At 60.0% G+C, this 57,671-nt stretch carries 51 protein-coding genes and 1 pseudogene (2 of these 52 running past the window's edge); 20 read left to right on the top strand and 32 right to left on the bottom strand.

Annotated elements, in window-relative coordinates; translation table 11 throughout:
* Nucleotides 1-847: the 3' portion of a chromate transporter gene (locus MRS60_RS27110; RefSeq protein WP_243565914.1), read on the top strand. Its footprint begins 332 nt before the window's first position; the window shows 847 of its 1,179 coding nt (coding positions 333-1,179); its start codon lies beyond the left edge, outside the window; its stop codon occupies nucleotides 845-847.
* A gap of 209 nt (nucleotides 848-1,056) precedes the next feature.
* On the opposite strand, the gene MRS60_RS27105 is transcribed toward MRS60_RS27110, so the two are convergent.
* A complete protein-coding gene (locus tag MRS60_RS27105; protein ID WP_034181429.1) occupies nucleotides 1,057-1,272 on the bottom strand; it encodes a hypothetical protein in 216 nt (71 codons plus the stop codon).
* A gap of 874 nt (nucleotides 1,273-2,146) precedes the next feature.
* Between MRS60_RS27105 and MRS60_RS27100 the strand changes: the two genes are divergently transcribed.
* The 7 genes from MRS60_RS27100 to MRS60_RS27065 all read left to right on the top strand — a co-directional run bounded on the left by MRS60_RS27100 (nucleotide 2,147) and on the right by MRS60_RS27065 (nucleotide 5,547).
* Nucleotides 2,147-2,431: a hypothetical protein gene (locus MRS60_RS27100; protein WP_131948223.1), complete on the top strand. Its 285-nt coding sequence runs from the start codon at nucleotides 2,147-2,149 to the stop codon at nucleotides 2,429-2,431.
* Between the two features lie 297 nt (nucleotides 2,432-2,728).
* A complete protein-coding gene (locus tag MRS60_RS27095; RefSeq protein WP_034181431.1) occupies nucleotides 2,729-2,932 on the top strand; it encodes a cold-shock protein in 204 nt (67 codons plus the stop codon).
* Nucleotides 2,933-3,649: 717 nt separating this feature from the next.
* Nucleotides 3,650-3,934 (top strand): hypothetical protein, encoded by a 285-nt coding sequence (locus MRS60_RS27090; protein ID WP_034181798.1) that lies wholly within the window; start codon nucleotides 3,650-3,652, stop codon nucleotides 3,932-3,934.
* Between the two features lie 47 nt (nucleotides 3,935-3,981).
* The gene (locus MRS60_RS27085) at nucleotides 3,982-4,191 is read left to right on the top strand and encodes a hypothetical protein (RefSeq protein WP_105391371.1); all 210 of its coding nucleotides are present in this window, start codon (nucleotides 3,982-3,984) and stop codon (nucleotides 4,189-4,191) included.
* Between the two features lie 33 nt (nucleotides 4,192-4,224).
* Nucleotides 4,225-4,437 (top strand): 30S ribosomal protein S21, encoded by a 213-nt coding sequence (gene rpsU / locus MRS60_RS27080; protein WP_105391363.1) that lies wholly within the window; start codon nucleotides 4,225-4,227, stop codon nucleotides 4,435-4,437.
* Between the two features lie 10 nt (nucleotides 4,438-4,447).
* Nucleotides 4,448-4,654, top strand: a complete 207-nt coding sequence (locus MRS60_RS27075; protein WP_105391362.1) for a hypothetical protein — start codon at nucleotides 4,448-4,450, stop codon at nucleotides 4,652-4,654.
* Nucleotides 4,655-5,367: 713 nt separating this feature from the next.
* Entirely contained in the window at nucleotides 5,368-5,547 is a 180-nt protein-coding gene (locus MRS60_RS27065) for a hypothetical protein (protein ID WP_034181434.1), read from the top strand.
* Here the strand turns inward: MRS60_RS27065 and MRS60_RS27060 are convergent.
* The 8 genes from MRS60_RS27060 to MRS60_RS27030 form a co-directional block, all read right to left on the bottom strand.
* Complete coding sequence (locus MRS60_RS27060; RefSeq protein ID WP_217588355.1) at nucleotides 5,517-6,095, bottom strand: hypothetical protein; 579 nt, start codon at nucleotides 6,093-6,095, stop codon at nucleotides 5,517-5,519. The genes MRS60_RS27065 and MRS60_RS27060 overlap by 31 nt on opposite strands.
* A complete protein-coding gene (locus MRS60_RS35225; protein ID WP_081938455.1) occupies nucleotides 6,052-6,255 on the bottom strand; it encodes a hypothetical protein in 204 nt (67 codons plus the stop codon). The genes MRS60_RS27060 and MRS60_RS35225 overlap by 44 nt, the downstream gene beginning before the upstream one ends.
* Nucleotides 6,256-6,511: 256 nt before the next feature.
* Nucleotides 6,512-7,231 carry a Crp/Fnr family transcriptional regulator gene (locus MRS60_RS27055; protein ID WP_034181435.1) on the bottom strand — a complete coding sequence of 240 codons (720 nt, stop codon included), beginning with the start codon at nucleotides 7,229-7,231 and terminating at the stop codon, nucleotides 6,512-6,514.
* Nucleotides 7,232-7,296: 65 nt separating this feature from the next.
* Complete coding sequence (locus MRS60_RS27050) at nucleotides 7,297-7,518, bottom strand: hypothetical protein (protein WP_034181801.1); 222 nt, start codon at nucleotides 7,516-7,518, stop codon at nucleotides 7,297-7,299.
* 81 nt (nucleotides 7,519-7,599) lie between these two features.
* Nucleotides 7,600-9,273, bottom strand: coding sequence for a SagB/ThcOx family dehydrogenase (locus tag MRS60_RS27045; protein ID WP_243565913.1), 1,674 nt, complete (start codon nucleotides 9,271-9,273; stop codon nucleotides 7,600-7,602).
* Between the two features lie 246 nt (nucleotides 9,274-9,519).
* On the bottom strand, nucleotides 9,520-9,786 hold the full coding sequence (locus MRS60_RS27040) for a DUF1488 domain-containing protein (RefSeq protein ID WP_034181437.1): 267 nt from the start codon (nucleotides 9,784-9,786) through the stop codon (nucleotides 9,520-9,522).
* The gene (locus MRS60_RS27035; RefSeq protein ID WP_217588353.1) at nucleotides 9,787-9,972 is read right to left on the bottom strand and encodes a hypothetical protein; all 186 of its coding nucleotides are present in this window, start codon (nucleotides 9,970-9,972) and stop codon (nucleotides 9,787-9,789) included.
* Nucleotides 9,973-10,506: 534 nt separating this feature from the next.
* Complete coding sequence (locus tag MRS60_RS27030) at nucleotides 10,507-10,662, bottom strand: hypothetical protein (RefSeq protein WP_165948038.1); 156 nt, start codon at nucleotides 10,660-10,662, stop codon at nucleotides 10,507-10,509.
* On the opposite strand from MRS60_RS27030, the gene MRS60_RS27025 reads away from it, so the two are divergent.
* A complete protein-coding gene (locus MRS60_RS27025; RefSeq protein ID WP_152603931.1) occupies nucleotides 10,661-11,032 on the top strand; it encodes a hypothetical protein in 372 nt (123 codons plus the stop codon). The genes MRS60_RS27030 and MRS60_RS27025 overlap by 2 nt on opposite strands.
* On the opposite strand, the gene MRS60_RS27020 is transcribed toward MRS60_RS27025, so the two are convergent.
* The 3 genes from MRS60_RS27020 to MRS60_RS27010 all read right to left on the bottom strand — a co-directional run bounded on the left by MRS60_RS27020 (nucleotide 11,019) and on the right by MRS60_RS27010 (nucleotide 13,674).
* Nucleotides 11,019-12,023, bottom strand: a complete 1,005-nt coding sequence (locus MRS60_RS27020) for a hypothetical protein (RefSeq protein ID WP_131946216.1) — start codon at nucleotides 12,021-12,023, stop codon at nucleotides 11,019-11,021. The genes MRS60_RS27025 and MRS60_RS27020 overlap by 14 nt on opposite strands.
* A 115-nt stretch (nucleotides 12,024-12,138) precedes the next feature.
* The gene (locus MRS60_RS27015) at nucleotides 12,139-12,966 is read right to left on the bottom strand and encodes a hypothetical protein (RefSeq protein ID WP_105391356.1); all 828 of its coding nucleotides are present in this window, start codon (nucleotides 12,964-12,966) and stop codon (nucleotides 12,139-12,141) included.
* A 120-nt stretch (nucleotides 12,967-13,086) separates the two neighbouring features.
* Entirely contained in the window at nucleotides 13,087-13,674 is a 588-nt protein-coding gene (locus tag MRS60_RS27010) for a tetratricopeptide repeat protein (protein ID WP_034181441.1), read from the bottom strand.
* A gap of 476 nt (nucleotides 13,675-14,150) precedes the next feature.
* On the opposite strand from MRS60_RS27010, the gene MRS60_RS27005 reads away from it, so the two are divergent.
* Nucleotides 14,151-14,762: a TetR/AcrR family transcriptional regulator gene (locus tag MRS60_RS27005; protein ID WP_051983726.1), complete on the top strand. Its 612-nt coding sequence runs from the start codon at nucleotides 14,151-14,153 to the stop codon at nucleotides 14,760-14,762.
* A gap of 123 nt (nucleotides 14,763-14,885) precedes the next feature.
* Nucleotides 14,886-15,836, top strand: a complete 951-nt coding sequence (locus tag MRS60_RS27000; protein WP_243565912.1) for a universal stress protein — start codon at nucleotides 14,886-14,888, stop codon at nucleotides 15,834-15,836.
* 11 nt (nucleotides 15,837-15,847) lie between these two features.
* Here the strand turns inward: MRS60_RS27000 and MRS60_RS26995 are convergent, their stop codons facing one another.
* Nucleotides 15,848-18,139: a heavy metal translocating P-type ATPase gene (locus tag MRS60_RS26995; protein WP_243565911.1), complete on the bottom strand. Its 2,292-nt coding sequence runs from the start codon at nucleotides 18,137-18,139 to the stop codon at nucleotides 15,848-15,850.
* A gap of 228 nt (nucleotides 18,140-18,367) precedes the next feature.
* Here MRS60_RS26995 and MRS60_RS26990 point away from each other — a divergent pair, with 228 nt between their 5' ends.
* Nucleotides 18,368-18,985: a hypothetical protein gene (locus MRS60_RS26990; RefSeq protein ID WP_243565910.1), complete on the top strand. Its 618-nt coding sequence runs from the start codon at nucleotides 18,368-18,370 to the stop codon at nucleotides 18,983-18,985.
* A gap of 357 nt (nucleotides 18,986-19,342) precedes the next feature.
* Entirely contained in the window at nucleotides 19,343-19,810 is a 468-nt protein-coding gene (locus MRS60_RS26985; protein WP_243565909.1) for a CreA family protein, read from the top strand.
* A gap of 212 nt (nucleotides 19,811-20,022) precedes the next feature.
* On the opposite strand, the gene MRS60_RS26980 is transcribed toward MRS60_RS26985, so the two are convergent.
* From MRS60_RS26980 to MRS60_RS26945, 8 genes are all read right to left on the bottom strand, one after another.
* Complete coding sequence (locus MRS60_RS26980) at nucleotides 20,023-21,195, bottom strand: porin (RefSeq protein ID WP_243565908.1); 1,173 nt, start codon at nucleotides 21,193-21,195, stop codon at nucleotides 20,023-20,025.
* Entirely contained in the window at nucleotides 21,192-23,348 is a 2,157-nt protein-coding gene (locus MRS60_RS26975) for an FUSC family protein (protein WP_243565907.1), read from the bottom strand. Before MRS60_RS26975 ends, MRS60_RS26980 begins: the two co-directional genes overlap by 4 nt.
* A gap of 17 nt (nucleotides 23,349-23,365) precedes the next feature.
* On the bottom strand, nucleotides 23,366-23,965 hold the full coding sequence (locus tag MRS60_RS26970; protein ID WP_243565906.1) for a LutC/YkgG family protein: 600 nt from the start codon (nucleotides 23,963-23,965) through the stop codon (nucleotides 23,366-23,368).
* Complete coding sequence (locus tag MRS60_RS26965) at nucleotides 23,962-25,335, bottom strand: lactate utilization protein B (protein ID WP_131946223.1); 1,374 nt, start codon at nucleotides 25,333-25,335, stop codon at nucleotides 23,962-23,964. The genes MRS60_RS26970 and MRS60_RS26965 overlap by 4 nt, the downstream gene beginning before the upstream one ends.
* Nucleotides 25,332-26,075, bottom strand: coding sequence for a (Fe-S)-binding protein (locus tag MRS60_RS26960; protein ID WP_105391342.1), 744 nt, complete (start codon nucleotides 26,073-26,075; stop codon nucleotides 25,332-25,334). The genes MRS60_RS26965 and MRS60_RS26960 overlap by 4 nt, the downstream gene beginning before the upstream one ends.
* A 211-nt stretch (nucleotides 26,076-26,286) precedes the next feature.
* On the bottom strand, nucleotides 26,287-28,035 hold the full coding sequence (gene dld / locus MRS60_RS26955; protein ID WP_243565905.1) for a D-lactate dehydrogenase: 1,749 nt from the start codon (nucleotides 28,033-28,035) through the stop codon (nucleotides 26,287-26,289).
* A 426-nt stretch (nucleotides 28,036-28,461) separates the two neighbouring features.
* Entirely contained in the window at nucleotides 28,462-29,373 is a 912-nt protein-coding gene (locus tag MRS60_RS26950) for a LysR family transcriptional regulator (RefSeq protein ID WP_243566829.1), read from the bottom strand.
* 322 nt (nucleotides 29,374-29,695) lie between these two features.
* Nucleotides 29,696-30,043: a DUF4148 domain-containing protein gene (locus MRS60_RS26945; protein ID WP_034181451.1), complete on the bottom strand. Its 348-nt coding sequence runs from the start codon at nucleotides 30,041-30,043 to the stop codon at nucleotides 29,696-29,698.
* Between the two features lie 225 nt (nucleotides 30,044-30,268).
* On the opposite strand from MRS60_RS26945, the pseudogene MRS60_RS35220 reads away from it, so the two are divergent.
* Together MRS60_RS35220 and MRS60_RS26935 are read left to right on the top strand one after the other, a co-directional pair.
* Nucleotides 30,269-30,406 (top strand): annotated as a pseudogene (locus tag MRS60_RS35220) (DUF2384 domain-containing protein); the annotation flags it as partial.
* Nucleotides 30,407-30,855: 449 nt separating this feature from the next.
* On the top strand, nucleotides 30,856-31,437 hold the full coding sequence (locus tag MRS60_RS26935) for a TetR/AcrR family transcriptional regulator (protein WP_243565904.1): 582 nt from the start codon (nucleotides 30,856-30,858) through the stop codon (nucleotides 31,435-31,437).
* 6 nt (nucleotides 31,438-31,443) lie between these two features.
* Here the strand turns inward: MRS60_RS26935 and MRS60_RS26930 are convergent, their stop codons facing one another.
* The 9 genes from MRS60_RS26930 to MRS60_RS26890 all read right to left on the bottom strand — a co-directional run bounded on the left by MRS60_RS26930 (nucleotide 31,444) and on the right by MRS60_RS26890 (nucleotide 43,322).
* Nucleotides 31,444-32,571 carry an iron-containing redox enzyme family protein gene (locus MRS60_RS26930; protein ID WP_243565903.1) on the bottom strand — a complete coding sequence of 376 codons (1,128 nt, stop codon included), beginning with the start codon at nucleotides 32,569-32,571 and terminating at the stop codon, nucleotides 31,444-31,446.
* Between the two features lie 218 nt (nucleotides 32,572-32,789).
* Nucleotides 32,790-33,671: an FAH family protein gene (locus MRS60_RS26925; protein WP_243565902.1), complete on the bottom strand. Its 882-nt coding sequence runs from the start codon at nucleotides 33,669-33,671 to the stop codon at nucleotides 32,790-32,792.
* Between the two features lie 48 nt (nucleotides 33,672-33,719).
* Nucleotides 33,720-35,456: a thiamine pyrophosphate-binding protein gene (locus tag MRS60_RS26920; RefSeq protein WP_243565901.1), complete on the bottom strand. Its 1,737-nt coding sequence runs from the start codon at nucleotides 35,454-35,456 to the stop codon at nucleotides 33,720-33,722.
* A gap of 8 nt (nucleotides 35,457-35,464) precedes the next feature.
* Nucleotides 35,465-36,643 (bottom strand): enolase C-terminal domain-like protein, encoded by a 1,179-nt coding sequence (locus MRS60_RS26915; protein ID WP_243565900.1) that lies wholly within the window; start codon nucleotides 36,641-36,643, stop codon nucleotides 35,465-35,467.
* Nucleotides 36,636-37,514: an alpha/beta hydrolase gene (locus MRS60_RS26910; protein ID WP_243565899.1), complete on the bottom strand. Its 879-nt coding sequence runs from the start codon at nucleotides 37,512-37,514 to the stop codon at nucleotides 36,636-36,638. Before MRS60_RS26910 ends, MRS60_RS26915 begins: the two co-directional genes overlap by 8 nt.
* 21 nt (nucleotides 37,515-37,535) lie before the next feature.
* Nucleotides 37,536-39,218 carry a GH3 family domain-containing protein gene (locus MRS60_RS26905; protein WP_243565898.1) on the bottom strand — a complete coding sequence of 561 codons (1,683 nt, stop codon included), beginning with the start codon at nucleotides 39,216-39,218 and terminating at the stop codon, nucleotides 37,536-37,538.
* A 25-nt stretch (nucleotides 39,219-39,243) separates the two neighbouring features.
* Nucleotides 39,244-40,635, bottom strand: coding sequence for an MFS transporter (locus MRS60_RS26900; RefSeq protein ID WP_243565897.1), 1,392 nt, complete (start codon nucleotides 40,633-40,635; stop codon nucleotides 39,244-39,246).
* Nucleotides 40,628-41,341: an SDR family oxidoreductase gene (locus MRS60_RS26895; RefSeq protein ID WP_243566828.1), complete on the bottom strand. Its 714-nt coding sequence runs from the start codon at nucleotides 41,339-41,341 to the stop codon at nucleotides 40,628-40,630. The genes MRS60_RS26900 and MRS60_RS26895 overlap by 8 nt, the downstream gene beginning before the upstream one ends.
* A gap of 1 nt (nucleotide 41,342) precedes the next feature.
* Entirely contained in the window at nucleotides 41,343-43,322 is a 1,980-nt protein-coding gene (locus MRS60_RS26890; RefSeq protein WP_243565896.1) for an FAD/NAD(P)-binding protein, read from the bottom strand.
* A gap of 1,315 nt (nucleotides 43,323-44,637) precedes the next feature.
* Here MRS60_RS26890 and MRS60_RS26885 point away from each other — a divergent pair.
* Nucleotides 44,638-45,042 (top strand): MbcA/ParS/Xre antitoxin family protein, encoded by a 405-nt coding sequence (locus MRS60_RS26885; protein ID WP_243565895.1) that lies wholly within the window; start codon nucleotides 44,638-44,640, stop codon nucleotides 45,040-45,042.
* A 1,048-nt stretch (nucleotides 45,043-46,090) separates the two neighbouring features.
* Here the strand turns inward: MRS60_RS26885 and MRS60_RS26880 are convergent.
* Nucleotides 46,091-51,517 (bottom strand): RHS repeat-associated core domain-containing protein, encoded by a 5,427-nt coding sequence (locus MRS60_RS26880; protein WP_243565894.1) that lies wholly within the window; start codon nucleotides 51,515-51,517, stop codon nucleotides 46,091-46,093.
* Nucleotides 51,518-51,572: 55 nt separating this feature from the next.
* Nucleotides 51,573-53,939 carry an IPT/TIG domain-containing protein gene (locus tag MRS60_RS26875; protein ID WP_243565893.1) on the bottom strand — a complete coding sequence of 789 codons (2,367 nt, stop codon included), beginning with the start codon at nucleotides 53,937-53,939 and terminating at the stop codon, nucleotides 51,573-51,575.
* Nucleotides 53,940-54,461: 522 nt separating this feature from the next.
* Between MRS60_RS26875 and MRS60_RS26870 the strand changes: the two genes are divergently transcribed.
* From MRS60_RS26870 to MRS60_RS26855, 4 genes are all read left to right on the top strand, one after another.
* The gene (locus MRS60_RS26870; protein WP_347814844.1) at nucleotides 54,462-55,598 is read left to right on the top strand and encodes a cytochrome-c peroxidase; all 1,137 of its coding nucleotides are present in this window, start codon (nucleotides 54,462-54,464) and stop codon (nucleotides 55,596-55,598) included.
* Nucleotides 55,599-55,712: 114 nt separating this feature from the next.
* The gene (locus MRS60_RS26865) at nucleotides 55,713-56,360 is read left to right on the top strand and encodes a lytic transglycosylase domain-containing protein (RefSeq protein WP_243565892.1); all 648 of its coding nucleotides are present in this window, start codon (nucleotides 55,713-55,715) and stop codon (nucleotides 56,358-56,360) included.
* Nucleotides 56,357-56,827 carry a type II secretion system major pseudopilin GspG gene (gspG, locus tag MRS60_RS26860; protein ID WP_243565891.1) on the top strand — a complete coding sequence of 157 codons (471 nt, stop codon included), beginning with the start codon at nucleotides 56,357-56,359 and terminating at the stop codon, nucleotides 56,825-56,827. Before MRS60_RS26865 ends, gspG begins: the two co-directional genes overlap by 4 nt.
* A gap of 23 nt (nucleotides 56,828-56,850) precedes the next feature.
* Nucleotides 56,851-57,671, top strand: partial view of a type II secretion system F family protein gene (locus tag MRS60_RS26855; protein ID WP_243565890.1) — the 5' portion only. 364 nt of this gene lie beyond the right edge of the window; only the first 821 of its 1,185 coding nucleotides appear in the window; it begins with the start codon at nucleotides 56,851-56,853; the stop codon falls past the right edge of the window.

Here is a 57,671-nt window from a genome sequence, read left to right as displayed (position 1 = left end):
CTTCGGCGGGCTGTCGTGGATGCAGGCGGTCTTTTATGGCGTCGGGGCCGCCGTGGTCGGCATCATCGCGATGAGCGCGTACAAGCTCACGATAAAGACCGTCGGCAACGACACGCTGCTGTGGGCGATCTTCATCACGCTGGCTGCCGTGACCTTCATCACGGAATCGGAAATCGCGTGGCTCTTCATCGTCGCCGGCCTGATCGGCTGGCTGTGGCGCGCCCCGCCCAAGTGGCTGCACAAGAGCGGGCTGAGCGCGCTTGCCGGCGCCAACCTGCCGGCGGCAAGCGGCCTGCTGAGCGGCATCGATCTGCCGCAACTCGCGCAGATCGGCGTGTTCTTCGCGAAAGCCGGCGCATTCGTGTTCGGGTCGGGGCTCGCGATCGTGCCGTTTCTGTACGGCGGTGTCGTGACCGAGCATCACTGGCTCAACGACAAGCAGTTCGTCGACGCCGTCGCGGTCGCCATGATCACGCCGGGGCCGGTCGTGATCACCGTCGGCTTCATCGGTTATCTGGTGGCAGGCTTCCCGGGCGCAATCGTCGCCGCGCTCGGCACCTTCCTGCCCTGCTATCTGTTCACCATCATCCCGGCGCCCTACGTCAAGAAATACGGTCACCGGGCCGACGTCAAGGCGTTCGTCGACGGCATTACGGCGGCAGCCGTCGGTGCAATCACAGGCTCCGTCCTGGTCATCGCGAAACGCTCGATCGTCGACGTCCCGACCGCCGTCGTGGCCGTCGCGACCGTTCTGCTGCTGTGGCGCTTCAAGAAGCTCCAGGAGCCGGTGATCGTCACCGCCGCGGCGCTCCTCGGGCTGGTGGCCTACCCGTTGCTCCATCATTGATTCGAAGGCGCGATTCGCGCTTTCGGATCGACGGGCCGGCCTGTCGCTCGCGCCCGTCGACCGCCGGACCGCGCCCGTTCTCGCCAGCACGCCGGGCACGAAGCGATCGCAGCGCGACTGCTTCGGCTGCGCTCCCTGTCGAGACCGGCCTGTCGCTCACTGCGGTTCGATCCTCGCGGCGAACGCTTCGGACGAAGTGTCCGTCGCCTTCAACCAAATTGGGCGTTCAGCCATCCTTCTGCCCACTTTTTCGCGTATGCAACCGCGTCGTCGCGCACATCGAAGCCAGCCAGATCGCCGCTGGAGTGAACCTCTCGCTCACCGCCATCCAGAAGCATCGTGGTGATCCTCACATGCGCGATGTACTCGCCATCAGCCCTGCGCGGCGTCGGATCGATTCGGAACCGTGTCGTATTGAAGAGCATTTTCTCCCCCCGTTTGGTTGCCGCGAACCAGGCTGTCGCGGGAGCAGCACAAGAAAGCGTCGAACTTGCAGCCGTGCCTTGATCCGGGCGGCCTCCTGACCGGATTCACGACGCGCCATCCCGCTTTCGAACCGCGGTGCGCAACCCGATACGGACATCAGGAAAGCATCCGTATCGACGTCGTAGCAATGGTCACGGATAGACCAGCGAGCGAAATGCTGCCCCTGGGTAGGGATTGAAGCCCGTTGCTCCGGAATTCCTTCGGAGCCGCACTCGAGCGGTGGGACAAGAGAGGGGTGTCAAACACTTATCAAGGGTGCCCAGGTGGTCGGTCGCCTTTCACCAGATTCGATGAGAAGCCCGATCGCATTCATCGGAGCACGCTGAGCAATGCGTTGGAACCGGTCAGCGGTCATCCAACGATTCGATGGTACGCCGTTCCATAAATTTGCATAGCGAAATTTCCTGCGAACGCGTGCCTCCAAAGCGCGCCCTTACACGACGGCACGGCACGAATCACGGCGACAGCGCGTATAGTGGAGCCAGCTTTCCTCGACATTCGCGCGTCTGTTCGAGAATCGGGTACCCGCAAGAAGTTCGAGGTCTGGCCGGTCGTTTTCGTATGTATCCTCGCCGGTTCCGGAAAGCAGTCGCGGCGCTTGTGGGGCGACATCATTCATGTGTTGGGCCAAGCATGGGGGCCGCTTCGCATGGATGGCTTCATCAGGCGTCGCGAGCTTCGAGCAGGCAGTGCCGGCTTGTGCCGGCCGGAGATATCAACGGGTGTATTCGCGCGACGCGCTGCGAATCGAACAGCGTCGACACGAGTTGGACCGGCTAACGCAAGCCCTCCCTGGAACAAACAGCGCAACCCATGAAAATCGACCGCAGTTCCATTCCCCACTACCTCGTCCTTCGCGCCGGCTGGCCACCCTATGTGTTGAATGCGGACCGCCTGGTGCTCCGCCGCGAAGCGAGCCCGCTGTTGCGAGCGTTCGCGCGAACGCGCGGAAGCTTTGCACATGTCGATGACGTCGCGTGGAACATCTTCTCCGATGCAGAGGGCCTCTCAGTAATCGAGCGTCGGGAAACAGGGTTCTTCACGTTGATCACCGGAACCGAGACCGAGCATCAGTTGCATCTGCTGGCAACCCTCTGACGTTGCAGTCGGGACGGCGTACGGCCAGGGCCGACGAACGGCCGCGCGCGGGGATTTTTCGCGCATTTTTTACGGAATGCTGATTTTCCTGGGCAGTCGCTTGTTCTGCCCCTCGGCCGAAAGCGCTTGACACCTTCGTTGCCGAGGCGTACTGTCAGCCGCTGAAGTATTCAAGAAGCGCGATTGCTGCCCATCATTAACCGCGGCCTGCGGTATTCGTTGTCCTCTCCCTCCTTGATTATTTTTTCCCGCGTCCATTCAGGGCGCATACGCTCGTCCATTTTCAGGAGATCTAACATGGATACCGGTACCGTCAAGTGGTTCAACGACAGCAAGGGCTTCGGCTTCATCACGCCCGACGCAGGCGGAGACGATCTGTTCGCGCATTTCTCGGAAATCCGCGGCGACGGCTTCAAGACGCTCGCCGAAGGCCAGAAAGTCAGCTACGAAACCAAGAGCGGCCCCAAAGGCCTACAGGCGTCGAACATTACCGGCCTGTAAGTCCCGTTCACGAAGCGGCACGTAACTGCCGCTTCCTGCGCATACGCACCTCCATCGCGGGCGCCACGCGTCCCGATGCAAGCTCGACCGGGTCATCCGTTTCGTATTCGGACGTCGAACGTGCGCGTATGCAGATGCCCAGCCCCCTCGCCGCGCGCGTGTCCAGCCGCGCGTGCGTGAGCGGACGAGTCCCGCTCGGCGGACCGCTCAAGCCGCGCAGCAGGAGAACCCGCATGACCAGAAGTCAACCTCGCAGTAACAAGGCGCCTCCGCGTGCCAAGCCTGCCATGACCCTGCCCAAGCTCGGCACGGCATTGAACTGGGTGCCGCCCAAGGCTCCCGCTAGCGAGAAATCGCGCCCGAAGAAGCGGCCGCCTGCTCCGTAATAGAGGAACGAGCCAACCGCTGCGCGACGAATAGGCAAAGAGGCGGCCACCGCTGCCGTGCAGCGCGATCTCGGCGTGATGGGCCGAGCGCATCGACGCGCGCAATCCGGAATAAGTTGAACGCCCAACAAACGATGCGCGTATGATGGGTTTATTCGGGCGATCACTTGCCGTCTGACTGCTCACCCCTCCATCTACCCTCTTGCTGCATCGCCCCTCCCTCGCGCTGCAACGTTGTCCCTTTCACCCCACCGGCACGCCCTGCAACGGCGATACTGGCCGGATGTGTTCGTCCATGCAATTCGTGGTGGCCGAACGCCAGGAGTTTGCCATGAGCATGCATGTCTACCGTGGATTCGAGATTTATCCACTGATTTACCCCCACGTACCGGCGCCGAATGGCTGTCCGCATAACTACGATGCCGGTTTCGACGCGGCAGTCAAGATTTGCCTTCGCGGCACCACCGACACGGTGACGCAGAGCCAGACGTTCAGATTGCACGACAACTCCCCGTTTGACAGCGCCGGTGACGCACGTCGCGCTTCGCTGCGCTACGCCGAGAACATCATCGACGACAATCGCGAGAAACAGGGCTTCTTTTCCAACGGGATCTAACGCGCCCCGTCAACGCAACGCAATCTGTCGGCGATTTGGAGGGCAACATGATCATCGACGAACTACTCGGCTTGATCAGTCGACGTGAGGTCAGCTGGACCGGCACCGTCCTGCCCGCCGGAATCACCGACTCGGCACGAAGCCATCAGCAAGAACTGCAAATGTTCGTGGCGGTACGCGCGCTATCGATCGGAGCCGGATATTCGGAATTCGAATCCGACGAGATAGCGAGCGCCGTCATGACACGACTCGGCTAGTTTTCCGTTCAAACGTTCCCAAACAGGATCCACATGACAACAGTCACACTCAAGGTCAACGAACCGATCGACGTCGCGCTGCGGCGATTCCGACGCAGCATCGAGAAAACCGGGCTGATTCGGGAGTTGCGCAGTCGCACCAGCTACGAAAAACCCACGACGGAACGCAAGCGAAAAAAGGCCAGCGCCGTTTCCAGGCAGCGCCTGCGGGCGAAGCGCATGTTGCCGCCCCGCAAAATGTACTAGGGAGCACACCGTGTACAACATGCCGGGCGAAGCACCGCCGTTTTTCCCGCTGACGAAATGCGAAGTAGATTTCGATCAGCAGAAAGACATGGTGACGCTGCTGCCGAGCTTCTATGCGTTCGGATGCGAGTACACCAGCCGCGGTTTTCTGATCGGGCGGGACGATGCGTTCAAACTGATTGCAGCGATCGAGAAGGCGCTCAGCATCCAGGGATGAGCCGGCGCCGGCACACTCGCGAGCATCGACAACCAGAAGATGGACTATGCGCGTCCGGACCAAGTACGTTGATTTGCTCTATTTCCTTGTTGTCCTGCAACTCGTCACGCAACGGCAGAGTCGCGAGTGGCTGTCGCCGTTTCAGCTCGTCGAATCGCTGCAAGGATGGTTGATCGTCCATCGCGCGAAATGCGAGTGGCGCGATCGGGTCTGGATCGGCCATGCGTCGCTTCAGATAGCGAAGTCGGTCCGCCCGGTCGACAACGCCGCATTTTCAGGACCGCCCCCTGGTGCGGCAAAAGACTCGACGCCCCCTCCGCGAGACGCACTCGCTGGGCGGTCGAGTCTACGAATGAAGTGCATCCGCTACCTCAGGGAGAATGTCTGATCCCGGCAGCGCTCGCACGGCAACAATGCGTCCAATCACGCAGACGGCGCAGGCCGCCGTCTGCAACCCGCATCACTCGATCGATCGGCAGCCGTGCCGCTGGCTGCTGCCCGGCCTCGACCGCCTCCGCGGCTGCGCCGCGCGAGACACGGGCCGTTTTCCACGAAGGCGCGCCGCAAACGGCGGCGTTCGCCGTCGAACTGGCGATGCAATTCGGCAGGGACATCGTCGATGGCGAGATCGCTTCACCAGAGATCCGACCCACCAGCCGCGGCAAATTCGCCGCGACCGGCCGACAATCCGCTCACCTCGCTCCGAGGGAACCATGAAATACCAGGAAAGCACGGCAATCGATCGACGCGATCAGGCAACCCGGCAAAAACTCCGCGACGACCTCGCCCGCGCCGACATCGAACGGGCCGACAAGCGTACGCAAAACGACGCCCGCATCGACTCCAATGCGAGCAAGTGGCGCTATTTCAGTCCCGACCATCGGGTGAAGTAAATGACGCGGCACTGCTCCCGGCGCAGGCGGCGGTTGACGTTCGCGCCTCGCGTCGTCGTGCGCGCATCGCGCAGGCTGCACCGCAGACGTTCCGGCGCCAGATACCCTGGCGCAGGCGGATCGAGAATTCGGCGCTGGCCTTGATCCCGCGCGGCTCCGCGCAACGACACCGCTCGTGCAAGCGGGCCGGCAATTGCTCGTTCGATGCGGGTGAGCGCCTGCAGCGTCGATGAACCGATCATCTCCCGCAGCGAGGTTTGAACGCGGTCGTTTGAATACGCTCGTCGATCACTGCGACGACGTTGTCCCGTATCGGGATGATCATAAAAAACCGGCACCCTTGACGCCGCTGCCCGACGACGGACATCGCGGCATTGCAGGCGCCGTTTGTCGTAACGAGCGACGTGCCAAAGTAAAAAGCCGGCGCTTGGCCGGCTTCGAATTCCGCCTTGCTGGGGCGGCTCCTCGTTCTGTTTGAGAGCGAGGAGTTTTGCTACGCCTGGGTTAATGGTTCGACATAAAACCCATTCCCAGACGTTTCCTTGCATCGGAAATGCGTTGCTTGGGTGTGACGGCTTTCCACGAAAAGGCAGGGCGTCTTGGCCAGTCTGGATGAACAACGGGCATCCCGTCGTCAGTCGCGCGTGCGTCCGCCTGTTCCTGTTGCCCGTCCTGCGAATTCTTTTCTCGTTTCGGATGATCGTTCATCAACAAGCTCCGTCAAGCAACCGCGTTTCATCATGGATTGGCTTGCGCCGCCCGAGTCGGGATAAAACTGCGCAAGCGATACGGATCGCAACGTCCCGCTTCCATCACGGCATGCTTTCTCCATGAAGTCTGCGGCCGATCTGCAGTCTGTGCGTCATGTACCACCATGCACCCGCGGGCTTCGGCAGTCGGTACGCTGCCGTACGAACCCGATGGCACGGACAGGCGCGTGGCCTCGGTACGGTTCCAAAGGGTTCTAAAGGCGCTTCAAATCAGGAAGCAAGCGGTCGAATTCTCGCCTGACCACGCCGTAGCATTCGCACACACGCTTTTCGAGCCCGGATCGATCCAATACCTCGATGTGCCCATAGTTGTACCGGATCAATCCGGCATCCTGAAGTTTCAGCGCAGCTTCCGTCACGCCCGATCGTCGGACACCGAGCATGTTGGCGATCAACTCCTGCGTCATCTTCAGTTCGCTCGACGGCAGCCGGTCGAGACTGAGCAGGAGCCAGCGGCACAGCTGCTGATCGATTGAATGATGCCGATTGCAGACGGCGGTCTGCGCCATCTGCGTGATGAGCGCCTGGGTGTAGCGCAGCAAGAGCCGCTGCATCGAGCCGCCGCGACGGAACTCGTCTTTCAGCATGCGTGCATCGAGTCGGTAAGCGTGTCCGGCGCTTTGGACGATCGCGCGGCTCGGGGTCGTTTCGCCCCCCATGAACAGCGCGATGCCGATCAGCCCGTCGTTGCCGACGATGGCAATTTCGGCCGACGAACCGTCTTCCATCACGTACAACAGCGAGACGATGGAGGTCGTCGGAAAATAGACATGACTGAGCGCCCCCCCCGACTCGTACAGCACCTTTCCCAACGGCATCTCGACCAGCACAAGATGCGGCGAAATATGCGCGAGAGCTTCTGGCGGCAAGGCTGCGAGCAGATGATTGTCAATCGGGGATAGCTGCGCCGACATAGCTCGCTCCTGCAGTGATTGCGGCCTTCCCCCAACGCGACTCGACGCCACGAAGCGTCATCCGCTCAAGACTCGAACTCGCGAAGCAGACGTTGCGCGAGGATCTTGGCGTCTTCGAGCGCGAGATCGTACTGCTCCCGATCGAAATCGGTCTGGTATGGGGGATCATCGTTCGGCCCCTCGTCGGTGCGGCGCAAATACACATAACCTCGGTACACACCACGCGCAGATTCCATCACACGAATGCGTGCGAAGTGTGTTTTGGTACTGAATGTGAAATCGTCCATGATGTGACTTTCTGCACTGCACATGTTCAATCATCCTAGCACTCCGGGTGAAATCGAACGGAGAGGTCGGTGGGCTGTCAGTCAAGGCTGTCTCTCGTACGGCGGAAATGCCGACAGACGTGGATCGTCCACCGCGCCGCCAACGGTGAAGTGATACAGGGATTGCCAGACATGATCCTTCGCGCCGAGCAACGCATGCATTTCATCATCGAAAAAGCAGCCGATCCCCGTCGCGCGCACGCCGGCAGCTTCTGCTTCGAGATAGAGCGCGTGGCCAAGCATCCCGCATTCCCAGAACAGGTGGCGATAACGCCATGGCTGCTTCAACGCGATTTCGAATCTCGCAATCATCCCGAGCGCAAAGCAGGAATCGGCGGCGATATCCTGATGGCAGCAGATCAACCCTGCCGCCGCGCGCAAATCGTAAGGCAGTAGCAGATAGAGCGGCAGGTCGTCCGGCCCGGTCTTTTGCCACAGCCATTCCGGACGCAGGGATCGCTTCAGATCCGGCAGTGCGCCAGGGTTTCTTGCGAGCATATAGAGGCCCGGCTCCAGGCCGTCGACGCGATGCACCAACAGCGCCGCCTGCACCGCGGCAGGAGACGTCAGCGCATTCCACGGCGGTGTGCCGGGACGTGCCAGCAGGCATGTCAGCATGCTGAAGAAGGCCGCGTCGCCGATGCGCGTCGTGCCATCGAAATTCACGGCGCTGCGACGCTGTCTGGCGATTCGGGCGAAGCCGAGATCGAGGGCTGGCATCGCCGGCGCCGAGCACGGCTCCGGGTTCGGCGACGGTGGTTCGCGAGTACGGGTCTTGTGCGTGGCGCGATGAATCGAATCGATGTCCGGCCAGGCCACATGTCCCGAACTCAGTTGATTGGCGCGCCCGTGCCACTGTGCGCTGCCCAAAGCGATCCGCATGCGCTCGAGATCGGGTCGCGTCTCGGGGCTGCCGATCCAGAGCAAAAGATCCGGCGCCTCCGCTTCGGCTCCGCTGAAATCTTCGCGGCGGTCCACGCCGAGCAAATCGGCCACTGCATCATCCGCAGCCGCCTCCATCAACCGCGTCTGCCAGCCGAGCGCAGCTGCTGCATAACTCATCGCAGCGACGACATGGCCGCAATCCTGTTGGCAGTAGCGCCAGGCGCGCATGCCATATTTCCACGCTTCGCGCCAATGGATCGAGCTGACGCCGACCAGGACGCCACTTCCCGAAAACGCGTCGGTCCATTGCGGCTCGTCCACCGCGGCGCGATGTTCAAGCGCATGATCCCGGCTCAGGTAGTGATAGACGCCTGCGGACAAGCCGGGCAGGGCCGGACACAGAAGATAGCCCTCGGTCGGATGCAGATTCCCGCTCGAAGGATTGCAGCGCAGCGCCCACCGCTGGGCACCATAGGATTTCCACCCCGACAAGCCGAGCGAGAGTTCGAACAGGATTGCCAGACTGGACAGATCGAATTCGTGCGCGGGCGGCAGGTTGCCGCAACGCAACGCGTTGTAGCGCGTGGCCAGCGTGTCCGCGGCCAATGGCAGATCGACGCGCGGTGCGCCGCGAAACACCCGGAACGGGTCCGGCTGGGTTGCCCAGTCGAGCCGCCCGGGGCCGGGAGCGTAGAAGTCGAGACGGTGCTTGCTGCGTTCGTGATAATCAAGCAGCGCATGCCTTAACCGATCCATGTCCACCCCAGACCCGGAATACTGCATACGCACTGTACAAAACCGGATGGCTCGACGCTTAAGCGCGGCCGTCATCACGTCGGGGAATCCGGCGCGCGCCTTCCTTCAACATCGATTTCGCCGAGGTGCGAGTGCTTGTTTTCCCCGAGGTCTTCAGTATGCGATCGGCAGGAAATAGTCGCGAGCCCGCCGGACCGAGCCGTCCGTGCTCTCCGCCCGAACGATCGGCAGTCCCGACGCCAGCAGACGACTACTCACGGCCAGTGCAGGCCGGAAGGAAGGCATACGTCGGGTCGGGCGCGTGCGCAAACCGGCCCCGTCTCACGAGATCATGTACCTGTTCTGGGGGCCGCCCTTGTAAAGATCTCTGGCGAGCCCCAGGATCCGGTCGCGGTTGCGGTCGAAGGCCGCCAGCAACGCGGGCTCGCTCGAATCCATGTCGGAGTTCAGTTTCGCCAGCATCGCATCGTCGACCAGAAAGGTAATCTCGCGAGCATTGTCGTAGCCCCAGAAGCACACGCAGTGCCTGGACATGTCGTAGGTGCGACTGGGATTAGGAAAGTTGAGTGCCGCGTCGATTTTTCCCATCTAACCCTCCTGGCAGATATAACGCCACTTGCTCGCGTTGACATCGAGGCGGGCGTCATTTTCGCGTCGCTTCTCGGCGCGCTCGATGTCCGCGCGCTTCAGTGCCTGGGCGCGGGACTTTTGCGCGTCGACGTAATCGTTTTGCCTGACGGACGTGACGGACTTCTGTTCGGTTTGCTTGGGCATGCCGGTTCCCGAAAAATGAATTTCAAATGTCAGGACCGTCGCGGTGACCGAATTTCGTCGTCGTCCGGCCCACAGGAGGCACGAACGGACTACCCGCGGGCTTGCCGCCGACGGCCTCTGTTGCGCACTGAACTGCCGGATCGAGCCTCGCGGGGAGGCCGGGTTGACGCACGACGTTCGCAGCTTCGACGTTCGCGCGCGGGGTCATTGTGGTGAGCGTTCTGCGGAACCGTGCGGACAGGGGGAAGCGTAAGGAGTCGAAACAAAATCGCCGGTCGCGCACATCGAACCTCATGAGAATGCGCCCTATATCACGGCCATGCAAGCGCTATCTCGCGTCAAGGGCCATCAACGGCACGATTCCCTCCAGGCCACATTACTGTCATCAACCGGACCGGGCGGCCGCCGGCCAGCATTTTCCCGGCCCCACGACCCAAGCGATGCGCAGCGTGCGCGGCGGCTTGTTCAGCGTCGCGCACAACTGTCGTCGCTGCTTCGTGGAGCGGGATCGGAACCGCATCGTCGACCACGCCGTCAGTGCTTGTGGTGCATCCAGCCCATGTGATGTGCGTCAAGCCACTGAACCATCCCTTCGCCCTTGTGGTCGCGCAGGTAACGCAGCGCCAGCATGACCGCGATGGCGAGTACGACCGCCAGGCCAACTACAAAGCTAATCATTGACTGAGTCATGGCAGCCTCCTTGACAGGTCGCGACCATCTTTACATTGTAGGTGATGCCCTCGCGGAAACCAGCGTCCGGCACGGCTTCTGTCCCTCAGGAAAACGAATCAGCGTTTCCCTGGCCCGGCGGTCGATGGAGGCCGGCAGCTTCGCTTCGGTTCCGGCCGATTTTCTGGTCCGCCGGACAAAAAGGGGCCGGCGTTTGGCTGGCTTCTGCCGTACGCGTAAACGAAATACCGCCGGCAAGCCGGCGGCAAAAGATGCGTCCACGGATGACGTGACGCACCTGAGGCACTCGATGCAGCTGGCGCGGATCATTCAGCAGCGAATGACCCGCGCAATGCTGCTGCGCCGGAGGCACCCGCTCAGTTCTGCGTGAGCGGATTCAGCGTCGTGCACAGGAAGCCCGTGCAGTTCGCCGGCTTGAAATAGAACGACGCCATCACCGGGGTCGTCGTGCCGAGCGCGAGATCGCCCAGGTACGCGGAGCCCTGCGCGCCAAACGTGTTCGACTGCTGGACGAAGCTGTCGCCGGTCGACTGGATCGCGGCCGACTGGTACGTGAAGGTCGGCGACTGCGTCTGGTCCTTCACGTAGACCCACGAAATCGTGCTGCCGAACAGCATCCCGCCTTTCGCGCGATAACCCTTCGCACCTTCGCTGTTGGCCTGCGCGATGAAGTCGCTGACGTTCGACGTCGGCACCAGCGCGTCGTACGTGTAGGTTGCGTTCGAAGCGTTGTTCTTCATGTACACGTTCGCCTGCACCGATCCGACCATCATCGGGCCCACGAACCAGTAGCCCGACTGGCCCTGGCCGTTCGCCTGCGCGAGGAACGCGTTCGTGTCGGCCGGCAGGCCCGTTGTCGCGTACGTATAGGTAGCCGACGAGCCGCCGTCCTTGCGATAGAGATAACCGTACGTGAGCGGCCCTTCGAAGCGGTAGCCGCTCGCGCCTTGCGCGTTGGCCTGGCTGACGAAGCCCGTCATGTCGGCGGGCGTCGACTGCAACTGGTACGTGTAGGTCTGTGCGGTGCCGTCGCTCACGAAGATCGAGCGCGAACCGCCGTTGGACGCGTTGTAGAAGTAGTCGCCCAGATAACGATAGCCCTTCGCGCCTTCACTGTTGAGCAGCGTCAGGAAGCCGGCCTGATCCGCTGCGGTCGGCTGGGCGTCGTAGCGCAGCGTCAGCGTGCTGCCGCCCGACCCGCCGCTGCCGCCGCTTCCCGTACCGCCGGAACCCGTGCCGCCGCTTCCACCGTTATTGCTCGTGCCCGATCCGCTGCCGGACGATGCGGGCGAGGAATTGTCGTCGCCGCCGCACGCGGTCAGCGCCAGACAGGTCAATGCGATCAATGCAAAGGCTTTCATCGGAGTCACCTCGGAACGAAAAGGGCGAACGAAGCCGAGACGCGCAGATCACGCCGCACGCACGGACATTCACGCATCGGAAATCGACCGGCGGCGCACCGCCGGCCAGGGGACATCAGTTGACCTGGAGCTGGCCGCCGCGGCCGAGGCCGCCCTTGACGTCCTGCGCCTTGTAGCTGCGCAGTGCGACGACCATCTTGTTGTACGCGTCGATGAACGCGACGACCGTCGCCTTGCCCTCCGGCGTCGACGAGAAACCGGCGAGCGCACCGCCCACGCCGCCGCCGAAACCGCCCAGCGCCGCGCCGTAGTTGGTCGCCGTCGAGCTGCCTTCCGACGCCGCGATCTGCACGGCCGAGCGCACGTCGAACAGCGTCAGCGTGACGACCGATGCCTTCGCCTGCAGGTGGCCGGCCACCGCCGCCACCGCGCCGTTGCCGATCAGCCCGCCGATCATGCTGCCGATGCCGCCGATCGGCGAATCGTTGATGACGATCTGCGGTTCCATGTAGTAGTCGGCCGCGACACGCTGGCCCTTCTGCTGCTTCGAGCCCGCGCGATATTCGCCGGAGCTGCGCTGCAGCTGCGTAATCCGCGACAGGCGCGCGTCGCTCTTCTGGTTGCCGATCGACGTGATCACGAAGCAGTTCGACTGCTGGACCGCCAGGCGCAGCAGCGGGTCGATCGTCGTCATCTTGGTCGCGCTGCCGAACGGGCCCCACCAGTCGGCGTTGCGGCCGTCGTCGACGGCGATCGTGCCGAGCGGCGACGTGCAGCGCTGCAGCCCCGAATCGGCGCCTGCGCTCGTGCCGCCTGCCGCGGCGCCCGTCACGCCGGCGTTCTGGCCGCCGGGCGTCACCACGCCGCCGCAGCCCGCGACGGACGCGCAAAGCGCTGCAACCAGCGCACCTTGGGTGAGACGATGGGAAAGGATGGTCTTCATGTCGTTATCGTTCGATAGAGTCGTTATTCGGCTTACGTGTCCGTACGAACGTCGATAAGCCCCCCGGCGTGGCGCGCGATGGTGGTCTCCCCGCTGCCGCCCCCGTTGCTTCCGGCCCGGTCAGTAGTACCAATACGTCTGATTCCAGACGCCGTAGTACGGATAGCCCGAGTTCCAGTAGCCGTAATAGACGTCACGCCATTGCGTGCGCCATTTCCAGTCTTCTTCGTCTTCCTTCTTCGCCTTGCGCGCGAGTTCGAGCAGCTTCTTCGATTCCTTGTCGCCGCGGCCGGCCGCGATCGACAGCCACTTGTCCGCTTCGCGTGGATCGGAGCCCATTTCCTCGAGGCCGAACAGGTAGAAGCTGCCGAGCGCCTTCTGCGCCCGCAGGTCGCCGCGCTCGGCGGCGTCGCGCATCCACTTGAGTGCCTGATAGCTGTCCTGGCGCACGCCGTCGCCGCGGAAATAACGCAGGCCGAGATCGTAGGCCGCCTTCGGCTGGGCTTTCGCGGCCTGCTTCAGTGCGACGATGCGAGGGTCTTCGCGATCTTCCGCATCGTCCTTCTTTTGATAGGAGACCTGATCTTTAGGTCGATAGGAACAGCCGGTGTCGTCGCAGATCCGCACCGTGTTGCTGGTCACGGACGGATCCTGCGCGCACGCGGCCAGCAGCAACAGCAGCCCCGGTGCGAGTAAACGGCGGTACATGGGTACTTTCCTCGAGTTTTATTTGCGCCGACTGCTTCGCGCGATCCCGCCCCGCGAGCGCGCACCGGTTTGCGCGCGGCGCGGCGAATACCATCCGCCAGCACCGACACGTAACCCACGGCTCTCTCAGGTTCTCTTTTCGTCTTGCATTACCGCTGCATCGCCAGAAGCCGGCAAGAGGCACAGGGCGCCGCCGGCATTCTTTCAATTTCGCTGCTGTGCCCGCTGCGGCACCGTCGAGCAGTGAATCGATGGCTCACGTTCCTATTTTTTTAAAGCACGCAGCATCGACCATCGCTTTCCAGTTTCAAATGATACATATCGGTCTATATCATAGTCAAGACAACTTGCGAACGCGCATCATGATGCGGACCCGCCAAGTCCGGGAGATCGGTGGCGAGACCGGATGTGACCGAGCGGTACGATGCTAGAATGTTTAATCTACGCAGTCGGAAGGATCAAGGAGGGAACCGTTCGTGCGAGCCAGCAAACGCCAGTTGGTGGTAGATAAAGCTACCGAACTGTTCTCGAAGCACGGTTTTCATCCGGTGGGTGTCGACTGGATCATCGACGATTCCCGCGTCGCCCGAATGACGCTGTATCGGCATTTTCCGAGCAAGGACGAACTGATCCGGGAAGTGCTGGTCCAGCGTTACGACCTGATCGTAGGCAGTATCGACGCGCAGCTGCAGCACGTCGCCGATCCGGTCGAGCGGGTCAAGACGATCTTCGACTGGTACGAAGCGTGGTTCAATACGCCGGCATTCGCCGGTTGCCTGTTCGAGCGCGCGCTGGCCGAATTCGGAACGGCGTATGCGCCCATCTCGGATGTCGCGATCCGCTATCGCCGCAAGATGGTCGAATGGATCGCCGAACTGCTCGCGGATCTCGTTTCGCCCGAAACGGCACAACGGCTTGCGGCCGTTTATATGATGCTGCTGGACGGTGCGACAGTCGAAGCGAGAGCGTTCAACGATTCGGCGTCCGCAGGGCGGGCGTGGCAAGCCGCGAAAGCGCTCCTGGAACAGGAAATGCGTGCCGGCACCGGGCACGCGAAACACGCGGACGCCCATACGCAACGCGCGTGATCCGAGTGGGGCCGGAACGTCGCCGGCTAATTCTTGAAAACTTGATGGCGATCAAGCTGCCACAAGCCGCGCGCGCAAAAAATTACCGCGTACAAGACCTTGGAATGCCACCGGGAGACGCTCATGAGCACCAGCACTTCAACCTTCCAGGCAGGGGCTCCTCTCCAAAGGGTGCTGATCGCAATCGACGGCTCCGTTGCATCCGACCGGGCAGTCGCCTATGCGCAGCACATCGTTCCGCCGAATGCGTCGGTACACATCGTGAGTATTGCGGAAAATCCGCGAACGCTCGTGCCGCTCGGATCACAGGCCACTGCATTTCTCGAGGCCGCGCGCAACGAGTTGCTTAAAGACGCATCCGACTCCGTATCACGCGCCAAAAACGAAATGCAGCGCGACGATATCGACATCGACACGGAAGTCATCGACCTGTCCAAGCATGGCGGCGATATCGTGCGTGCGCTGATCGAGAGTACGGAAGCTCAACAGGCCGACCTTCTGATCGTCGGTGCGCATCAGCACCATGGCTTGCGCAGATGGATTGAAGGAACGGTTTCGGGCCCGCTTGCCAGGCTTGTTCGTTGCCCGCTGCTTATCGTTCCGGAAAGTTTCGTCTCGGCTGCCGAGCATCTGCCGCAGCGGATTCTGTTTGCCGTTGACGGAAGCCCCCTGGCGCTCGACGCATTGCGAGTCGGATTGCAGTTCTCGAGACCCGACACCGAGTTACGCGCGATCTACGTACAGGATCGCGCCGTATCGCTGGGTGACTTCGTACCAGTCGAAACAATAGAGGGCGCATTGATCAACGAAGGAAATCAGGCGCTGCAACAAGCCACGACCGTGCTCGATGGTGTAACCGCGCACTCGCAGTCGCAACTGCTTCAAACGGATCGAACCGGCTCGGACGTTTCTCAGGTAATCGTGCACGAAGCTGCCGAATGGAATGCGGACATGATCGTCATGGGCACCCATGGGCGGCGAGGCATCGCGGGCTGGGTTGTCGGTAGCGTTGCCGGCCGCGTCGCGCGGATCACGAAGACGCCTGTCCTTCTCGTGAATGCGCGTGGTGCGTGACGCGCTTTTTGTCACGCATCCGTTCCGACTGCGTGGAACAGCTCCTCCTCTTGAGCACAATGCAGGCGTACGATTGCTTCCAGCCCGTACAGCAAGCGTTGTACCGCCTGCATCTGCATCGCGTCCGGTCCGTCATCCGGCATGTCCGCGACCATCTGCCTGAGCGACCGAACCATCTTGAAAATTTCCCTGTGCGCGCTGCTCATCGCCGCGAGCGGGTCCTCGCCGCCGAGAAGTGGCGCGAGACGCGGGTAGACGTCGAGGTCGTCGGATTGTTCGTGAGGCAAAAGCCGTTCGTCCAGCGAGTCGATTACATGAGCGAGTTCGTTCGCCATGATTGCGCCGGATAGCTTAGGTATGCGATCTGCCAGATCCCTGATCTGGTCCATCAGCGGCGCCAATGCCGAATGCTCGCTCTTGAGTTTTTCGACGTCGATGTCGGCGAGGCGAGCCTCCGTCGACATCGGGCGCGCAAGTGACGCCCGTAACGCATTGATGATGACGACGACGTCGATGATCTCCTGAATCACCGCACCGGCGATCGGCTGCAGGAATCCCAACGCAGCAATCGTCATGGCGGCGACAGACAACGACATGCCGATCACCACGCTCTGCAGCGCAATCCGGCGCGACTGCCGGGCGATACGCATCGCGTCCACGAGCCGATCCAGCCGATCCACCAGCAGTACCACGTCGGCCGCCTCCGACGACGCCGCCGCCCCGCGCGCACCCATCGCAATACCGACGTCGGCCGCCGCCAGCGCTGGCGCGTCATTCACGCCGTCGCCCACCATGATCACTACGCCCTCCTTGCGAGCTGCCCGAATGGCGGCAAGCTTGTCCGTTGGCGTTTGCTCCGCGCGTACATCGGTTACGCCCAACAGTTCGCCAACGGCTTCCGCAATGTCCCGCCGGTCGCCGGTCAGCATGATGAGACGCTTGACGCCCTCGCGTTTCAGCAGCCGCAATGCCCTCGGCGTTTCCAGCCGCACCTGGTCGGCCATTTGAATTGCGCCGATCATCGCGCCATCCACGCCAACGAATACAGCAACCCCGCCCTGGCTGCCGACCCGCCGAAGGAAGGCGTCGCTCCAGGGCACAACGGTCGAACGGGCGGATACGTACTCGAACTTGCCGATTGCGACGGTCCGGTTGTCGACCTGGCCTGTCACGCCTTCGCCGGCCGTTTCCTTGACGGCCGACGGCGGAGAAAGGTCGACGTGGCGTTCCCGCGCCGCGACCGTCAACGCATCCGAAATGACATGACCCGAAGCTTGCGCCAACGATGCCGCGAAACGCAGCACATCGTGCGTTCCGACATCCGGGCCGCACTCGATCGAAACGATGCGTGCCCGGCCGCCCGTCAGCGTCCCTGTCTTGTCGAAGAAGAGAATCGTCGCTTGCGCTAGACGTTCCAGCGCGCCTCCGCCTTTGACCAGAACGCCTCGCTTCGAACAGCGCGACATGCCGGAAACGATTGCTACCGGCACCGCGAGGATCAACGGACATGGAGTGGCTACGACGAGCACGGCAAGCGCGCGTGCAACGTCGCCTGTCACCAGCCAGGAGATACCCGCGATCAGCAGCGAAACCAGCACGAAGAATGCCGCATAGCGATCCGCAAGACGGACGGCCGGACTGCGCTCGCGTTGCGCACTCTCGACCATCCGGACGATACCGGCGAATGTACTGTCGCCGACCGTCGCGCGGGCGACCATTTCAAACGGAGCACCGGCGTTCACCACGCCGCTGCATGCGAGCTCCCCGGAGCTTCGCCGCTGGGTCGACGACTCGCCCGTCAGCATGGATTCGTCCAGTTCCGCGTCATTGGTCAGCGTGCCGTCGACCGGCACGAATTCGCCGCTTCGCACGAGCAGCCGGTCGCCGGGGCGAATGGTTTCCAGCGCGACAGAACGCCATTCACCGTTCTCGAATCGGATTGCCTGCCGGGGCGCACGGCTGAGCAGCGCGGTCATCTCGCGTTGCGCACGATCTTGCGCATACTGTTCGAGGGTACGTCCGCTGGCCAGCATCAATGCAATGACGGCGGCAGTCAGCGTCTCGTCGAGCGCCACCGCCAGCCCGATCGCCAGCCACGCGAGAACATCGATGCCGGCCTGCCGCTTCACGACGGCCTTTGCAATGGATACAGTCAGGGCGAGCAAGACCGGCAACGTACCGAGCAGCCAGACGATTCGCGCGACTGAAGGCAGGCCGAACGCAACGCACACGCCTCCACCGGCGAGCGTAACGGCCGCAAAGACCAGCAACATGAAATCGATTGACCAGGGAATTCGAGACATGACGATATTTCAGATCCCCGTGCATGGACGTGTTCGGTGAACCCGAATCCGGTCGCGGATGGTGTTGCATCAGTCTAAGAAATGCCTCCGTCCGATGCTTGACCTGGGTCAGGACGACACGCCTCCGGCGAAATGCGGGCACGATGCCTTGCTTGACGTGAGTCAAGCCGTCGACGCCTTTCGTCAGCAAAATGGAATCATGATGCCGGATGGCCTGGAGTCGATATCGTGCTAACGCTGGCCGTGCTGTTCCTCGTGATTCTTCTGCTGAATCTCATACCGGCGTTCGCCCCTCCGACCTGGATGGCGATGTCGTGGGTCGGGTTCAATCTGCCTACCGGAAATCCATTGATCTTTGCTGTCGTCGCGGCTGGCGCTGCGACAACGGGCCGCGTCATTCTGGCTACCTTCGCGAGGTCGCTCGTGCGGTCCCGCTGGATACGGGAATCCGATCGCGAGAATATCGACATCGCCACACACTGGCTGCGGAAGCACAAGACGCTGACCGCCAGCGCATTCTTTTTCTATGCATTGAGCCCGCTTCCATCGAACTATCTGTTCATCGCGTATGGACTATCAGGGTTGCCGCTCAAGATCATCGCTGTGGCGTTCTTCATCGGCCGCGCAATGACCTATGCGATCTGGGCGCTCCTCGGCCGCTTTGCGTCGACCCGGCTGGATGTGGAATCTCAGCTCGAAGGCACTTACCTCGGCGGATACTTCGTCGTCACGCAACTGGTATTGCTCGGCTTCGTCTTCGCGTTGATGAAGCTCAATTGGCGTGCACTCGTCAACGAACGTCGATTGACGTTTCGACGCGGTCATCATCCGCGCAACTCCGGATGACATGAACGGGCGCGCTCCGGGAGAGTGTGGGCATGGCAAGAAGGCATATCGATGTGCACAGCGCGCCGACGATTCTGCGCCCACATGATCATCTCCGATTGCACATGGCATCTTTTGCATCCGTTATTGCCCGGATACGAACGATGCGGGACGGCCGCGGAGATTACGCGTACGAATCTCGCTGCTCTCGCCATAAGCATCCTGCCGCCCACCAGTTCGACCTTGACTCAAATCAAGCGATCGACGCACGCAGAAACCTAAAGCTGGTTATCAAATCGGCCTCGACGCCACAAACAGCGGGCGAAACGAGCTTGATGATCAGTTGAGGACTCCCGCGATGATCACGTACGAACAGCCATGTGGATTGCTTCCACGGTTTTTGCGATGCTCGCCGCGCCAACTGCCACTGCTGAAGAATTGGCGCGCATACCTACTCACTCTCAGCGCTACGGGATCCATATCGGAATTTCCGCGTACGACGATCCGCTGCTCAAGGGGGTGACGTGCTTCGTTTCGGAACCGCATACAAGCGGCCAGCGCCCCGGGTTCCGCGACAGACATGGCAACGGCGAATCGTCGGTGTCCTGCCATCAAGTCGGAGCACTCGCGACTACGGCGCATGTGCCGCAACAGGCACAAGTGTTCGACGAATCGGTAGACCCCGTATTTCGATCGATACACGTAATTCGTATTCTCGATATGAAGCGTCTCGTCGTGTTGTATTTCTCATACGCCGAGAGCGACGTGGCCGGCGATCTACCGGGACATGTCGACGTCATTCGCCTTCCCGTACGTTCTGAAAAACAAAGCTCGTCAGCCGAATGATTCGGAGCGCGATCGATCGACTGCGGTGATGCTGACCCGCCCTCTTCGGCAGAATGCCGACCGTAGCATTCGACGGGACAGGTTCTATCGAGATAGACTCGATCGATCACAACCCGTTCTCCGCCGAAGACCTGCTGCAGAACGAGCGCCCGCCCCGTTCGTGCAGCGGCTTCGCATCGTTCGATCGCGTTTACACCGAGCCCTCGCCCGACTCAAAACCGATGTCGCATGCCGACGGCCAGCACCAGCTGATTCGCACCGGACGCGTGCGAGAAGTTCGAAATCTGCGCACCCGAGATGCCGGTTCCGTCAAGTCCGTTCACGTGCTGGAACAGCGCTTCCGCATACGCGTCGGTGCGCGGTGACAGCGCATCGATCCCGATGATTCCGGCTTGCTGCCAGTTCGGCCGCGCATGTCCGGACGGGCCGTCGAACGACGCAACGGTAAACGTGTAGGCCGCCGCCACGGTCCACCGGCGCGTCAGCGCATAGCGCGCGTTGACCTCCGCGTTGCGGAACGTGATGTCCGCGTCGTGCAGCACGACTGGCGTATCGGCGACGTTGTTGATCGACGTTGCCTCGTCGAGCCGCGTTCGCGTCGCGATGGCCGAGATCCGCAACCGGCCCCACGTGTAGGCGGCCGCCGCGCTGACGGTGCGCTGCCGGGCCGCGTTGAACGGCGCACCGGCCGGCTCCATGCCGTCGGCATTGGCCGGTGGGAGATTGCCTTCGTGGTCGAATGCCAGATAGCTCGTGCCGAAGGCAAACGCGCCACGCTCGTAGGTGGCGGCCAGCGCGTAGCCGCGGTTGTCCGCAAAGCCGCCCGCCGCGTTCGAGAATCCGTAGGTCGCGCCGAACCGGAAGCCGTCGAGTAGCGGGCTGGTGTACTTCACCGCGTTGTTGCTGCGGGTGTAGTTCGCCAGGTTGTCGTTGTCGAACGGATGCGCGAACGCGACTCCGCCGAAGGGCGTTCCGCCCAGCGCGAACGGCTGCACGAGCTGCAGCGTCGAATCGAACTGGCGGCCGACCGTCACCGTGCCGTATCTGCGGGATGCAAGCCCCGCGTAGGACTGGAAGCCGAACAGACGCCCTTGCTGGCCGATGGCACCGTTCGTGACCGAAAAGCCGCTCGCGAGCAGAAACACCACGTTGAGATCGGCGCCGATCGGCTCGTTGCCGGAAAGAGTCAACCGACTCACGTTCACGTCACCCGATTTCGCCTGCAACGCATGCGCGTCGCCGTGGCGACTGCCGAGGTTGTCGACGAACGCGATCCCGCCGTCGATCAGGCCGGACAGGGCCACGGTGCCCTGCGCACGCGCGGCGGCGGGGACACACAGCGCGACGATGCAGCAGCGCACGGACGCCCGAATCCGTCGTCTCATCCGTTCTGCCTGGACGGGGTCGACGGACGGCCGGGCACCCTTTCCGCGTGGCGACGCTCGGGCACACCCTGTCCGGTCGCAATGCGCGCGCGCAATACGTGCACGATCCACGCGCGCTCCGCGACTTCCCGCTGGATCTCGCGCGCGTGCCCCGACACCCGGTCGAGCCCGCTCGAGCCCGCCGGCCGCGCCCCGTGCGCGGTGGCCGGCGGCTCGCCGGCGATCAGTCGCCCTGCCTCGCGCGCCGTCGCGGCAATCGCCGCGCGGTCGATCGCGTCGAGGGTATCGTCGAGATACTCGACCGGCGCGAGCACGCCCACCAGCGCTTTCATCTGCTGCATCGCAACGCTCGCACTCGCCGTGCGCGGGTCCGCCGCAATCGATTCGAAGCGCGTCGCCGCGATGGTCGCATCGAGCATATCGATCGCAACGCACGCCCGTCGCCGCAGCGCGGTCAGCGAGCCCCGGCCGGCGCGGGCACGCGCCGGATCGTCGTCGCCGACCGCGCGCAAGTAGGTCGCGGTGGCCGATATCGCGTGATCGGCGACCTCGCCGATGCGGTGATGCTCGCGGTCCGGCCATGCGAGCAGGCTGACGATCACGCCGACCAGCACGCCGGCGAGGCTGTTTCCGACCCGCAGCGCAGCCAGCATCCATGACGGGCCGACCGGCGTCCCGAGGTGCGCGACCAGGATGAAGTGCGACGTCAGGAACAGGATGTACGACACGTAGCTCACGCTGCGGGCCGCGAGCGTGCCGGTGGCCAGCGGAAGGATCGCCAATGCCAGCAGCAACGGATCATGGACCAGCAGCGACAACATGGACGCCAGCACCGCGCCGAGCAACGTACCGCCGATGCGAAGTCCGGACAGCTTCACCGTCTGCGACAGCGTCGGCTGCAGGATGAACATCGTGGTCAACGCGAGCCAGTATCCCTGCTGCACGCCGGAGATGCGCGCCAATGCGACGGCGATCATCGCGGCAACGCCAAGACGCGAAGCGTAGCGATGGAACACGTTCGGCGCGGCCATCTCGTTGCGCAGCGCGACGAGCCGGCCCGCGCCGCCCGCGGGTTTCCCCTTTGCCGGCTCGTTTCGCGCCGCGTCGTCAGGCGCGATCTCGTCGCTCACCGGCTGCAGCAGCACGGCCCCGAATCGCGCGATCAACGTTTCGCATGCGCGCAACCAGGCCGATCGCTCGTCGTCATGCAGGTTCCGGTATTGCGCGACACGGCGCGCGAGCGCATCCAGTAGCCCGGCGCGGTCGCGCGCGAGCGCCTGCGCCGCGTCACCGGCGAGGGCGCAGCCTTCGACGAGACGTGCGAGTTGCGCGAGAACCGGCGCGAGCACGGCGGCGGCCTCGCGCCGCTCGCCGACGCTGGCGGCCGCGATGCGCGACTCGAGGCCGGCGAGCAACGCCATCGCCCGCTCCGCATCGGCAACCCACTTCCTGCAGAGAGGCGGAAGACCGCCGCGGCGGTTCGCCGACGCGGCGATCATCGCGTCGAGCCGCGAGCGCAATGCCGCACGGCCGCTCTCGAGCGACGCAAGATCGCCGTTCGCAGCACGCGCGAGCCGTTCGACGAAGGTCGCCATCGCGTGCAGAAAAGCCATCGTGGCCATACGCGCCCGTGCGCTGCCGTCGGTCTGCCACAGGCCGATGCCCGCCAACGCCGCCCAGACGCACCCGCCGAAGTAGAACAGCGCGTACTGCGCGGCGGACGCGATGCCATGCACCGGAAAGCACGCGGCGACGGCGCAGGCGGTTGCGGTCAGAATGCCGCGCAGGCCCGACGCCGCGCCCCGCTTGCGCGCCGACGCGCCGAGATACGCGACGGCCCCGACGATGACGATCGACAGCACCGGCAGTGCGTGGGTCGCGATCGCGATCGCGGACGCCGCGGCGCCCAGCATGCCGAACCACAGGCCTTTGGCCAGGCGCTCCGCTGCCGGGCGGCCGGACTCGTCGGCGAGACAGGTCCAGAACGCGGCGATCGCCGACCAGCACAGCATCGGCATGTGCAGTTGCGCCGCGGCCACGGCCGGCACGACGCAGATCAGGCCGCCCCGCAGCGCTTCCGCGATCGGCAGATGGCGCCGTCCGAGACTGAAAAAGCGCCGTACCCGGTCGCGGGCGGTCGAGACAAGGCCCATGTTTCCCTCCCGACCGCTTATCGCGCCGCGCCCGCGAGCGGGACCGGGATCACGGTCAGCGACCGGATGCCCTGGGCACCACGGATCAGCACGCCTTCGATGTCCGCCGTCGCCGACGGGCCGCTCATCAGGCACGCGTAGCGCGCATCGAAGAACTCGCTGCGGTGATACGCGTGATGCAGGTTGCCGACGATCCGCGCCGGATCGAGCAGCGCGACCAGATGTTGCGACAGATACCCGAGCGCGTTCACGCGATACTCGCGGTCGCTCAGGTAAAGCGAGCCGGTCTCCGCGACCGCGAACGCCGGACGCACGATCCCGACATCGACATCGTTCAGATCGTGCGGACGCTCGACCGCTTCGATGCGCCGCGTGCCGGCCACTTCGGGCACCGCCGAACAGAAGGTCCGTGCATCCGGAAAGCGCGCGCGGATCAGCGCTTCGATGTCGCCGTCCGCGGGCGCGTCGCACCAGACGCCGCCCACGCGGTCGAGCGATCGTTTGAACGCGTCGATGGCGGGCGGCAAATCCCGATCGAACAACGGCACCGCCGGCAGCGGTTGCGGCGACCGTCCGGCGCCCCGCAGGCGGGAAAGAATCAGGTCGCGGCTGCTCATTTCTTGTTCCTCTTCAGATACCAGTCACGGAAGGTTTCGGTCGGCGGCTCCGGCAGTTCACGCTGCTTGCCCCACGCGTTGAGCGGGTTGTAGAGCACCGCGCGCGGCAACGTCGCGATCGCGCCGGCGGCCCCCTTGATCGCCGCGCGATAGAGCGCCGGTCTGGAAAGCACCTGGCCGGCCACCTTCATCGCTTCCTGCTTGACGAATGGCAGCGCGTGCCGCTCGGCAACGATTTGCCGCCATTTGTAGATCTGCTCGTGGATGTTGATCTTGACCGGACAGACGTTGGTGCAGCTGCCGTTCATCGTCGACGCGAACGGCAGCGAGCTGTATTTCTTCAGGTCGTAGGTCGGGTTGATGATCGCGCCGATCGGCCCGGAGTAGACGCCACCGTAGCTCAGGCCGCTGCTGCGCCGGTAGACCGGGCATGTATTCATGCAGGCGCCGCACCGGATGCACTTGAGCGAATACCAGAAATCGTCCATCGCGAGCCGTTCGGAGCGGCCGTTGTCGACCAGCACGAAATGCATTTCGCCGCCGTCGCGCGGGCCGCGAAAATGCGACGTGTACTGCGTGATCGGTGCGCCGAGCGCATTGCGCGACAGCATGCGGATGAACAGGCCCAGGTGTTCGAGCTTCGGAATCAGCTTTTCGATGCCGATCGACGCGATGTGCAGCGGCGGCACGTTGGCACTCAGGTCGGCGTTGCCCTCGTTCGTGCAGACGGTGATGCCGCCCGTCTCCGCCACCGCGAAGTTGCACCCGGTCATGCCGGCTTCCGCCGCCAGGATGAGCGGGCGCGTGGCCTGTCGCTGCGCCTCGGCGAGCCGGGGGATGCTGCTTTCGGCGGGATCGGTGCCGAACGAGTCCGCGAAGGTCCGGGCCACGTCCGTCGCGAGCTTGTGCACGGCCGGCACGACGATGTGCGACGGCAGCTCGTCGTCGAGTTGCTGAATCCGCTCGCCGAGGTCGGTTTCGACGACCGCGATGCCCCGCGCCTCCAGGTACGGGCGCATGTCGCACTCCTCGGTCAGCATCGACTTGCTCTTCACGAGCGTGCGCACGTTGCGCCCGTGCAGAATGCCGTAGACGATCCGGTTGTGCTCCTCGGCGTCCTTCGCCCAATGCACGATCACGCCGTTTGCGACGGCATTGCGCTCGAACTGCTCGAGATAGTCGGCCAGGTGCGTGAGCGTATGCTCCTTGATCGCCGACGCGAGCGCGCGCATCGTTTCCCACTCGGGAATCGCGTGCACCGCCGCATCGCGCGCAGTGCGCAGGCCCCACAGGCGCTTGTCATGGAATTCGACGTGTTTTTCGTCCGCGATGAACTTCTTCGAGTAACCGGCATGGTCGATGCGTTTCATTCGGGTGCCCCATTCAGGATGCTCGCGATGTGGATGAACTTCAGGCCGAGTCCGAGACGCTCGGCGCAGCCCTGCTGATGCATCAGGCAAGAAGAGTCGGCGGACACGATGTACTCGGCGCCGTTGCGCGCGTGATCGCGCACCTTGTCCGCCCCCATGCGCGCGGATACCGGCTCCTCCGACACGCAGAACGTGCCGCCGAAGCCGCAACATTCGTCCGGACGATCCGGCTCGATGAACTCGATGCCCTTCACGCCCTTCAGGAGCGCCAGGGGTTTCGAGAAGAACGGGCCGTTGATTTCGGACATGCTGGCGGTTTTCAGGCCGCGCAGCGTCCCGCAACTGTTGTGCAGGCCCACCTTGTGCGGAAATTCCGCCCACGGAAATTCGCGAACCTGCAGCACATCGTGAATGAACTCGACCAGCTCGTATGTATTGCGCCGGACCTCGATCGCGCCGGGCGTCTGGTCGGCCGCGCTCAGGTGATCGCGAACGTGATGCACGCAGCTACCGCTCGGCGCGACGATGTAGTCATATCCGGCGAAGTTGCTGACGAACAAGTTCTCGGTGGCCGCGGCCTGCTTTTCGCAGCCGCTGTTTCCCATCGGCTGGCCGCAGCAGGTCTGGTCGAGCGGATAGTCGACGTCGCAGCCGAGGCGCTCGAGCAGTTCGAGCGTCGCGATGCCGACGTCGGGAAAAAATGCGTCGATGAAGCACGGGATGAACAAGGCAACTTTCAATGCAGCGACTCCTGATACGGGTTTGCAGGTTCAACGTTCGGCATGGCCACCTGGAACGACGCCACGCGATGCCCGCTACGTCGGCTCGACCGGCGACGCTCGGCGCAAGAAGGAGCGGCGGACGTGGCCGGCCATCGACGGCAGGAAGGACCGGCTGACGCGGGCCGCACACGCCGGTTCGAACGACACGCGCGCGCCGCCCCGCGTCGAATCAGTCGTGTGCTTCGCGGTAGTTCGCGAACTTCGACGTCTGGCCGATACCCGGATTGAAGCAGTTGCACGGGTCGAGCCCTTCGTAGAAAGCCTTGAGCGCGGGCTTCGCGTGGTACAGGTGCCCGACGTTATGCTCGGCCGGATACTCGGCGCGCCGCGCGTCGAGCAGTTTCCACATCGCGTGTTCGAGCGCGAGGCAATCGTTGCCCTTCCTGACGATGTAGTCCTGATGGAAGACGTGGCAGAGGAAATGACCGTAATACAGCTTGATCGCGATCGGCGCGTCGATCTCGTCCGGCAGCGTTTCGAACCAGTCGCGGTCGTTGCGGCGCAGCGCGATGTCGAGCGCGACGATGTCTTCGACCTCACGGGTGTGTACGTTGCGGTAACGGATCGCCGCACCCGCGGCCGCGAACCGGTGCAGGAACGCCTTTGCACCCTCCGCCGGCGTGCATTCGAAGAACGCGCCCGTATGCCGGGCAAAGAACGAGGTCAGGTAGGTCCGCGCTTCGTCGGCGGTATCGGCCGACACCTTGAGCATCAGGTGATGCTCGTATCGCTTCCCGTAGTCGCGAATGCGCTTGGGCAGGTGTTTCGGGAACAGGCGGCTGACCGCCTGCATCACGCGATCGCTCAGATGCCGGGGCAGGAAGCCGAGCCGGTCGAACCACGCGTCGCATTTGCTCTTGAAGGCGAACAACATCGGCATGCGCTGCGTGCCGAAGTGATGAATCATCAGGAACGTGTCTTTCCCGTACTTCTCCGCGATGTCGAACGCATCGCGGTGCAGGTACTCACCCGAGATCGGCAGCCGGCTGAATTGCGTGAGAACGTGGCGGCGGATGTCGGTCAGTTCGTCGATGTCGTTGGTGCCGATATAGAACACCTTCGCACCCGCCTCGATCGGAAACGTATCGAGGCGCACCGCGAACACCATGACCTTGCCCGCCGAGCCCGACGCTTCGTGCAGCCGCAGCGGATCGGCATTGTAACGGGCGGGGGTGTCCGCATCGACGTCCCGCACGTGCTCGGCGTAGCGGTGATCGGACGCGGACGCGCCGCTGTCGACGATGTCCTTCTCCGCGAACTCGCCCTTGTCCAGGCGCGCGAGGATTTCCTCCGGGACGGCGCCGAGACGGACATCGAGGTGGTTCACGAGCGCCAGGCGCCCGTCCGCGCCGACACACGCGAAGAGGGCCATCTCCGTATAAGCCGGCCCGCGTTGCACGAGCGCGCCGCCGGAGTTGTTGCAGACACCGCCGATCACCGATGCGCCGATGCACGACGAGCCGATCACCGAATGCGGCTCGCGCCCGAGCGGCTTCAGCGTCTGCTCGAGCTGATCGAGCGTCGCGCCCGGCAGACAGATCACCTGCGTGCCGCCCTTGATGACGTGGACCGTCCGGATCCGGGCCGTGCTGACGATCACGATATCGCGGTCGTAGCCGTTGCCGTCCGGCGTGGATCCGCCGGTCAGCCCGGTGTTCGACGCCTGGCAGATGACGATCACGTTGGCGGCCACGCAGGCCTGCAGCACCTTCCATTGCTGGAGCAGCGTACCGGGCCGCACCACCGCCAGGACCCGACCATCGCCGAACCGGAAGCCCGTCCGGTACCGTCGGGTATCCGGCTCCTTCGTCAGCACCTCCTGGTGTCCGACGATTTCCGTCAGCGAATGAATGAACGCCTCCTGCCGCCTGTTCCGCGGCGTCGGCGGCGAAGACGATTCGCCTGAAACGGTTGACACGTGAATTCTCCTGTTGGCCGCGCATCGCGATGCGCGCGGGTAATGGACTGAACGGCGCCGCGGCGGCCGGCGCACCGCCGAACCGCACTCCGATCGAATCCCGTAAGGCTAGGCGTGCGAGCCGGTGAAGTCCAATATCGCGCGGACGCGACTTCAAGACGAAATGCATATCGATCGTTGTACGGCGCAGCGGTCCACGGGGCACGTGAGGGTGCGCGGCGCGCGCGTGAAGACATGCACGTGCCGCGCCGCACGAGCGAAGACACCCGTGGGCAGCGTCGCACGCGCGAAGCATCGGAAGCACGGAGATGGCGGGGACGAGACGGAAACGCCATGCCCGCCCGGAGACGGCGCACGCGCGGCCTGCGGCGTTACGCCGGCTGGCGCACGGCTGCTAGCGACAGCACCAGCCGTCGGCGAGGTCCGTCACGGCAAGGCCGTGCGGTCGGCCGTTTCGCGAGCGAGCGCGCGAACGGCCCGTACGAGGTGATGAATCACCGGCGACTTTTCTCTTGGCCGGTGGACGAGCGCGATCGGGGATCGGAGCGGTTCGCCCTGCAATGCGTGGTATGTGACGCCGCCTGTCGGCGCCTGACGCACCGACTCGGGAATCAGCGTGACGCCGAACCCCGCCGCGACCAGATTCACCGCGGCCGGAATCTGCGGCGACTCCATTCCGATGGCCGGCGTGAAGCCGGCCGTCCAGCATGCGCCGATGATCGCGTCATACAAGGCCGGGCCGATCGCGCGCGGAAACAGCACGAGCGGATCGTCGGACAGCGCGTGCAACGCGAGCACCGGCTCGCCGCCGTGGCGGTGGCCGGACGGCAACACCGCCAGAAACCGCTCTTCGACGAGCGGCTGCACCGCCAGGTCCCGGCAATCCACCGGCAAACGCACCAACGCCGCATCGACACGTGCCTCGAGCACCTTGTCGACCAGCGCCGGGCTGTTGCTCTCCTCGCAGTGAATGAGCACGCCCGGATAGTCGCGCCGGTAACGTTGCATCAGCGACGCGACGAGCGGATGGAACACGATCGAGCCGGCGAACCCCAGCACGAGCCGGCCGCTTTCGCCGCGACCGGCGTTTTGCGCTTCCGCGAGCGCCAGTTCTGCTTCTTCGACGATACGCCTCGCGCGCTCCCTGAACAGCCGGCCTGCGTCCGTCAGTTCGACCCGGCGCGGATGGCGTACGAAAAGGCGCGTGCCGATTTCGCGTTCGAGCTTGAGGATCTGCTGGCTGAGCGGGGGTTGCGCGATGCCGAGAAACTCGGCGGCCTCGGTGAAATGAAGATACTCGGCCACCGCGAGAAAGTAGCGCAACTGACGGAATTCCATACGGTTTTCGTCTCGGGAAGGCGTAGAGGATCGGGCGGGCGATTCTAACCCGACTCGGCGGCGTCTACATCCGGACGGACTGCACCTCCTCGGAGGCATATCAGGAAGCGCATCGAGGCCGTTCGCCGCGACGATGGGGGTGACGCACACGGCTCGACGAAACGTGCCCGGCCGCCAGCCCGGGCACGACGCTCGAATTATCGAACTGGGATCGGCTCGCTATTGCAACGATCGCGCAAGGATCGAAATAGCGAGCCGCGGGTTTGACGCGGGACCGCCGGGGACGGCATCCCGCTCGCAGGCAGCGCCGTTCAATCGGCGTTTAGTGACCGCGATACAGCGACTTCATTTCGTCATTGGCACGCGGGGCCACCACCTTCGCAGGCTTGCCCGACGCAACGGCGCCTTGCGCGTCCTTGCCGATACCACTGTTGTCGACACCTTGCGCACGGGCAAGCGCATGTTGTTGCTCCACGCGAGCTTCGGCAGCCTGGAGGTCTTCCGGATAGTGCGGGTCTTCGCCGACTGCCGGGTTGTAGCCCGCCTTTTCCAGTTCGATCAGTTCGGCGCGGACTTGCGCGCGAGTGAGCGGCGCGCTGCTCTGAGCGAAAACGGCGACCGGAGCAGCAAGGGCGGCAGCAACAACAACGGCTTGAATCAGGTTCTTCATGATACTTACCTCCGACTTTGTCTGGTTGTCTGGCTTCGAACACCTTGTTCGTTACCGATGACTCAAGTCTAGGCAGGCGATCACTCGAGAGTTATAGGGCGGCGAGGAAGAGATTGTTGCTGCTTGCTCATGGAATCATGGACCACGGAGCAGCCCTCCAGAACGCCGGCGGAGTCGCACCGATTGGGCCTGGACGCGGAAATTCCCGGAACAGACGTCTTTGGGAACGTGCAAAAGTACCTTCGAGAAGCGATCCGGATTATCCGAGTTGCAACAGATATCTCCGAAGACGTAGGAAGCACGCTCTTCTGGTATCGCAATGAGCCGCTGCCAACCTTCGACTACAAGACTGCTGAACAGATCTCGCACCATCAGCAGCATACGTTGCAAACACCAACGGGACCGGCCCCGATGGTGACCGACGGCGTACCGATCGACATCCAAGGCCCATCACGTCGTGTTCCGGTGAGCGAATGGCGGGCTTTTTCCCCTGTCGGCCCCACGTCATCGACCGTGTCCGTCGTTTTCCCTGTACTGCCACCGAACAGGTCGTTGGTGGTGCTCTCGTTACATGTTCGCCTATCGAATGGAGTCGAATTTGATCTTGGCGAGGCGATTGTCGACGACTTGCCTACGGTGATCCAGATGTTCGGGAGGCTGACATGTTTCGGTTCGACGAAGGGGCTGAAGGCCTACCGTAAGCGGTCCGATAACAACACCACTCAACTGCTTGGGATAGTCAGAACCCACGCCCCATCGGATGGTCTCGCGCCGCTATAATCGTGAAACGATCAGGTTGGGGAAAGCATCGCATGGCCACAAGTTCAAAACGTCAGGCGATCGTCGATACGGCGACACGATTATTTACGCAATACGGCTACCACGCCGTCGGGATCGACAGAATCATCGAAGAAGCAGGAGTGGCGAAGATGACGCTATTCCGATACTTCTCGACCAAGAACGATTTGATCTCCGAGGTTCTGACTCAGCGCGCGCACAGTGCACTGGGCTCGATGGCCAGTGCAGTTGCTAGCCGGAACACACCGATTGAACGGTTAAGGGAAGTGTTTTCCTGGCACGATCGCTGGTTCAATGCACGCGACTTTGGGGGCTGCATGTTCACCAGTGCACTCTCGGAGTTTCACGCCGAACCAGGCGAGATTATTCGCATCTCGACCAAACAGAAAGTTCAGCTCCGTCTCTTCATCCAGAACCTGTTGCGTGATCTTGTACCCGCAACGTCGATCGAATCGACGGCTCGCCAAGTCGTCATGTTGCTCGACGGCGCGACACTAGCCGCCGTGATCGGCGACAAGACCAATGCCGCCAACGAAGCATGGCAAGCAACGGAGTGTCTGCTGCACGCGGTTCAAGCCCCCGTCGCCATGCTATGACACGTATCAGGCAGCCATCGAAGCCTGCTCGCCCTCCTGTTGTTGCCCCATTTCGATCAACCGGGCCAGCAGCGCATCGTAATAGTCATTGCAGGTTGCCATTCTCAGCGACGCGCCCACCAGGATGTCCTTCGCCACGGTCGGCGTTTCGTCGACGATTGGAACAATGACGTTCGACAGCCATCCTTCCCCATGAATCACGTCAATCGTCACGTGCTCGTCGTAGTAGTCAAGCTCAGCGCCACGACCTAGCCCGACACGCCGGCACCCGCGCGCCAACTTTTCGTACTGTGACGGGTCAAGCAATTCGGTCATTGCCATGATGCCCAGCAGCTTGAAGTAATGCTGCCGATTCACGCTCGACAGCATGAACAGGTTGTAACCCGCCAATCCTTGCCACCCAAGTTCGCTGGCATGGTCGTCGGACGCGCTACTCACTCCGACCGTGCTGAGCAAGCTCCGGAATAGAGTCACATGGCTGCGCGCGGCGTCGCCGCGTCCCGATTCGTCCCAGAAATTCTGCGCCAACTCGCGGCGCACTCCTTCACGCGATCCGATCATTGAATACACCAGCAGATCGAAAAAGCGAATATTCAACGCACTGTCACTCTTGAAGAATGCGACGATCTGCTCGAGCGACGCGCTCCTTTCCAGAAAATCGAACAACGGATGCGACGCGACCGGATGTTGCGCCCACAAGCGCTTGAGCCTCTGCGTAAGTGCTGAGCCGTCAAGATGTGCCGGGCATTCATCACCGACGCGACGCATTTCATTGTCGAGCCACGCCCGCTCGATACACCGACGCACACGCGTCAGCGATGGATTGAACTGATTGGCGGCACGTGGCGACGTGCCGTCGACGACGTGTAGTTCATACAGCAGGAACAACGTTCGATGAACTGCATTTGCAGCATCCGTGTCGCGCTCAATAAACGCACGCTCGAGCGTATCGCGCACACGCTGCAGGAAGACTTCCTCCCATTCCGGGTGCAATTCCGCTTGCTCCTCGAGCAGCATATTGTCGAGCAATCCCGATACCGCCTGGTCCAGCGGGAGCGACAGTGAGGTCAGCAGAGGTACCGGCACGGCCGCTATGTCAGGGAAAGCATTCCTGATGTATTGCTCTTCGAGCATGTTGCTTCCTTTCTACTTGTGAAAAAAGCGCTACGTCGCACGATGCAACGAAAATCAAGGAGGCCGAATAGTTCAACAAGCGTGCGCCTGTCAATCAACGGAGAAACAAATGCGAGCGTCGCTGGCAGTAGCTCGATCGCCTGTTACCGAAAACAACCAGACGAAAGCCGGTCGAAACTCTGCCCGGCTTCTATGCCATACGGCCGCCTCGATGGCAACTAGGCGAACTGAATCTGATTCGAAATAACTACGTCGTGACTGGCAAAGTTCAGAACGATTCGATCGCCTTCCTTTATGCTGAAGCCAGCATGAAAGCTGCTCCGATCGGCACCAATGAACACATAATGAATTCGCCCCGGGTGGCTCAGCGTCGAGTAGGAAAACAAATGATCGACCATATCCGCCAAGCGGTAGCCGAGAGCATTCAGTCCCGTCTTGAAATTTCCGTTCCAAGCGACCGTACCGTCGCGCTCGATCGAAACTTCACCCTGCACGCTTTGCGGTGGTGGGGCGATATGGAACCAGCTGGAAACAGCAGCATCACATAGCTTTGCATATGCGAGATGGCCCGGATTCCGTTTGAAGCGGCCGATATCCGTCAGGTCGTTCCCGAATGTGTAACCACAGTATTCCGGCCGCCCATCTGCGTTGCTGCGGTAGACGAGGACGACCTCAGCTTCTTCGCACAGTGCCAGAGCCTGCTTGGGTGCGCGCAGTGGTTGACCGGACAGTTTCACGGATGATCCCAGCCCCTTGACAAACCAATTTGGCAACACAATCTCACCATGGTCGTCGCGCGCGGATTCGATCTTGACGTTGTGGGTCTGCATGAATCCGCTGGCCACCGCGTCCCCTGCCGCGTCGGGGAAGAGCGGCGGCAACGGCGAAAAGTCGATCATGTCTTGATCCGAAAATTTCACCGACGACACGCTTTTCAACAGATACTCTTTCGCAACGGCCCCATCAGTCGTGCCGCCAGTCGCTTCGCACAGTTTTGCCAGCGAGATTCGATAGATCTCGTTCGGCAGTGTCACGCCTGACTCGACAAATCCCACAAAACGCTCTCCGCGGAGTACGCCTTCCATAAACTTGATAGTCATTTCATAGCCCTTTTTTGGACGGTGATTTTTCGATTTCAGCCACTGGGCTTACTTCATCAGGATTTCGACTAGTGCAGGCTTGCGCTGAGTCACAACGTAATGTGCAGCCTCACCGACAATTTGCTCGATTTCGCTTGCTCGATCGATGCGAGGAAACGACTTGATTCCGAACCCTTCGGCGATCTTGACGAAATCGACCGGTGTCTCGAAGAAACTCGTCGCAACGTGTGACAGGTCCTCAACGCGATTCCGGGCCTTCGCGATACGTTCAGCATGCTGCGTTGAATTCAGGTACAACCTGTTGTTCATAACGATAACTAGCAACGGAACGTCGTACGAACTCAATGTCCAGAGTGCGCTGGGTGTATAAAGAAAATCACCATCCGCCTGCAGGTCGATGCATAGGACATCATCGCTACGATGCGCGATTGCCGCCCCGATGGATGCGCCCAGCCCGTACCCCAATCCGGCACCACCGTTCAGGCCGAGATAGGAACCCGGTCGTTCAATATCCCATAGCTTCTTGACCCAGCCATCGATGGTGAGACTCCCCGTATTCGCGAGTATCCAGTCTCTGTCTTTCACCACCTGGAATACTTCTCGCACTGCCGTCGCGACATGGATCTCGTTGTCTTCGGCGCGAAGTTGCCGTGCGCCGGTGTCCCATTCCCTCCGCGCACGCTCATGATGTACCGTCAATGCGCGAACTCTCTCTTCCCGTTCAGGACGAGCGTGTCTGTCGGCGGTATCAGCTACGGCGCGTTCCAATGCTTCAACGGTTGTGCGAGTGTCGGCGATCGCACCCAGGCTAACCGGAACAAACTGCTGATAGTCGGCAGCCCATTTGCTTGGCAACGTGTCGCTCGTGCTCAACGTAACCACGGTGACATCCTCAATAGCAGGCATACCGTCGGTTACGGGAAGAAATTCCCCCAAAGCACCGGCAAGGTCCTGGACTTCGATCGCCAACACCAGATCGGCCTCCTTGAGCATGTCCGGTGGTGCGTTGGACACATTCAACGGGTGAACATTGGGAAAATTGAATCGATTACCACGATCGATCACCGCCATCCCGACCTGTTCCGCCAACGAGATGAGCGGTGCGACGGTTGCCGGATCTCGCCCACTGAAATCAACGATCAGAACCGGCATGCGCGCCGACAGCAGCTTTTCTGTCAGATTCTCGATGAAGGATGCATCGGCTGCCGGCAGCCTGCTAGGGGTGGTCGCGGACGGCGGCAGCAGTTGCGCCGCACTCTCGACTTCTTGTTCCTGAACGTCAAAGTCGATAGCCACGTAGCACGGGGCGTGCATCTCCGTGTTCATCAACTTGAAGGCTCGATAAAGCGACTCGACTGTTGCCCTCTGACTGGTTGGTTGATCGCACCATTTGACGAAATCCTTCACGGCGGACTCAATGTTTTGTGACGTATGGATCCAGTCAATCCAAGGTCGCCGCTTTGCGGCATCAATCGGCCCGTTACCACCAATCAGTAACAGTGGCACCCGGTCGCACCATGCATTAAAGATCGCCATTGACCCGTGCAGAAGCCCAACGTTCGCATGCAGGAACACTGCCATATGTCGATTGCAAGCCTTGTAATAGCCGTGTGCCATGGCTACCGCAATCTCCTCATGACATGCCATAAGGATCTCGGGCGAATCCTCTCGATGCACCAATGAGTCGTGGATTCCCCGGAAGGAGGCACCGGGATTGAAGGCGACGTACTCGATTTCTTGTTGTTTGAGAAAGTCTACGATCAGATCGGAAAAATAGCGTTTCATATCGAATGTCAAACCTCGGTATAGTGGGATGTCGCGGCCCACTCATCGGCTGCTCGGCTGTAACCGAAAGCCAGATACTTGGAAATCTCCGTCGAAGTCGATAGTCCCAACCCGAATCCGACTGGTGGCGGAACCATGCTTCTTGCCCTGTCAAAGCTCAGCTCAGGAGAAACGATCATGCTGTCGAAGAAGCGATCGGCTTGCCCTCCCTCCACCGCAATTGCATCTCGGTGCAGGGAAGCGAGCAATCTTCCGGCCTGGATCAGCGGCCCGCATTCGGCGACCTGCACACCGATCTGAAACTGGATACCGAAGTTCTTGGCGAGCTCGATCATTTCGATCGACCGGAGTACCCCTCCGCATTTCGACACGCGCACATTCACCGCATCACAACTGTCGCTACCTATCGCGCGCCGCAGATCATCTAACGTTGAGATCGACTCATCGAGCATGATCGAGATCCCCGTCTGAACACGCAGCTCATGCAATTCGGTCCAGGATCTCTTCGCGAACGGCTCTTCAACCATCGTCAGTCCGGCTTCACGAAGCTTTCTCACGTGCTCGACAGCCTCGACAAGACTCCAGCTCATATTGGCGTCGATGACGATCGGTGTGTCGTCCCCGATGGCCCTTCTGATCTTTGTCACGGTCTCGAGATCTTTCGCTCTATCACGATGAGCCTTGATCTTGACAAAATGAAACGGACCTCGCTCCCGCAAGAAATCCTCGACTGTCAGATTCTGATCAAGGACCTGCGATATCTTGATTGGCGCGCTGCTCTCGGCCAAAGAAGCACCATTACGCAACATCGCATCCAATGAAACCCGGGTCCGCTTGCCGATCCAGTCAAGGATCGCAAGCTCCACGATGCATACAACGTTATTGGCTGCTGTGAAATCGAAGGCGACCTCAATACCCAGTCGTTTGATGCGATAGAGAACGTCATTCGGCGACTCGCTCAGCAATTCGTCGACGATGCGGGCCAGCGGAAGACTCCTCAACGCATCACAAACAGTCACGCACGTCTCGCCCGTGACGTAACTTCGCGGCGCGCATTCGCCAAGACCCACGCAACCCGAGAGATCCAGTTCCAGCACCACGCTTTCGGACGTCGTGCGCATGGCTGCAGGATGGCCGAACCCAACCCGCATGGGCTGCTGCACGTGATAGACGCGGACATCATGCATAGACTTCTCGAGCCTGAAGCAGAACGAACGCTGACGCCCAGTCAATCAGCTCACGCCTGACCTCGGTGTAGAAAAGATAGTGCTTGTGGGTCGGCAACTTCAGAACCGACCCGCGAGATTGCGTCATCCTGAAGAAGGCGTTGTGGGCGCTTTCGAGGTCGATAATCGGATCGGATGTTCCAGACACATACGCCATCGGAACCGAAGGCAAATCCCCCTGAGCGTCAACGTACAGTCGCTCAATCTCAATCAGCGATCGTCTCGATCTCTTGGTGATCTCCCTGATCGCGAGATCATCCTCGTCGATGAATGCTTGATATTGTCGGGAGTCGGTGAAATCCGAAGAACGCAACCCTGCATCCCACATTTCATCGCTGCTTTCTGCCGCAATCTTCTCCAGTTCGCTTTTGGGCAAGCTTGCATGCAACTTTCCAAGCCAAGTGGAACAAAATATGGCCGCATCGTACGGGACGTCGAATGACGGGTGATGCATCACGGCCGCCATGAACGACCCGCCGAGACAGTGGCCAAACAAGCAAAGAGGTGTATCGTCGCCGACGAATTCACGAACCCATTTCAGGGCAGCAACATAGTCGGCTACGACCACTTCCGCCGGCGGAATGTCGCCTCGATCTCCATCGCTTATCCCGCTCCCGCGCCTGTCCAGAACGAATACCGACACGTCGTTGTTTGCAAACTGGCGCCCGGCCTCCCACAGCCAGCCAGCATGGCTCTGCAACCCATGAAAGTAGAACACTGCTGCCTTGGGGTTTTCGGGCAGCCACGCGTGCATGGCGAGCTCCGTCGGGCCGCGACGAATCTTCCTGATTTCCCTCCGCACATTGGAGGGATGTGTCTTCAATTCGAGCATGATCTGATGTTCCGGTAGTAGTTACTGGCCTGACAGTTCGCCGAGAAATTCCGTATCTTTCTGGAACGGTTTGTACTTGTATTGGTTCGCGTTTCCTTTCTGGCGCTTTCTCTCGACAAACGCCTGGATGCCGTTTTCCGGAACCACATGGACCTCGATTGGCCCCAAGCGATTCGACACGCGCTTGGATTCGTATTCGATGCTGATGTCTTGTAAGGCACTTTCGACATGCCGCGAGAGGGTCGCGCCAAGCGTGACATCGGCGCCGCGGGCCTCGGCCACGACGACATAGCTCGGCGGCTGCCCCCAACGTGGGCCGCACAGATAAAGACCAATCTGCCTGTCCGCCGCCGCAAAGCCTCGTCTCAATGCGGCGGTGACTTGATGTTCGGTCAGCTTTTCACCGGTAAACGAATGAAATACGCCGTCGCGATGCAAGAAGTGGATCCACGGCGTGCCATCCACCACGCGATCTACGTGGTAGATATCTCCAGTCCAAAGACGATAGAGCCCGTTGGCCTGAGACATGATCACGTGATAGTTCTTTCCCGCCGTCAGTTGGTGGGCCAGTAGCGTCCGTGGTTTCTCCCCACGCTCTACCAGTTCTCCCAAGGGCACGTCGTCTTCCACAAACTCAAAAAACGCCTGATTGATCGCGAGCGGCTGGCTATATGCGTCTTCGCTGACCGGAATCGTAACCACCCCTTCCGTTCCGCAGCTCATGAACGGCAGCCGCGCGACGCCCGGAAAGATTTCTTCCAGTGCTTGTTGATACAAGCCAGCGGATGCCGACAGCCAGCATGCATACAAACCCAAAGTCGGCCAAATATCCTTCAACGTGAAGCCTGGGTTCGCAAGAACCTTCTCGAGCCGATCGGCCTCGTGCGGATCCGCGTTGCACAATGGCTGTCCATCGATCGTCCCATTTCTGACATCGGCAACCAGCTTCTCCTTACTGGCGCCGATGTGGTCTCGAAGCGAAAGCAACGTGCTCGGATTAATGGCGTTGATGAAATATAGGTCCTTTCCCACGAGGTGCCGAACCCTGCAATACATCTTGTCTTCGAAGGAAACCGGAGCGTTCTCGCAAAACCAAGGCGCTTCATACCACGGCGGATTCCAATCCATGCTATTCATCCGTGGATGACGATTGCTGACCGCCTGGAACGGAACACCATGGATGTAGTCCTGCGCATTCTCGCGAACGGTCTGCGTATCGAGCGTCGCATAGGGATTGGACAAAAGCTCCGGGTGGAGCCGACTGTAGGTTCCCCACATCGCTTTCATTGCCGGTATCCGGTAGTTCAATACCCAATGCAGCGTATAGGGCACTCGCTTCGGCGTACCAGTCGTCCCGCTTGTTTTGAGCCATCGCATCACCGGGCTGCAGGTCAGCACTCCACCTTTTGTACGAATCTCGCGATCGATAAGGGGGACGAAATCGTCGTAGCGCATGATCGGCAACGTGCTGCGATAGTCATCGACTCCCGACACGCCTGAGTATCCGCACTCTTGCCAATGCAGAGAATCCTTACTGACGGAGATCACGTCTCGAAGCACGTCTTGTTGGGTGCCTTGAGGGTCGCTGGCGGCCGTCTCGAATCGCTGCAACTCTGCGAGACATTCGGAAGAAAACGCGTCCTTCCGACTCTCCCAGTACTTCATCCATTCATTAGTAATGCTATTCATATCAATCAACCTCATCCAAAAAATGGACAATTAGTTAAATTTACTTACGAATTCGCAAAGCGGTAACCAACAATGCGCCAGCAAACAGAACAGATGCAACCCAGAACGCCAGATGCATGCCATATTCGAAATTCGAGCTCAATCCAATCAGACCGCCAAGGACAGCGATTCCCATCACACTACCGCTCTGACGGGCTGCGTTGATCACGCCAGATACGATACCGGCCTGTCCGGCCGGAGCCGCCGACATGCCCGCAGCAACAGTCGCCGGCGCAGTAAACGACATGCCGAAACCAACCGCGAGCATCGGTATCAGAACGGAAACGTATGAGCTATTTCCGTTTGCGAAGGTCAATCCGAAGAGGCCGAGCGCACCGGCGAGCAGGCCGACTTTCATCGGAAAACCTGGCCCGGTTCGAGCCGTGACTCGTCCGCAATAAAAGGCGGTAAGTGAGCAAACAATCGCCTGGGGCAGAAGGGCCAAGCCCGTTTCCATCGTCGAATATTTGCAGATCTGCTGAAAATACAGGCTCAGTACAAACAGCTGTCCGTAGAACCCGAAATTGATGATCATCCCCACAGTCGTCGCCGCCGAAAAGATTCGCGACCGGAAGATCCCGCGCGGCAACATCGGGTTGGCAGAGAATCGTTCAATCCCAAGGAACAGGCATGTCGCGATTGCGAACGCGGCCACCGCGATCTGCACATCGCGGCTCGACCATCCATGTGCGCCGGCGGAAATGAATAGAAACGCGAGTGCACCCAGTGCGACGGCGGAAAGCACCTGTGCCCCAAAGTTGATCCGGCGAGCCTCCCCCGGCATCTTCGGCAAATAGCGCGCCGAGAGGATTACGCCCAAGATGCCGAAAGGCACGTTGACCAGAAATACGGAGGGCCATCCAAACGTCGAGATGAGGAAACCACCGAGCACCGGACCGGCGGCCACTGCCACGCCACCGACCCCACCCCAAACTCCGAACGCACGCGCGCGGTCAGCCGGCTCAACAAATATTTTCTGAAGAAGCGACAGCGACGTCGCGACAAGCAGCGCGGCCCCAACGCCTTGGAGAACGCGTGACGCAAGCAGTGCACCCAGACTTGTCGACAGCCCGCACAAGGCAGATGCCAACGAGAAAACAATCAGACCGACATTGAATACCTTCTTCGGCCCGAAGATATCGCCAAGCGCTCCAGCGCTTAGCAACAGAGCTGCAAACGCCAGCGTGTAAGAGTCCACCGTCCACTGCAATCCGCTCAAACCAACGTGCAAGCTGAGGCGCAGGCTGTTCAACGCAACATTGACGACAGTGGCATCCAAGCTGACCATAAAGAAGCCAATGCAAACCGTGATCAGGGCACGCGACTTGACGATTTCTAGCGACTGAGCATCAGCTTCTTCGATCGTGGACGTAAAGAGACTATTGTCAGACAAGGGAACCTCCTCCATCGACGACCAATGTCGTACCCGTGATGTGCTTGTGATTCGCCAAGAATACAATTGCATCTGCTACAAGCTCTGGAGTGCCGATTTTCTCGACGGGGAGACGCGCACCAATACTTTTTCGTTCTTCCTCGTTCAGATGTACCAACATCGACGCATTGCCAAGTATTCCGGGCGACACCACGTTCACGCGAACAGGAGCCCGCTCGAGCGCCAACCCTTTTGCCAGGCTCTCCAATGCCGCGTTGATTGCTCCGATAAGCGCAGTAGTCTTCGTAGGCCTCGACGCAAGAATTCCCGACACGAACGTCAACGACCCGCCCTGATTGATTTTTACCTCTCTGGCGATTCGATAAGCACCCCAGAATTTTGAGTTCATCGCACCATACGCTCGGTCGAGAGGAATCGACTTGATACTCCCTGTAGGAAGCGGGGTGGACGCGGTAGTAACTACTACATGATCGAACGCATCCAACGACGCGATCGCATCGGCAACGCTTTCATCATCGCAAACATCCACCACAGCGCCTGACGCATTGGCACCGATGGTCGGAAGCGAACGATCAATACTCGCAGCCGATCTCGACATGACAGTAACGTCGGCACCACCCATGGCGAATGCCCGTGCAGCGGCCAAGCCGATTCCCGACGTTCCACCGACAACCAGAATTTTCTGCTTCTCGGCCCCGCTTTTCATCTCAGACATCGACATGCTCCTTTTCATTATCGGTAACGACCGGAGTATTTGTGGCGGCCAACGCGTCCAGAAACGCAGCAATGACACTTTCGGCTACCGCGTCAGCATCCTTCGTAAACTGCCCCCAGGGACCAGGTCGCCCAGACCCAAACTGCATGAGCCAACGTGTGTGCTCGACTGGAATCCCGATCACATGGATCGCGCTGTCCGGTCCGTCTTTCGACATTGCGTTGAACGGTGCGCGCGTCACGGCCACACCGCCTGTATCGAATGTGTCTTGATCAAGCGAATTCGTAAAACTTGTCACGGTTCCAGACGCAAGCAAATTCCGAAACAGAGGTGAACTATCAGCGTGTACGTTCTGAGGAGGGATCCGTGCGTCGACTAACGTGCTCGCCCTAAACACCTCGCCCGATACCTGAGGTGACGACACGACGAACGCTTTCTCCGCGGCGGACGCTGAAAATTCTGCCTTCGGCCCTGCAAAAGTCAGAATATTCGCGCGGATGAGTGCGAGGACTTGCTTCAATCGCACCGCCGGCGGTCCCGCCGACAGCATCGAATAGATCGCGACAAACGAACCGAGAAAATCGTGTTGGTGGGAAGCAGGGGTCAGCCCGGCATAGTCGACTGCGTACTTCAGGATCGGACGGATGTCTCTCAATACGTCAGTGGCTGCCTTGACGGCTCCTCTGACATTGCCTTCCCCCGCATTCTCGATATCGTTTCGAATCCATTTCTCCAGGTCGCTAGAATATTCTTTCGCATTACGAAATAATCTACTACCAAAAGGCCGAGACCATTTTTCCAGGTCTACTCCTTCGATTCCGTGAGCACCGAACGATTCAGCGGTCTTTCTGATGATGTCCTTCGGTAGGAGTGCATCGATATCCTCGCCGACGTTGTTCACGGCCTCATCGACAAATCCACTCGCATACACTCGACCTCGGGTCTCCCTGAGAATGCATGCGAAATAGACCAGTTGCATCTCGCCCTCGAGCCACGGAAGGACGTCCCGACGGAAATCCAGTTTGGTTGCCACTCGAGCCAGTCGAATCTGCTGCATTCTCGACTCGGTGAGCAACCGTGGCGTGTATTGATAGTCAGCGGCTTTTTCATTCGTGGCGCGAGCCGGAAACGGAACTCCGCTACGCGATCCGGCATGAATTCTCGGCTCCTTGCCGCTCGGAATGTAGACCAGATCACCATCAACTGCAGTTTCGTACCGACCGCCACGCCCCTCGGTGAGGCTAGCCATAACGTCGTAGAACGCGAGGCCACAGCCAATGACGCCTACTCTCTCTCCCGGCTGAATCGCAGAAAGTTGCATATCCGCGGCCGAATTTCCTTCGATGTACCTCAAACCGGGATGCTGCCTTGCAAAGAGAGAAAACTCCAGCTGTGAGGCACTCAATTCCGGAACAGGATGACCAGTAGCGAGTACAACTTTGTCTGCATCAAATGTAGAACGATCGGAAAGTATGACAGTTCGCCTTCCATCGCTTTTTTTTACATCGATGACAACATCCCTAATCACACGGACATCCGCATGACGCGACAGGTCATTTATTATTCTATCAAAGGCAAATTTAAGATATTTACCATATATGTATCGTGGTGCCAGGCCATTTGGCTCGGCATTATCAGAATCGACCTCAGCCCACCATTCAGCCAGTGACGGACCCGCCATCGGGCGAACGTCGCCGCCGTCCGGTGGACCGGAAAATATTGTTGTTTCCTTTGCTGGGGTGTTCATGAGTAACCAGCTGGGCTGGTCCGGACGCCAAATGCGACCGCCACCGATTTCATGCGCGTCAACCACGCATATGCAAATATCGCCAATGACCGGCGAAGCATCGCGTTCATTCGCCAATCTCGCTGCAATCCGCTCCAAGACGGATATGCCGCGAGGACCGCAGCCGATCACTGCAATTGTGAAAGGCACAGTTTTGCCCGTGGATGGTGCACGACCCGTACTCATCACGTTTCTCTCAGAGGATTATGAATGATTTTATTGATACTGAACTGCATGGCGAGCGATTTACGCATTCCCGATTTCGCATCGCAATATACAGATCTGTCTACCTGCGCAATCTACATTAGTTTTTGCGGCTCCGCAACAATGTGAATAAATAATGTTTTAGTAATAATTGTTTAGAAAACGTAATGATTGACTGTTAAAAATAACAGGGAGGGGGGAAGTCAGCATGATCAGTGTCCCGGAATCAGAAGCGACTGGCATTTCCCTGGCGCATGACCGGTCGCGACTGCTCGAGCGCATGGATCGAGACAAGGCGAGAAGCGGTTTTAGAGGGGGTCATATAGGATTGTTAAATTTCGCCGCGAGTTGTCAGCAGGCATTGGAACAAGCGAGACGGAGGAGATGGGCACGCCGATCATCAAGGGGCAGTTGTGGGCAGCGATCGATCCGCTGCTGATGCCTGCCACGTTGCGCCGTGAGAAAAGCCCAGGCCGCCAGCTTGTTTCGAATCGCCTCGTGCCGACTAGCGTCGTGTTCACATTCGAGACCCTACTGTGCTGGCTCGACTTGCCCTCCAAAGTTGGATGCCCATGCGTGAAATGTCGGCTAGGGCTAGACAAATGGCAGGCCCTTTTTTGTCAATCGCGATAGGACGACCTTCTAACCGCGGAAAATTGTCGTCCCTCCGGTCAGGGTGTCCGGAACCTCAATGATTCAGCGGTTCGGGGCAATTACCTCCGCGAAACACCGCGCGAGGCAGTCAAAAACGTAATTGCATGCTGCTCGGGGTTCGGTGTGCTGACGGAACATCAACTTCGCCGCAAGTTCACGCAGACGGACCTGAGGGGCGGATTGGCGGTTGAGTGCCGTCCAAGGCGGCCGACTACGATAGGTATCTCTGGTCGAATATTGCCCAGAATCAATTCAGTGCAGCATTTGTGACCGAATACCTCTCGACGGAAAGAACAGAACGCGTCAATTCAGCGAGAATCATTGCCTTTTATTCAAAGACAACATATTGAGACTGCGGACATCTTTTCTGAGAGACAACAATGTGGGCTCTCAGAAAAGGTGTCTTTGGGCCCCTAGACAGATCAAGGACTTGGACATCTTTTTTGAGAAATCCACATACCTCTCGTCTCAGAAAAGATGTCCGTGGCCCCGGGAATTCTCAGAAAAGTCGTCCGTGGGAATGTCACGGCCCTGTCTAGGTGTCCAGACGGAATTCGGCGATCAGTGGCGCAATCGACGAGCGTTTCAGCGACTAGCATCGTCGACGCTGCTTGTGCTATAAGTGTGCAAATAGTAATCTGCGATGAACCCTGACCTGGCCCGCGATTCAACGCCGCCCCTCGATTTCGACCGGTTCATGGCGTCTTTGAAGGAGCCGGAGAGCGCTGCGCCGATCGTCTCCGCACGGCGCTTCGCTGCCGCACTACACATCGACATACAGACGCTCGCTCGACTAGCCCATGTCCATCGCAATACCATCAGTCGCCTTCCCGGCGCCGAAAGCGTACAAAAATATCTGCGAGACGTGTTGCGGATCATCCGAGCTGCAACCGATATCTCCGGGGACGTACGGAGCGCGCTGTTTTGGTATCGCAATGAACCGCTGCCGACCTTTGGCTACAAGACTGCCGAAGAACTGATATCGGAGGGACGCACTGAAGACCTGCTGCGCTACATCACATCGCTCGAGGCCGGTCCGGCTCGATAGATCGGGGACACACGTTACAGATCAGCAAATTCACGGCTACTTTCATGTCGGTGCCGACGGATGCACGGCCCTAGAAAACAGGGAGCGGGACTTACCGGATTGGGCGTGATCCCGCGGTATGTTCCTGCCCCACCTCTTCGACTACTCGCTTGATGAGCGGGCACTTTCGTTTTTGCGCCCGCTTAACCGTACGTCCACCCGAAAATTATGTAATTCGAATCCGCGCCCACTATGAGTGGTAGTTTAGGGACCTCTGTGTCGGCTGTAGCGCGCAATTGCGCCAGCGCCGTGACCCGACGTCTGTATCGGTCAAAAGCAGCCGCCGAACCTCGTCAAGAAAATGACTGCTTTAGACATCATCGAGCCGCATCGAAGTAACGAGGTTCGTCCCCACTCCGCATTGCGGTGGATGACGCCCGCCGAATTCCCGGTCAGGCGAGGGAATCCGCTTCGCCTGACAACTCAACTACGCCAGAAATCTCCACTTCCGACCGGGGCCAATGCTAGTTCAGGGTCAATCACGCTACGGGTAGCACCAAGCACGCTTCGCTAATAGAGCAACTCAAACTGTCACGACGTCGGCCATCCTAGATGGGTCTTCATTCTCGAGCGGTCACAAGCTCAGTCCGTCAAGAATCCAGATTCCGGGCAAACCCACGGTCTCCAATCGCTAATGAAGAAAACATAGCGATTGCTAGGCGAGGAATTTGAATCTCGCGCATCCGGCTTTCGCAGAAAGCGAATTCTAACGGCCTCGGCAACTACACCTGACTTTGTTCTCAAGGTCGCCCTGTCCAGACTTCCTTCGACTGCTTCAAGGAGGCCAAATCTGTATCCAGCAGCCATGTAGAAATGAGCAACGGCGACAATCAATAAACCAATTCCCGCGGCCCCAAAGGCGGCGCCTCCAACTGAGTCACCGGTCATGGCAAAGTACGCTGTAGCTCGCTCCAATGCGTAGCCTCCCAGCAAAGTGGATACTAGACCCATGAATGCGTAGATGTTTGAGCGGTACTTGGATCGCATTGGTAGCCTCACTTCACATTGCTCACTTGCCCAGTTGGTTTCCAACTAGCCCCGCCGTTCCAGAGACGCCAGCGCCGGGTATTCCAGCGAGGGCACGTTGACCAATTTGGCTGGCAATTGAGCCTGCGAAACTAGTACCCCAGGCACCCGGAGCCAAAACACCACCTAGCGCTCCACCGACCATCGCGCCTGCAACAGCACCACCATTCAGGCCCTTAAAACAGGGATCACCGATACCTTGCATTTGACCAAGCAGGTTCGAGATACCTCCCGCAGCTGCGCGTAGCGCCATCTGCCCCGGCAGAGACGCACCAACCCACGCGCCAGTGCCACCGACAACCGCGCCTGTAGCCGCGCCGAACAACGCACCGCGCCAAACGATCCCGCCCGTAGCCGCCGCGCCCAAGCCGCCGCTGATACCCCCGATAATTCCTCCAGCAATTGCACCAGGGATGCCAAATTCGCCTGTTGGGTCAATGAGATTGATTGGATTTCCACTTACATACGCGTATAGGTTGCTGCCTCCGTTTAAACCAATCGGGTCTTCGCTTACGAATCGGCCTACACGTGGCTGATAATAACGCGCCCGATAGTAGTAAAGGCCAGTGCCGTCGTTCTCTCGTCCAGTGTACTGAGCGGTGTTGGTGTTGGTCTCGCCAGCCGCAGATGGATTGCCGTACGGCTCGTACGTGTAACTTGTCTTGACTGCCCCACTGGTGTCCGTGAGCGCCACTGTGCTGCCCAACGCATCAGTAACGAAGCTCCGTGCCCCAAGGCCATCGGTACGGCTGTAGACCTCGTCAATATCGAGCCCCAGCAGCAGATTCGCAGTGGGTGTGCCGCTCGCTAGTTCCTGTGCCACGTTCGGGCCGTCGTAGAGGAAGTTCGTCGCCGCCCCGTTCACCGTCTTGCCAGTTCGCCGCCCCAGTGTGTCGTAGGTGAAGCTTGCGGCCGCCGTCCCGGAGAGCGAGGCGAGCCGACCACGCGAGTCCCAGCCATACGTAAGGCTACCGTCCCCGGTGAGATCACCGTTTGCATCATAGGTAAGAGTATTACTGGACCAATTGGTCAGCCGGTTATCCGCATCGTAGGTCGCACTGGCCAGCGTAGCCGGAAGGTTTAGGCTGGCGAGTGTGCCGCCAATCTGTGTACGCCGGCCGGCGTTATCGTACACGTAGGTCAGGGCGCCGACAGCGGTACTGCCATTCGCGTAGGTTATCCCGGTCAGTTGATTCGCGATATCGTAACTGTAGGTCGCGACGATCCCGTTGGCCAAGGTCAGCGTCGATCGCCGACTTGCGGCATCGTAAGTGAATCCCACCTGCGCGCTGCCCTGCGTGACGGCGGTAAGGCGGTTCCCATTGTCATAGGTGTATGTGACCGCACTCTGACCCGCCACTTGGAAGCTTGTGCGCCGGTTCGCTGCATCGTATGCGTACGTCACACCACCTTGCGGAGTGGTTTCGGCCGTAAGGCGATCGAGGCCATCGTAGGCGCGCGTGATAGTTCCACCCTGACTGTCAGCGATCTGCGTGGCGCGGTCACCCGCATCGTAGGTAATAGCCACAGTCGCATCGGGCGACGTCGGACTTCCCCCGGAATTGGTCTGCCCATACGCAGCCGACACCCTGCGGTTCAGTCCATCGTAACTGAACGTCGCGATCTTTCCGTTCCGATCGGTGAACTTAGTGAGGTTGTCGTTTCCATCATAAATGTAGGTTTCGATTGCCTGCAGCGGATCAGTGCGGCTCGCCCGCCGCTCCTTCGAGTCGTAGGCAAAGCTGGTTATTCCACCTCGCGCGTCGGTGAAGCTCGTCAGATTGCCATTGGCGTCATAGGCCAGGCTCGTGACACCGCCGCGCGCATCCGTCACGCGAGTCGGCAAGCTTCGCCCGTTATAGTCGAACACCGTGCGATTGCCGAGCGGGTCGGAGACGGACAGTGTCCTGCCGATACCGTCCGTGTAGCGGGTAACTGTTCTGCCGAGGGGATCGGTGACGCCCGCGAGGTCCCCATACTGATAGCTGAACGTCGTGGCATGACCCAGCGGATCGGTGCTCCCGATCATCTGCCCGAGGCTGTTGTAGGTGAAGCGAGTGGCGTTGCCTAGCGGATCGTCTATCTCGGTGAGATTGCCCGAGGTGTCGTACCGGTAGGTCGTGGTGTGACCCAGCCCGTCCGTGTAGGTGATCGGGCGGTTAAACACCGACTCATAGGTATAAGTGCCAGTGACCGCCTGCGAAGTCCCCGACAGCGCCGTCACGGTCGCGAGATTGCCTGCAGCGTCATAGGTGTAGGCTGTCGTTCGTCCCAACGCATCAGCGCTGGAGGTCAGCCAGTTGGTGCCAACACCCCGACCGTAGGTAAAGGTCTGCGCCTCCGGCTTACCTACTGCCCAGCTGGCGTTGGTCGCATACCCGCTGCTGTTGAACGCGATCTGACGCACATTACCGTTCGGATCCGTGATACTGGTTTGCGTCACGTTCCCACTACCGTCAAGCGTGTAGGCAAACTGGTATATCCCGCCATCGGCGAGCGTCTGCTGCGCTACCCGGTTGTGTGTGTCGTACTGGTTGGTCACCATTACCTGGCCGCCCGGCCGAGTGACGGTGAGCATGTTATTGGCGGAATCGTATGTATAGTGTTCAACGCCGCCGTCGGGATCGGTGACCTGGGCTAAACGTCCGCTCGAGTCGTATTGGTAGGTGACTGTGCGGCCAATACTATCCTGTGCCTGTGTCACCCTATTGGCGCCGTCGTAGGTCAAACTAATGAAACGCCCGTCCGGATTACTGATTTGCGTCAGGTTCCCGTACGAGTCACGCGTCAGAATCAGCTTGTTTCCTAGACGGTCATCAAATTCACGGAGCGCAGCCATTCGGGAACTCGTGCAGCCCGCGCATTCGGCAAAAAACATGGTTCGTCCGTCGCGCATCTTGAGTTGCCAGCCGTTATTCACCCAGCTGATTACGGCGCCGTAATAGGCGCTAGGCGTGGCCGTATGCTTGTACACCGCATCGGTCCAGCTCGTGCCAGAGGAAGTGCGCACGAAATGGATGCGTCCGCCGTCAGGGAGAATCAGATCTTGATAAGTCCACGGCCAAGTATCACCGACCGTGAAGATATCGTACCGGTCGTTGCCACCAATACCGAATGCGCGAGACGTGCTGTCGCCCTGACGATAGACGCGCGTCAAGACCAACGGAATCGTACCGTTGACGTCCAAATCGTTTCGCGAAAGCACGAAGAGTCCAGTTGCACAATCCACCGGGTCTCCCCCCTGCGACACGCAGCCGGGTTGCCCTCCCGAGTGACTAGGACTTGAAGGATTCGCGGGATGACCTGGCTGCGGCTGCTGCGGGCAGTTCTGACCAGGACCTGCGGGTGCCGGCACGTTACCGGCGCCCGGCGAGTCGCCACAACCGCCGACGGGCGGGCCGTTCGGAGGCGCATTGCTGGGCAGTGACACCATTGCGCCGGTGAGTTCATAAATGGCTACGCCTGGATCAGGAACGATTTGCTGACCACTACCATTGATCTTGCCTTGACCGTACACATACCAACCCTTGACCGTAGGGTCGTAGTTCCAGAAATCCAATGTACTGCCTGGCGCGCCATGATGGTAGTTCGGATAGATTACGCGAGCGCCAAGCGCGCTCGCCGCATCGACGCCTTCGACATGTGCCCCACCCGGTTGCAAGGTGAAGTACACCGGAACATAGCGCGTCGGCAACGGGAACGGCGGCCGGTCAACCGGTACCGGAGTGATCGAGAGTTCATTGATGATGTGGCCAGTGCGATCACGCAGCACGGTCCCCTTGGGGATGTGTACCTCCAAACCAGGGATGTATGGCGTGGTAATGACCACCTCACTGGCGGTCGGTGAATCGAACTTCACCGAATGGGCAGTATCGATCAGTGGCATCCAACTTGTATACGGCAACACCGTAGTCTTACCAGCGTCCACGCTAACCAACGCCTCGAAATAACCGAATGTCTTGCCAGGCCGGTTCGCGCTACGGCCATCGATAACAAGAGTTTGAGCGCCCGCACTTACACCCGAAAGCAGAAAGCGTCCAGTTGCATCGGTTAGCGTGCTTTGACCGCCTAGTTTCATGGTCACGTTTGCCGCCGCCGTGCCGTTCATGAAGAGGACTTGACCGGACAACGCGGTGACGCCTGGTCCAGCGTTCAGGGGTGGCAACTTCTGCAGAGGGGACGCTGCCAGCTTCACACGCCAGTCTCCTGCCAGCTGGGCGCCATTCGGGATCCAGCTTGTGAGGTCGGCCATACCGGCTGCAGCCGCAGCCACCGATGACGGCGATGGCGCTGACGATTTCGGCGCTGATGCCGCGTTGGGTACTGCAGCGCCGACGGAACCCGCGGCGACCGTGACAGATCCACCGGCGGAGGTGCTCGCAGAAGTGGAGTTAGCGCTGAGCGTACGTGTGGAAAAGCCAATCGAGGTAAACGGGAGCGGCCTGCCCGCCGCGTCGACAGCACCGCTGATGAAAAGCGTATAGCTTGCCCCAGGCCGGAGATCGGTCCGCGGCGTCACGAAAAGCATTCGTCCGCCCTCGACGGGCACAACGCTCGCAGGTACGGCATCCGTGGGCCCCAAGAGCGTTACTGTCCGTGAATTGAGACTGGCAACCGACAATGGCGTCGAGAAGCGCACGGCAAGGCGAGCATTTGTGGCCACACTCGACATGCCGGCCGCCGGCAAGGAATCCATCACTACTGGACCGTCCTGACCCGGCTGTGAAGCCAGCACACCGCTGCCGGCAGCATCAACCGCCGTAAAGTATTGCTGCTGCGGAGAGTAAGTCTCAGGTGTTGTTACGGGTTTGCCTTTCCCGTCGCGTCCGCCGGACAACAATACCGGCTCGGTGGGCATCACCGTTGCGGTATGGTCAGCGCGCGGGAAAACCATCTGCGCGTTGAATGCCAGGGCTCTGCGGGTAGACGGATCCCACAGTTCCGCCTGCGGCAACGGTGCGCCTGTCGCGGAAACACCTCCTGCCACAAGCACGGTGCCATCCATGAGCACGGTGGCCGTATGGTGGGCACGCGCCAGCAACCCGACATCGCCGAGGACGGTGAACGACTGGTTAGCCGGATCAAACAACTCTGCACTATTAATTATCGAACCGTCTTTTCCGACCCCTCCGAGAATCAATACTCTACCGTCAGGCAGCAAGGTTGCCGCGTGCCATGCCCGGGGCGTCGTCGGCCCCGATGCCAATCGCACTATCTGCTGTGTAGTCGGGTCAAAAAGAGAAGCCGAAGCCGCAGCGCCACCCTCTCCTCCAATGTTTAGCGAGTGCCCATCTGGCAAAAGTGTCACGCTTTGCCCGATTACTGCCGACGGAGTTACCGCCAGTGCAGGAACTAGCGCCACACTTATCAGCAGCAGGAAACCAATCACCTTGCGAAGCGACCCGTTCATGACGCGATCCTTGCCGTGAAGTACGATTGACATTCCGGGAGCATCATTCTTCCCGTCATTGGCCGCTTAGCGTGAGTGACGCCGTGCCAGTGTTCTTCCCATCTGGATCAAAAACGATTGAATATGTGCCTGTGCCGGGCAGCGTAACGGGACCTAATGTATTGGACGTACTACACAGATCCGGATTGAGCAGGACGGTGCTATCCGGGTTGACGATTCTTACGCGTGCACACCCATTGACGAGTCCAGAGTCCATACTCACAGACAACGACACGCTTTGCGCGGCGGTACCACTGAACGTCAAGCTGCCGTTTTGGCCTGGCGCTGTGATGGTGAGCGTGGCAGCTGCCCCGCCTATTGCAATCGTGCCCGTCGCATCCGGTGGAACGCTGTACAAGGTGAACGTCGCTGTTTGAACCGCAGCCGCCTCCGGGTTGAACTTGATCGTATATGTACCGGTGACTGGCAGTATCAGCACGTCGGTGAAGATGGGACCTCCGCAGTAGTAGTACCCATACGAAGGCCCAGTCGTGTTGACACCGTCAGGATTGAAAATAGTGACTCGCCCGCATGCGCCGCCCGAATTTGGCACCATGTACAGAGACACACGTTGCGAAGCGGTGCCACTGAAAGTCAGATTGCCGTTCTGACCGGGTGCCGTGGTGGAGAGCGTAACGGCTGACCCACCAATCGTAATCGCCCCGGTCACATCCGCTGGAACGGACGTTAGAGTAAACGTCGATGTTGGAGTGCTGGTCCAGTCTGGATCGAACTTGATCGTGTACGTACCTGTCGCTGGAAGCGTTAGCACATCGCTGAAATAGGTCGATGTGGCATCGAAGTACGTGGTCAGCGTTGATCCGTCTGGATTACTGATCGTAATCCTCCAGATGCCACTGCCCGAATTGCGATTCATCGAGAGTGCTACACGCTGAGAAGACGTGCCGCTGAACGTTAGGCTGCCGTTCTGACCTGGAGTCGTGATAGCGAGAGTTACGGCTGCCCCATCTACCGCAATCGTTCCCGTTAGATCCGGTGGAACGTTGTAGAGAGTGAACGTCGACGTTTGCGTACTAGTCGACTGTGGGTCGAACTTGATCGTGTACGTACCCGTAGCTGGCAGCGTCAGAGCATCGCTGAAGTAAACGCCGGAGCAATCGGGGTAATTGACCAAGGCCGTGCCGTCTGGATTGGATATCGTGAGTCGCCAGCACCCACTACCAGAATTACGAGCCATATATAGCGACACACGCTGTGAAGCGGTACCACTGAACGTCAGACTGCCATTTTGACCAGGCGCCGTGGTGCCAAGTGTCACTGCAGCCCCACCCGCTGTAATTGTCCCCGTCACATCTGGAGGCACACTACTGAGTGAAAACGTGACGCTGCCGGTGCTGTTGGTATAGGTATACGGGGTCACGAGAACGGTATAGGTAGCGGCCACAGGCAGTGTGGTCGCATCGATGAACCCGCCGCTACACAGATTTGCGCTACCCGCGACCGTGCCGTCGGCATTGAGGATCTGAATGGTGCCGCCGTCACATGAGCTGAAGCTGGAGCTTGTGACCTGCAGGATGACCCTTTGCCCAGGCGTCGCATCGAACAGGATCATCCCAATCTTATTAGCGGTACCCAACGTGACGGATTGCGTGCTTCCGATCGACATGCGGCCTGTAACGCCCACATCTGCCGGTACGTGTGTACCGGGCGGCACAAAGAAGTCTTGGCTGCTGGTTGCCTGACCAAAGGGCGTGATTACAGTAAAGCGACCAGAAGTCGACGATGGTGACACTGTGGCTCCAATCGCCGTCGCTGTCGCCGTGGAAACCCTCGCGTTACGAACATTAAGGATGACGTTGTCATCGGCCGTTGTAGTTTGAAAATTAGTACCACCTATCGTAACTACTGATCCAGACACCCCTATCGTTGGCGAGAAGCTCGCGATGGTCGGTGCTTGCCCCGAAGCAACGGTGAACACACTATTGCTCGTTGCACTTCCTGCCGGTGAAGTAACGGATATCGGCCCCGTCGTAGCACCTGTCGGTACCGTGGCCACCAATTGGTTCGTTGTCGCGGAAACAATTGTCGCCGCGGTACCGTTAAATGTGACGGCATTCTGAACTGCGGTAGCTGAAAAGCCAGAGCCAGAGATCGTGACGCTCGAGCCGACTGGTCCGCTGCTTGGAGAAAACGAGACGATAGAGATCGCGCTATTGCCGCGAGCGATCGACAAGATGTTACCCAGCGCATCGTAGGTGTACGCGGCAGTGTTTCCACCGCCGTCTACCACCCCAACTAGGCGCCCCAGCTCGTCATAGGACAAGTTGTACGTCGAAGCCCATGACGACACGCTGATCGAAAGCAATAGAAGCGATGCCGCGATCAAAGCAGCGCGGACGAACAGAAAAGATCGACGCAACATCGCCTATACCCCCGTGTGTGGGTACATCGAACAGCGATAAAAATATAGGAAAACGAATTAGTAGGGCGCTGGCTATGGAGAGTAACGGGACGAACGAGGTCGAAGCGCCGAACTGAGCGCGTCAAACGAGGAGTGGAGGCATCCGGACACGACGACGAGCGATTCTATGCTCGAGTTTCCACTGAGAATGATTAGCATTGTGATTCCCCGAAGACATTTAATAGTTCTGTTCGCTTTCCTTGTTATGCACTGTCTGCGTTCGCAGCAATGAAATGTGTTTTAGCGCATGGAATTTTGATAGTCAACGTCCACCTTGCCGAATAAATCGTGTGATGAATCATGAAGGAAAATGACCCCACTTTCACACACCACGCACTTCGATCGACATGCACCGCCTGTTTTCCTATCGCCGCACAATGACAAACGTTTGCGCCAAATTAATCCCTTGTACGATTCTCAGCATGTGCTAGCTTCTTCGTTACCGAATGTATTTTTACTTCGGATAACGGGGTTATAAGTCGAATGGACACGCACGTCGTAGGCGGGCTATCGATCCAGAATTTCATGCCAGCGCTCGCTGTGCATTGTGTTGCCATAGCCATAGCCGCTGCCATACCCTTCATCGCGCATAGCCAGGAGACGACCAGTCGACTGAGCTTGCACCCCGCAATACGCGAAGTCAGTCCGCCCAGCGAGTCAGATACGATTCGGCTAGGCCAACGAATCTTCTTTGACAAACGGCTAAGTGCCGACGGAACAGTAAGCTGTGCGAGCTGCCATCAACCGGAACACGCTTTCACGGATAGGCTGTCGCGGTCGCGTGGTGTGGGCGGCCATACCGGAACTCGCAATACGCCGAGCCTACTGAATGCGGCACTCGTCAACACACAATTCTGGGATGGGCGCGAACCCTCGCTGGAAACTCAAGCGTTGGAACCCTTCGTAAACCCGGTTGAGCATGGCCTCGATAATCTCGATTCGCTGCTCGGAATTATTCGGGGCGATATCGGGTATGTCGAAGAGTTCAGAGCGGCATTTGGTGTCTCCGGACCGGCCATCACCACGCAGCATATTGCACGGGCGCTCGCGAGCTTCGAACGTAGCCTCGTCGTCGGCGATTCGGCGCTCGATCGGTATTATTTTGGCGGCGATAAAACAGCGCTCTCTCCGGAGGCCGTGCGAGGGCTCCTGCTATTTGTGGGGCGAGCACATTGCTCAAGCTGCCACACAATCGACCCACTAGGTGCCCCTTTCACCGACGAGCAATTCCATACTCTTCATGTCGGGATGTCCAGCATTGATGGTCGACTCGCGGAGCTGACTCAGCGGGTCATCCAATCACGGAACCACGGTGATTCTGTTGCGGCTCTTGTGCTCAGCAACGACGATATCGCACAGCTCGGTCGATTTGTTGTAACGCTTGCCCCTGACGACATCGGCAAGTTTCGAACACCGAGTCTTAGAAACGTCGCGTTGACCGCACCGTACATGCATGACGGAAGTGTCGCGACGCTCGAAGAGGCGGTGGACCAGGAGATCTACTACCGTACGGCTCAAAGCGGCAACCCATTGATTCTGACGCCAAAGGAAAAACGCGATCTGATCTCGTTTCTGGAAAGCCTAACGAGCAGCACGGCACTATCAAAGTTGAAAAATTGACCTCCGGCTGGAAAGCACACACGATTCATGCAGGTAAAACGACAATAGGTGAGACGCCAGAGGCTCCGTGAGAGTCAATGTATTCCGTGCCACCGTTTTTGGGGAAAAGTTGAGATGAACGGCAAGAGATCTCCGTGCGCGGCATTTTTGCCTTTCATCGCGATTGCCGTTCTGGTACAGGACTTACCCTCTGCTTTCGGTGACGTATACCTGACGCGCCTGGACGACGGAACACCCTGCTACAGCGATGCGCCCCGCAACAGGGCATCCCGGCGAATTTCCAATCCATCGATGGCCGCCCACTCCCCTTCAAAGCTCGCCCTCACGGCAAAGCCTCTGGATTCGAGGTCGCATTGGGATGTTGTGGTCAAGGACGTTGCCGAGCAACACGGAGTAGACCCTGCCCTCGTACGGGCTGTCATCGACGTCGAGTCACACTTCAACCCTCACGCGAAGTCAAGAGCTGGGGCAGCCGGGATGATGCAGTTGATGCCACTGACGGCCTCTCGGTACGGTGTGACTGACGCCTTCGATGCATACCAGAACATCGATGCTGGCATCCGACATTTGAAGATGCTGCTCGACCAATATCATGGCAACGTCGTTCTAGCTTTATCTGCATACAACGCGGGGGAGCGAACAATCATTGCACGTCACCATCTTATTCCACCGTACCGGGAAACGATGCTCTACGTTCCAAAAGTATTAGCGCGTTACGAAGTCTACCGGGCAACAAACGTAGAGCAGGAGGGGATCCGATGAAGTTCCTTCGAACATCGGCCGGAAGCGAAGCTGCAGCCGAGCAAACTCGGTCATGCACGATCACTCGAGCCAGGGGATTCACTCTGCTCGAGTTGCTAGTTGTGATCGTGATCATTGGTCTACTCGCCTCGTATGTCGGGCCCAAGTATTTCGCCCAGGTGAACAGGTCAGAAACGACGCTTGCGAAAGCGCAGCTCGCATCTTTCGAGAAGGCGCTTGACTCGTTTCGGCTGGATACCGGTCGCTATCCGACGACTGAGGAAGGACTGAATGCCCTGATGGTACAGCCGGCGACGCTTGCAAACTGGAATGGTCCGTATCTAAAGAGGGAGGTTCCTCCCGACCCTTGGGGTAGGCCTTACCAGTATAGAGCGCCAGGCCCAAAGGGTGAGTTTGAGATCAAGACTCTTGGCAAGAACGGCACGCCTGGTGGAACCGGCGAGAGCGCTGAAATTTCCATTCCTTGATCTCGTCAACGAGGGTCCCAGCGATGCGTTTCGATGCGCGAGTTATAAGCGCCGACCACCGAATCGTTCAGGTAATGATTGAAGCTGGTGACGCGTCAGCGGCAAGGCGCGAACTTGAAGCTCAATCGCTACGCCCGATTGATATTCGGCCTGCAATCGTCGGTCGATCGATGAAGGGCCGATTTCGTTTCCCGGTCGTGTTGTTCACGCAAGAACTCCTGGCGCTGCTGCGTGCTGGCCTCGCGATTGTGGAGGCATTGGAAGCGCTCGAAGAAAAGGAGGCTGTACAAAGCACCAGGGCACTCATTGGACGGCTCTTGCAGGCGCTACGTGAAGGGAATCGATTCTCTTCCGCCCTTGCTGAACACACATCCGTGTTTCCGCCCATCTACATTGGCCTTGTGCGGTCGGCCGAGGGTACAAGCGATCTGCCGGTCGCTCTGGAGCGCTACGTCGAATATCAGCAACGCGTCGATACAGTACGTAGCAAAATTGTGAGCGCCTCGCTCTACCCAGTGATTCTATGTACGGTAGGCGGCGCCGTGACGGTCTTTCTGATGGCTTACGTGGTGCCACGCTTTGCGGTCATCTATCAGGACACGGGCCGACCGCTTCCCATGCTCTCCCTTGCAATGATCAAAGTTGGGCTATTCATAGGGGAGCATCCACTCGAAATAGCGATTGCTGCAATTTGCAGTACCACTCTTGTATTTGCAGCGGCACGCTCGTGGGTTACACGTGGTGGACTGGGGCGGCTTCTGTCGTCATTTCCATTCATTGGTGAGCATGTGCGTACCTATCAACTATCACGCCTCTATTTAACGTTGGGCGTGCTGCTCGAGGG

This window comes from Burkholderia pyrrocinia, assembly GCF_022809715.1.
Lineage (GTDB): Bacteria > Pseudomonadota > Gammaproteobacteria > Burkholderiales > Burkholderiaceae > Burkholderia > Burkholderia pyrrocinia_C.
Note: the sequence above shows the minus strand (reverse complement) of the source record. Positions and strands in the feature narration are given on the sequence as shown.

Bases quoted from the DNA above. Each gene is read 5' to 3' on its own strand.
- MRS60_RS26905 (WP_243565898.1), bottom strand. From the start codon at position 39,218: ATGAGGTTGATTGATATGAATAGCATTACTAATGAATGGATGAAGTAC.
- MRS60_RS27105 (WP_034181429.1), bottom strand. From the start codon at position 1,272: ATGCTCTTCAATACGACACGGTTCCGAATCGATCCGACGCCGCGCAGG.
- MRS60_RS26975 (WP_243565907.1), bottom strand. From the start codon at position 23,348: ATGGGCCTTGTCTCGACCGCCCGCGACCGGGTACGGCGCTTTTTCAGT.
- MRS60_RS27095 (WP_034181431.1), top strand. From the start codon at position 2,729: ATGGATACCGGTACCGTCAAGTGGTTCAACGACAGCAAGGGCTTCGGC.
- MRS60_RS26930 (WP_243565903.1), bottom strand. From the start codon at position 32,571: ATGCTCGAAGAGCAATACATCAGGAATGCTTTCCCTGACATAGCGGCC.
- MRS60_RS27020 (WP_131946216.1), bottom strand. From the start codon at position 12,023: ATGAAAGCCTTTGCATTGATCGCATTGACCTGTCTGGCGCTGACCGCG.
- MRS60_RS27035 (WP_217588353.1), bottom strand. From the start codon at position 9,972: ATGCCCAAGCAAACCGAACAGAAGTCCGTCACGTCCGTCAGGCAAAAC.
- MRS60_RS26895 (WP_243566828.1), bottom strand. From the start codon at position 41,341: ATGAAAAGCGGGGCCGAGAAGCAGAAAATTCTGGTTGTCGGTGGAACG.
- MRS60_RS27055 (WP_034181435.1), bottom strand. From the start codon at position 7,231: ATGTCGGCGCAGCTATCCCCGATTGACAATCATCTGCTCGCAGCCTTG.
- MRS60_RS26995 (WP_243565911.1), bottom strand. From the start codon at position 18,139: ATGTCTCGAATTCCCTGGTCAATCGATTTCATGTTGCTGGTCTTTGCG.
- MRS60_RS27065 (WP_034181434.1), top strand. From the start codon at position 5,368: ATGAAATACCAGGAAAGCACGGCAATCGATCGACGCGATCAGGCAACC.
- MRS60_RS26910 (WP_243565899.1), bottom strand. From the start codon at position 37,514: ATGCTCGAATTGAAGACACATCCCTCCAATGTGCGGAGGGAAATCAGG.
- MRS60_RS26945 (WP_034181451.1), bottom strand. From the start codon at position 30,043: ATGAAGAACCTGATTCAAGCCGTTGTTGTTGCTGCCGCCCTTGCTGCT.
- MRS60_RS26885 (WP_243565895.1), top strand. From the start codon at position 44,638: ATGAACCCTGACCTGGCCCGCGATTCAACGCCGCCCCTCGATTTCGAC.
- MRS60_RS27060 (WP_217588355.1), bottom strand. From the start codon at position 6,095: ATGCAAGGAAACGTCTGGGAATGGGTTTTATGTCGAACCATTAACCCA.
- MRS60_RS35225 (WP_081938455.1), bottom strand. From the start codon at position 6,255: ATGAACGATCATCCGAAACGAGAAAAGAATTCGCAGGACGGGCAACAG.
- MRS60_RS26875 (WP_243565893.1), bottom strand. From the start codon at position 53,939: ATGTTGCGTCGATCTTTTCTGTTCGTCCGCGCTGCTTTGATCGCGGCA.
- MRS60_RS26870 (WP_347814844.1), top strand. From the start codon at position 54,462: ATGGACACGCACGTCGTAGGCGGGCTATCGATCCAGAATTTCATGCCA.
- MRS60_RS26880 (WP_243565894.1), bottom strand. From the start codon at position 51,517: ATGAACGGGTCGCTTCGCAAGGTGATTGGTTTCCTGCTGCTGATAAGT.
- MRS60_RS27100 (WP_131948223.1), top strand. From the start codon at position 2,147: ATGAAAATCGACCGCAGTTCCATTCCCCACTACCTCGTCCTTCGCGCC.
- MRS60_RS27000 (WP_243565912.1), top strand. From the start codon at position 14,886: ATGAGCACCAGCACTTCAACCTTCCAGGCAGGGGCTCCTCTCCAAAGG.
- MRS60_RS27085 (WP_105391371.1), top strand. From the start codon at position 3,982: ATGATCATCGACGAACTACTCGGCTTGATCAGTCGACGTGAGGTCAGC.
- MRS60_RS27015 (WP_105391356.1), bottom strand. From the start codon at position 12,966: ATGAAGACCATCCTTTCCCATCGTCTCACCCAAGGTGCGCTGGTTGCA.
- rpsU (WP_105391363.1), top strand. From the start codon at position 4,225: ATGACAACAGTCACACTCAAGGTCAACGAACCGATCGACGTCGCGCTG.
- MRS60_RS26935 (WP_243565904.1), top strand. From the start codon at position 30,856: ATGGCCACAAGTTCAAAACGTCAGGCGATCGTCGATACGGCGACACGA.
- MRS60_RS26920 (WP_243565901.1), bottom strand. From the start codon at position 35,456: ATGAAACGCTATTTTTCCGATCTGATCGTAGACTTTCTCAAACAACAA.
- MRS60_RS26925 (WP_243565902.1), bottom strand. From the start codon at position 33,671: ATGACTATCAAGTTTATGGAAGGCGTACTCCGCGGAGAGCGTTTTGTG.
- MRS60_RS26985 (WP_243565909.1), top strand. From the start codon at position 19,343: ATGTGGATTGCTTCCACGGTTTTTGCGATGCTCGCCGCGCCAACTGCC.
- MRS60_RS27050 (WP_034181801.1), bottom strand. From the start codon at position 7,518: ATGGACGATTTCACATTCAGTACCAAAACACACTTCGCACGCATTCGT.
- MRS60_RS27010 (WP_034181441.1), bottom strand. From the start codon at position 13,674: ATGTACCGCCGTTTACTCGCACCGGGGCTGCTGTTGCTGCTGGCCGCG.
- MRS60_RS27090 (WP_034181798.1), top strand. From the start codon at position 3,650: ATGAGCATGCATGTCTACCGTGGATTCGAGATTTATCCACTGATTTAC.
- MRS60_RS26980 (WP_243565908.1), bottom strand. From the start codon at position 21,195: ATGAGACGACGGATTCGGGCGTCCGTGCGCTGCTGCATCGTCGCGCTG.
- gspG (WP_243565891.1), top strand. From the start codon at position 56,357: ATGAAGTTCCTTCGAACATCGGCCGGAAGCGAAGCTGCAGCCGAGCAA.
- MRS60_RS26970 (WP_243565906.1), bottom strand. From the start codon at position 23,965: ATGAGCAGCCGCGACCTGATTCTTTCCCGCCTGCGGGGCGCCGGACGG.
- MRS60_RS27030 (WP_165948038.1), bottom strand. From the start codon at position 10,662: ATGACTCAGTCAATGATTAGCTTTGTAGTTGGCCTGGCGGTCGTACTC.
- MRS60_RS26965 (WP_131946223.1), bottom strand. From the start codon at position 25,335: ATGAAACGCATCGACCATGCCGGTTACTCGAAGAAGTTCATCGCGGAC.
- MRS60_RS26950 (WP_243566829.1), bottom strand. From the start codon at position 29,373: ATGGAATTCCGTCAGTTGCGCTACTTTCTCGCGGTGGCCGAGTATCTT.
- MRS60_RS27045 (WP_243565913.1), bottom strand. From the start codon at position 9,273: ATGACGGCCGCGCTTAAGCGTCGAGCCATCCGGTTTTGTACAGTGCGT.
- MRS60_RS26890 (WP_243565896.1), bottom strand. From the start codon at position 43,322: ATGAGTACGGGTCGTGCACCATCCACGGGCAAAACTGTGCCTTTCACA.
- MRS60_RS26915 (WP_243565900.1), bottom strand. From the start codon at position 36,643: ATGCATGATGTCCGCGTCTATCACGTGCAGCAGCCCATGCGGGTTGGG.
- MRS60_RS26865 (WP_243565892.1), top strand. From the start codon at position 55,713: ATGAACGGCAAGAGATCTCCGTGCGCGGCATTTTTGCCTTTCATCGCG.
- MRS60_RS27040 (WP_034181437.1), bottom strand. From the start codon at position 9,786: ATGGGAAAAATCGACGCGGCACTCAACTTTCCTAATCCCAGTCGCACC.
- MRS60_RS27025 (WP_152603931.1), top strand. From the start codon at position 10,661: ATGGCAGCCTCCTTGACAGGTCGCGACCATCTTTACATTGTAGGTGAT.